Origin of the sequence: Sphingomonas sp. CARO-RG-8B-R24-01, from assembly GCF_022662295.1 — a bacterium.
In the GTDB taxonomy this organism is placed as follows: Bacteria; Pseudomonadota; Alphaproteobacteria; order Sphingomonadales; family Sphingomonadaceae; genus Sphingomonas.
In genome coordinates, this window is sequence record NZ_JAKNQI010000006.1 from 172051 (window position 1) to 227711 (window position 55661).

At 67.8% G+C, this 55661-nt stretch carries 58 protein-coding genes (2 of these 58 only partly in view); 36 read left to right on the forward strand and 22 right to left on the reverse strand.

The features are described 5' to 3' along the window. The 3 genes in view from bchO to L8G49_RS13200 are tightly spaced (each overlapping or abutting the next) and all read right to left on the reverse strand, a layout consistent with a single transcriptional unit that may run on beyond the window. On the reverse strand, positions 1-613 hold the 5' portion of the coding sequence (gene bchO / locus L8G49_RS13190) for an alpha/beta fold hydrolase BchO (RefSeq protein WP_242186285.1). 275 nt of this gene lie to the left of the window's left edge; 613 of the gene's 888 nt are visible here — the first part of the coding sequence; the start codon lies at positions 611-613; the stop codon falls past the left edge of the window. Next, on the reverse strand, positions 610-2289 hold the full coding sequence (locus L8G49_RS13195) for a magnesium chelatase subunit D (protein WP_242186286.1): 1680 nt from the start codon (positions 2287-2289) through the stop codon (positions 610-612). The genes bchO and L8G49_RS13195 overlap by 4 nt, the downstream gene beginning before the upstream one ends. Beyond that, on the reverse strand, positions 2286-3266 hold the full coding sequence (locus L8G49_RS13200) for an ATP-binding protein (RefSeq protein ID WP_242138589.1): 981 nt from the start codon (positions 3264-3266) through the stop codon (positions 2286-2288). Before L8G49_RS13200 ends, L8G49_RS13195 begins: the two co-directional genes overlap by 4 nt. Positions 3267-3343: 77 nt before the next feature. Here L8G49_RS13200 and L8G49_RS13205 point away from each other — a divergent pair, with 77 nt between their 5' ends. The 8 genes from L8G49_RS13205 to L8G49_RS13240 all read left to right on the forward strand — a co-directional run bounded on the left by L8G49_RS13205 (position 3344) and on the right by L8G49_RS13240 (position 9411). Then, on the forward strand, positions 3344-3811 hold the full coding sequence (locus L8G49_RS13205) for a TspO/MBR family protein (protein ID WP_242138588.1): 468 nt from the start codon (positions 3344-3346) through the stop codon (positions 3809-3811). 93 nt (positions 3812-3904) lie between these two features. Beyond that, complete coding sequence (locus L8G49_RS13210) at positions 3905-4708, forward strand: DUF2189 domain-containing protein (RefSeq protein ID WP_242186287.1); 804 nt, start codon at positions 3905-3907, stop codon at positions 4706-4708. Between the two features lie 79 nt (positions 4709-4787). Continuing rightward, on the forward strand, positions 4788-5258 hold the full coding sequence (locus tag L8G49_RS13215; protein ID WP_242186288.1) for a dihydrofolate reductase: 471 nt from the start codon (positions 4788-4790) through the stop codon (positions 5256-5258). A 102-nt stretch (positions 5259-5360) separates the two neighbouring features. Next, the gene (locus tag L8G49_RS13220; RefSeq protein ID WP_242186289.1) at positions 5361-6536 is read left to right on the forward strand and encodes a dipeptidase; all 1176 of its coding nucleotides are present in this window, start codon (positions 5361-5363) and stop codon (positions 6534-6536) included. A gap of 34 nt (positions 6537-6570) precedes the next feature. Next, complete coding sequence (locus L8G49_RS13225) at positions 6571-7497, forward strand: bifunctional riboflavin kinase/FAD synthetase (RefSeq protein WP_242186290.1); 927 nt, start codon at positions 6571-6573, stop codon at positions 7495-7497. A 417-nt stretch (positions 7498-7914) separates the two neighbouring features. Next, a complete protein-coding gene (locus L8G49_RS13230) occupies positions 7915-8238 on the forward strand; it encodes a glycine zipper 2TM domain-containing protein (protein ID WP_242138583.1) in 324 nt (107 codons plus the stop codon). Between the two features lie 79 nt (positions 8239-8317). Beyond that, a complete protein-coding gene (locus tag L8G49_RS13235) occupies positions 8318-8746 on the forward strand; it encodes an OsmC family protein (protein WP_277923280.1) in 429 nt (142 codons plus the stop codon). Positions 8747-8862: 116 nt separating this feature from the next. After that, positions 8863-9411, forward strand: a complete 549-nt coding sequence (locus tag L8G49_RS13240) for a glycine zipper 2TM domain-containing protein (RefSeq protein ID WP_242138581.1) — start codon at positions 8863-8865, stop codon at positions 9409-9411. A gap of 64 nt (positions 9412-9475) precedes the next feature. Here L8G49_RS13240 and L8G49_RS13245 read toward each other — a convergent pair whose 3' ends face one another. Then, positions 9476-9706, reverse strand: a complete 231-nt coding sequence (locus L8G49_RS13245) for a hypothetical protein (protein ID WP_242138580.1) — start codon at positions 9704-9706, stop codon at positions 9476-9478. 138 nt (positions 9707-9844) lie between these two features. Between L8G49_RS13245 and crcB the strand changes: the two genes are divergently transcribed. The 6 genes from crcB (at position 9845) to L8G49_RS13275 (ending at position 13785) form a co-directional block, all read left to right on the forward strand. Further along, entirely contained in the window at positions 9845-10219 is a 375-nt protein-coding gene (crcB, locus tag L8G49_RS13250) for a fluoride efflux transporter CrcB (protein ID WP_242138579.1), read from the forward strand. Continuing rightward, the gene (locus tag L8G49_RS13255; RefSeq protein ID WP_242186291.1) at positions 10216-11337 is read left to right on the forward strand and encodes an RluA family pseudouridine synthase; all 1122 of its coding nucleotides are present in this window, start codon (positions 10216-10218) and stop codon (positions 11335-11337) included. Before crcB ends, L8G49_RS13255 begins: the two co-directional genes overlap by 4 nt. 121 nt (positions 11338-11458) lie before the next feature. Continuing rightward, complete coding sequence (locus L8G49_RS13260) at positions 11459-12058, forward strand: FMN-binding negative transcriptional regulator (protein ID WP_242186292.1); 600 nt, start codon at positions 11459-11461, stop codon at positions 12056-12058. Between the two features lie 142 nt (positions 12059-12200). Beyond that, positions 12201-12878 carry an HAD-IA family hydrolase gene (locus L8G49_RS13265; RefSeq protein WP_242138576.1) on the forward strand — a complete coding sequence of 226 codons (678 nt, stop codon included), beginning with the start codon at positions 12201-12203 and terminating at the stop codon, positions 12876-12878. Continuing rightward, complete coding sequence (locus tag L8G49_RS13270; RefSeq protein ID WP_242186293.1) at positions 12875-13096, forward strand: hypothetical protein; 222 nt, start codon at positions 12875-12877, stop codon at positions 13094-13096. The genes L8G49_RS13265 and L8G49_RS13270 overlap by 4 nt, the downstream gene beginning before the upstream one ends. Further along, the gene (locus L8G49_RS13275) at positions 13093-13785 is read left to right on the forward strand and encodes an ATP12 family protein (RefSeq protein WP_242186295.1); all 693 of its coding nucleotides are present in this window, start codon (positions 13093-13095) and stop codon (positions 13783-13785) included. The genes L8G49_RS13270 and L8G49_RS13275 overlap by 4 nt, the downstream gene beginning before the upstream one ends. Before the next feature lie 250 nt (positions 13786-14035). Here the strand turns inward: L8G49_RS13275 and gmk are convergent, their stop codons facing one another. The 4 genes from gmk to L8G49_RS13295 all read right to left on the reverse strand — a co-directional run bounded on the left by gmk (position 14036) and on the right by L8G49_RS13295 (position 17099). Then, on the reverse strand, positions 14036-14692 hold the full coding sequence (gene gmk / locus L8G49_RS13280; RefSeq protein ID WP_242138573.1) for a guanylate kinase: 657 nt from the start codon (positions 14690-14692) through the stop codon (positions 14036-14038). Positions 14693-14740: 48 nt separating this feature from the next. Next, complete coding sequence (locus tag L8G49_RS13285) at positions 14741-14962, reverse strand: hypothetical protein (RefSeq protein ID WP_242138572.1); 222 nt, start codon at positions 14960-14962, stop codon at positions 14741-14743. A gap of 222 nt (positions 14963-15184) precedes the next feature. Beyond that, entirely contained in the window at positions 15185-16570 is a 1386-nt protein-coding gene (gene fumC / locus L8G49_RS13290; protein WP_242186296.1) for a class II fumarate hydratase, read from the reverse strand. A 46-nt stretch (positions 16571-16616) separates the two neighbouring features. Next, the gene (locus L8G49_RS13295; RefSeq protein ID WP_242138570.1) at positions 16617-17099 is read right to left on the reverse strand and encodes a ClpXP protease specificity-enhancing factor SspB; all 483 of its coding nucleotides are present in this window, start codon (positions 17097-17099) and stop codon (positions 16617-16619) included. A gap of 71 nt (positions 17100-17170) precedes the next feature. Between L8G49_RS13295 and hisB the strand changes: the two genes are divergently transcribed. From hisB to L8G49_RS13345, 10 genes are all read left to right on the forward strand, one after another. Next, complete coding sequence (gene hisB, locus L8G49_RS13300; protein WP_242138569.1) at positions 17171-17758, forward strand: imidazoleglycerol-phosphate dehydratase HisB; 588 nt, start codon at positions 17171-17173, stop codon at positions 17756-17758. Between the two features lies 1 nt (position 17759). Then, positions 17760-18074, forward strand: a complete 315-nt coding sequence (locus L8G49_RS13305; protein ID WP_242138568.1) for a YciI family protein — start codon at positions 17760-17762, stop codon at positions 18072-18074. Beyond that, entirely contained in the window at positions 18071-18676 is a 606-nt protein-coding gene (gene hisH / locus L8G49_RS13310; RefSeq protein ID WP_242138567.1) for an imidazole glycerol phosphate synthase subunit HisH, read from the forward strand. The genes L8G49_RS13305 and hisH overlap by 4 nt, the downstream gene beginning before the upstream one ends. A gap of 118 nt (positions 18677-18794) precedes the next feature. Further along, positions 18795-19529 carry a 1-(5-phosphoribosyl)-5-[(5-phosphoribosylamino)methylideneamino]imidazole-4-carboxamide isomerase gene (gene hisA / locus L8G49_RS13315; protein ID WP_242138566.1) on the forward strand — a complete coding sequence of 245 codons (735 nt, stop codon included), beginning with the start codon at positions 18795-18797 and terminating at the stop codon, positions 19527-19529. A 127-nt stretch (positions 19530-19656) separates the two neighbouring features. Then, positions 19657-20424, forward strand: coding sequence for an imidazole glycerol phosphate synthase subunit HisF (gene hisF, locus L8G49_RS13320; RefSeq protein WP_242138565.1), 768 nt, complete (start codon positions 19657-19659; stop codon positions 20422-20424). A 158-nt stretch (positions 20425-20582) separates the two neighbouring features. Further along, positions 20583-20750 (forward strand): hypothetical protein, encoded by a 168-nt coding sequence (locus L8G49_RS13325; RefSeq protein WP_242186299.1) that lies wholly within the window; start codon positions 20583-20585, stop codon positions 20748-20750. A gap of 32 nt (positions 20751-20782) precedes the next feature. Further along, on the forward strand, positions 20783-21106 hold the full coding sequence (locus tag L8G49_RS13330; RefSeq protein WP_242138563.1) for a phosphoribosyl-ATP diphosphatase: 324 nt from the start codon (positions 20783-20785) through the stop codon (positions 21104-21106). Between the two features lie 10 nt (positions 21107-21116). Continuing rightward, the gene (locus L8G49_RS13335) at positions 21117-21494 is read left to right on the forward strand and encodes an HIT domain-containing protein (protein ID WP_242138562.1); all 378 of its coding nucleotides are present in this window, start codon (positions 21117-21119) and stop codon (positions 21492-21494) included. Between the two features lie 89 nt (positions 21495-21583). Beyond that, positions 21584-23137: an amino acid permease gene (locus L8G49_RS13340; protein ID WP_242138561.1), complete on the forward strand. Its 1554-nt coding sequence runs from the start codon at positions 21584-21586 to the stop codon at positions 23135-23137. Positions 23138-23415: 278 nt separating this feature from the next. Further along, entirely contained in the window at positions 23416-24456 is a 1041-nt protein-coding gene (locus tag L8G49_RS13345) for a glycosyltransferase (RefSeq protein WP_242186301.1), read from the forward strand. Positions 24457-24576: 120 nt separating this feature from the next. Here the strand turns inward: L8G49_RS13345 and L8G49_RS13350 are convergent, their stop codons facing one another. Further along, positions 24577-25575 carry an adenosine kinase gene (locus L8G49_RS13350; RefSeq protein WP_242186302.1) on the reverse strand — a complete coding sequence of 333 codons (999 nt, stop codon included), beginning with the start codon at positions 25573-25575 and terminating at the stop codon, positions 24577-24579. 191 nt (positions 25576-25766) lie between these two features. Here L8G49_RS13350 and L8G49_RS13355 point away from each other — a divergent pair, with 191 nt between their 5' ends. Beyond that, on the forward strand, positions 25767-26447 hold the full coding sequence (locus L8G49_RS13355; RefSeq protein WP_242138558.1) for an EI24 domain-containing protein: 681 nt from the start codon (positions 25767-25769) through the stop codon (positions 26445-26447). Further along, the gene (locus L8G49_RS13360; protein WP_242186304.1) at positions 26444-26809 is read left to right on the forward strand and encodes a hypothetical protein; all 366 of its coding nucleotides are present in this window, start codon (positions 26444-26446) and stop codon (positions 26807-26809) included. The genes L8G49_RS13355 and L8G49_RS13360 overlap by 4 nt, the downstream gene beginning before the upstream one ends. 176 nt (positions 26810-26985) lie before the next feature. Here the strand turns inward: L8G49_RS13360 and queG are convergent, their stop codons facing one another. After that, positions 26986-28251 (reverse strand): tRNA epoxyqueuosine(34) reductase QueG, encoded by a 1266-nt coding sequence (gene queG / locus L8G49_RS13365; RefSeq protein ID WP_242186305.1) that lies wholly within the window; start codon positions 28249-28251, stop codon positions 26986-26988. 36 nt (positions 28252-28287) lie between these two features. On the opposite strand from queG, the gene L8G49_RS13370 reads away from it, so the two are divergent. The 4 genes from L8G49_RS13370 to msrB all read left to right on the forward strand — a co-directional run bounded on the left by L8G49_RS13370 (position 28288) and on the right by msrB (position 32351). After that, entirely contained in the window at positions 28288-29226 is a 939-nt protein-coding gene (locus L8G49_RS13370; protein ID WP_242186392.1) for an ATP-binding cassette domain-containing protein, read from the forward strand. Then, positions 29223-30482 carry an ABC transporter permease gene (locus L8G49_RS13375; protein WP_242186307.1) on the forward strand — a complete coding sequence of 420 codons (1260 nt, stop codon included), beginning with the start codon at positions 29223-29225 and terminating at the stop codon, positions 30480-30482. Before L8G49_RS13370 ends, L8G49_RS13375 begins: the two co-directional genes overlap by 4 nt. Positions 30483-30511: 29 nt before the next feature. Next, a complete protein-coding gene (locus L8G49_RS13380; RefSeq protein ID WP_242186309.1) occupies positions 30512-31759 on the forward strand; it encodes a cytochrome P450 in 1248 nt (415 codons plus the stop codon). Between the two features lie 100 nt (positions 31760-31859). Further along, positions 31860-32351, forward strand: coding sequence for a peptide-methionine (R)-S-oxide reductase MsrB (gene msrB / locus L8G49_RS13385; RefSeq protein ID WP_242186312.1), 492 nt, complete (start codon positions 31860-31862; stop codon positions 32349-32351). 135 nt (positions 32352-32486) lie between these two features. Here the strand turns inward: msrB and L8G49_RS13390 are convergent, their stop codons facing one another. Next, the gene (locus L8G49_RS13390; RefSeq protein WP_242186313.1) at positions 32487-33038 is read right to left on the reverse strand and encodes a CHAP domain-containing protein; all 552 of its coding nucleotides are present in this window, start codon (positions 33036-33038) and stop codon (positions 32487-32489) included. A gap of 213 nt (positions 33039-33251) precedes the next feature. Between L8G49_RS13390 and L8G49_RS13395 the strand changes: the two genes are divergently transcribed. After that, entirely contained in the window at positions 33252-33704 is a 453-nt protein-coding gene (locus L8G49_RS13395) for a hypothetical protein (protein WP_242186315.1), read from the forward strand. A 163-nt stretch (positions 33705-33867) separates the two neighbouring features. Here the strand turns inward: L8G49_RS13395 and L8G49_RS13400 are convergent, their stop codons facing one another. Further along, positions 33868-35298: an MFS transporter gene (locus L8G49_RS13400; protein ID WP_242186317.1), complete on the reverse strand. Its 1431-nt coding sequence runs from the start codon at positions 35296-35298 to the stop codon at positions 33868-33870. Next, positions 35295-36128, reverse strand: coding sequence for an SDR family NAD(P)-dependent oxidoreductase (locus tag L8G49_RS13405; protein WP_242186318.1), 834 nt, complete (start codon positions 36126-36128; stop codon positions 35295-35297). The genes L8G49_RS13400 and L8G49_RS13405 overlap by 4 nt, the downstream gene beginning before the upstream one ends. 156 nt (positions 36129-36284) lie before the next feature. On the opposite strand from L8G49_RS13405, the gene L8G49_RS13410 reads away from it, so the two are divergent. Together L8G49_RS13410 and L8G49_RS13415 are read left to right on the forward strand one after the other, a co-directional pair. Then, positions 36285-37430 carry an acyl-CoA dehydrogenase family protein gene (locus tag L8G49_RS13410; RefSeq protein ID WP_242186320.1) on the forward strand — a complete coding sequence of 382 codons (1146 nt, stop codon included), beginning with the start codon at positions 36285-36287 and terminating at the stop codon, positions 37428-37430. A gap of 143 nt (positions 37431-37573) precedes the next feature. After that, positions 37574-38362, forward strand: a complete 789-nt coding sequence (locus L8G49_RS13415; RefSeq protein WP_242138547.1) for an SDR family oxidoreductase — start codon at positions 37574-37576, stop codon at positions 38360-38362. A gap of 104 nt (positions 38363-38466) precedes the next feature. Here the strand turns inward: L8G49_RS13415 and L8G49_RS13420 are convergent, their stop codons facing one another. The 5 genes from L8G49_RS13420 to L8G49_RS13440 form a co-directional block, all read right to left on the reverse strand. Further along, positions 38467-39093 carry a TIGR02281 family clan AA aspartic protease gene (locus L8G49_RS13420; RefSeq protein WP_242186322.1) on the reverse strand — a complete coding sequence of 209 codons (627 nt, stop codon included), beginning with the start codon at positions 39091-39093 and terminating at the stop codon, positions 38467-38469. Positions 39094-39159: 66 nt separating this feature from the next. Then, the gene (locus tag L8G49_RS13425) at positions 39160-40446 is read right to left on the reverse strand and encodes a glycoside hydrolase family 130 protein (protein ID WP_242138545.1); all 1287 of its coding nucleotides are present in this window, start codon (positions 40444-40446) and stop codon (positions 39160-39162) included. 218 nt (positions 40447-40664) lie between these two features. Then, positions 40665-41855, reverse strand: a complete 1191-nt coding sequence (locus L8G49_RS13430; RefSeq protein WP_242186323.1) for an NF038122 family metalloprotease — start codon at positions 41853-41855, stop codon at positions 40665-40667. 242 nt (positions 41856-42097) lie between these two features. Continuing rightward, positions 42098-44356: an NADP-dependent malic enzyme gene (locus tag L8G49_RS13435; protein WP_242138543.1), complete on the reverse strand. Its 2259-nt coding sequence runs from the start codon at positions 44354-44356 to the stop codon at positions 42098-42100. Positions 44357-44415: 59 nt separating this feature from the next. Continuing rightward, complete coding sequence (locus tag L8G49_RS13440) at positions 44416-44802, reverse strand: helix-turn-helix domain-containing protein (protein WP_242186324.1); 387 nt, start codon at positions 44800-44802, stop codon at positions 44416-44418. A gap of 101 nt (positions 44803-44903) precedes the next feature. Here L8G49_RS13440 and L8G49_RS13445 point away from each other — a divergent pair, with 101 nt between their 5' ends. Continuing rightward, positions 44904-45656, forward strand: a complete 753-nt coding sequence (locus tag L8G49_RS13445; protein WP_242186325.1) for an SDR family oxidoreductase — start codon at positions 44904-44906, stop codon at positions 45654-45656. 138 nt (positions 45657-45794) lie between these two features. Further along, the gene (gene mutS, locus L8G49_RS13450; RefSeq protein ID WP_242186393.1) at positions 45795-48368 is read left to right on the forward strand and encodes a DNA mismatch repair protein MutS; all 2574 of its coding nucleotides are present in this window, start codon (positions 45795-45797) and stop codon (positions 48366-48368) included. Positions 48369-48529: 161 nt separating this feature from the next. Here mutS and L8G49_RS13455 read toward each other — a convergent pair whose 3' ends face one another. Continuing rightward, complete coding sequence (locus tag L8G49_RS13455; protein ID WP_242186326.1) at positions 48530-49219, reverse strand: GNAT family N-acetyltransferase; 690 nt, start codon at positions 49217-49219, stop codon at positions 48530-48532. A 67-nt stretch (positions 49220-49286) separates the two neighbouring features. After that, positions 49287-50174, reverse strand: coding sequence for an ion channel (locus tag L8G49_RS13460; protein ID WP_242138538.1), 888 nt, complete (start codon positions 50172-50174; stop codon positions 49287-49289). Between the two features lie 76 nt (positions 50175-50250). On the opposite strand from L8G49_RS13460, the gene L8G49_RS13465 reads away from it, so the two are divergent. Then, positions 50251-52995 (forward strand): [protein-PII] uridylyltransferase, encoded by a 2745-nt coding sequence (locus tag L8G49_RS13465; protein ID WP_242186394.1) that lies wholly within the window; start codon positions 50251-50253, stop codon positions 52993-52995. 126 nt (positions 52996-53121) lie between these two features. On the opposite strand, the gene infC is transcribed toward L8G49_RS13465, so the two are convergent. Next, positions 53122-53625 (reverse strand): translation initiation factor IF-3, encoded by a 504-nt coding sequence (infC, locus tag L8G49_RS13470; RefSeq protein WP_232283442.1) that lies wholly within the window; start codon positions 53623-53625, stop codon positions 53122-53124. Positions 53626-53889: 264 nt separating this feature from the next. Further along, positions 53890-55661, reverse strand: the 3' portion of a protein-coding gene (gene thrS, locus L8G49_RS13475) for a threonine--tRNA ligase (RefSeq protein WP_242186327.1). Its footprint extends 220 nt past the window's final position; only the last 1772 of its 1992 coding nucleotides appear in the window; the start codon falls outside the window, past its right edge; the stop codon is at positions 53890-53892.

A 55661-nucleotide genomic window follows, 5' to 3' on the forward strand; every position in this document is an offset into this window, starting at 1 on the left:
CCGAGGTCGCAAACAGCGCCCGGTACAGCGCGACCCCGTCGGTTGCGATCCGCGATCCCGTCGCCTGGCGGAGGAACCGTTCGGCATCGCCCGGTCCCCGCGCCATCGCCGCCACCAGATGCGGCGCGAACGGATTGACGAAGAGCATCCGGGCCAAAGTCGGAAAGACTTTCGCGGCAAGGCCCGGGAACGGCATCAGCGCCGAGCTCAGGCCCACCACCCCGGCCGGACGGATCCGCCGGTCGAGCACCATCCGCAGCGCGATCGCCGCGCCCGCGGAATGGCCGACGACCAGATCCGGCGCGACGTCGAGCGCGTCGAGCAGATCACCCAGCGCGCGCGCCAGCGCGGGCATCGCCAGCCCCCCCGCCGGCCGACCCGTGGTAAAGCCATGGCCCGGCAGATCGGGCGCGACGACCGTGAAACGCTGTGCCAGCAAGGGTGCGAGATCCCGCCAGCTATGCGTCGCCGCGCCGGTGCCGTGGACCAGCAGCACGACCGGCCCCGCCCCCATGACCTGCACGTGCCAGCGGACCCGCCCGGCGTCGACGAAGCGGCTGGACGCGCGATTGGGCCAGTCCCGGCCTTCCTCGCTCCAGCGCGCACGGCTCATGCGGCCTGTGCGGCGGCGACCGCGCGGTGCATCGCCGCGGCATCCGCGCGCGGCAGCGGCAGATAGCGCGCGCCCATCGCCAAGGCGAGCCGCGCCCCCTCGGGGCGCGGGCGCGGGGCGGTGTCGACCAGCACGGCGGCGATGCCCGCCTGGCCGATCGCCCGCGCCGCCTGTTCGGCATCGCGCGCCGCCCGCTCGCGGACGGCGGTGCCGTCGACGGCGATATTGCCGCGACCGTCGGTCAGGACGACGAGGAAGGGCGTCCGACCCCGCGCCCGCGCCGCCTCGGCGAGGTCGCGCGCGGCGGCGAGCCCGGCGGCGAGCGGCGTTCCCCCGCCCCCCGGCAGGTCAGCCAACGCACGCCGCGCGCGCGTCAGCGATCGCGTGGGCGGCAGCAGGACTGTTGCCCCCGTCCCGCGAAACGCGACGAGCGCGACCTGCGCGCGCTTTACATAGGCCTGCGCCAGCAAGAGCTCGACCGCGCCCTTCGCCTCCGCCAGCCGTGCCGCAGCGGCGGAGCCGGAGGCGTCGACCGCGAAGATCGTCAGCGTCTCCGCGCGCGTTTCGAACCGCCGGATGCGCAGATCGGCACGCCGGATCCGGATCGGCCCGTCCCCGCGCGCGCGCAGGGCCTGCCACGGCGCGGCGGCGCGGATCGTATCGATCAAGCTCAGGCGCAGGCCACCGCGCGGCACCCCGGCGCGCGACCCGAGCGGGCGCCCGCGCTGCGCCGACATCCGCCGCTCGCCTGCGCCACGGGTGCGACTCGGGCTCCGCCGCCCCCCGTGGGTCGCGAGCCCGTCGAGCACGTCGCGCGGAAGCGTGGCGAGCGCCGCGGCCAGCACCACGTCTTCGGGCGGATCCGCCCTGCCCTTGTCTTCGTCGCCCGTTTCGCCCGCGTCGGGGGGCGGTGCGTCTCCTGCCGTTTCGGGTGCAGGCGGTGCCGGAAGGCGTGTCGCGCGCGGGAGCAGGACCAGGCGCACCGCCAGGACCAGGTCGCTCTCGTGGATAGCCGCGCGCCCGGCCAGCGCCGCCGAGGCTCGCGCCGCACGCAACGCAAACAAGGTCGCGCGCGCGGAATCGACACCCAGCGCCATGGCGATCTCGACAAGGATCGTCAGCGGGTCGGCGGGTTCCTCCTCCCCTTGAGCCCTTCCCTCCGCGTCCCCCGCCGCGGAAACCGCAGGGGTCGCGTCGTTCGCCGAAAGATCGGTCCAGAAGGCCAGTCGCTCCGCCAGTGCGCGGGGTGTCGCCTCCTCGTCGACGCCGTCGTCCAACGCGACCACCGCCAGGCGCACCGGCGTACCGTCCACCGCGCGGGCATCCAGCACCGACGCGATCCGCGCCGCGGTCGCCTCCGCCATTCGCTCGGCCATCGGCACGACGACCAATCCCCCGCTCGCCCCGACCAGCACGCCGTGCTGTCGCACCGGCCGCCCGAGGGCGAGCGTCGCGGCGAGATCGAGCCCGCCGAGCAACGCCGCGTCGTCCCCGTGCACCGGCAGCCGTCGCAGCGGCGCCCCTTCCGCCAGCGCAGCGTGCAGGGTCGCAACGACGGCGTCGCGCACCTCGCCTCCGCCGCCGTGCAGCACCATGCCGCCCAGTCCGACCGGATCCCAGGCGCATAAGCGTGCCGCCAGCAGCGCGTCCTCCGGCGGCGTCGGGATGCCGATCACGCCGCCGCCAAGGCGTCCAGCGCGCGTTCGATCCGCACGGTCGAGCCGGTTTCGTCGAGCACCCCCCGGCGCAACCGGTGCCGCAGCGCGAGCGGGGCAATCCGCGCGATATGGTCCGCCGTCACCATCGCAACGCCGTCCAGCGCCGCGAGCGCGCGCGCCGCGCGCATCAGCGTCAGTTCGCCCCGCAATCCGTCCGCGCCGACCGCCATGCACAGCGTCGCCGCGCGCGCCAGCATCGGCTCGGGCACCGCCACCGCGGCCACGCCCGCCCGGCCCCGCGCGATGCGCTTGAGCGTCTTTTTCTCGGCCGCCTGCCACGCCTCGGCAAAGGCCTCGGGGTTCCGCTCGAACGCATCGCAGCGCTTGAGGATCTCGACCCGGCTGGCGAGGTCCTGCGGCGTGCGAACGTCGACGGACAGGCCGAAGCGATCGAGCAATTGCGGGCGAAGCTCGCCTTCCTCGGGGTTTCCGCTGCCGACCAGCACGAACCGCGCCGGATGCCGCACCGACAGGCCTTCGCGTTCGACGACATTCTCGCCTGATGCCGCGACGTCGAGCAACAGATCGACGATATGATCCTCGAGCAGATTGACTTCGTCGATATACAGGAAGCCGCCATTCGCCCGCGCGAGCAGCCCCGGCTCGAACGCCTTAACGCCGGCCCCCAGCGCCCGCTCCAGGTCGAGCGCGCCGACCACGCGGTCTTCGGTGGCGCCGAGCGGCAGGTCGATGAAGGGCACCGGCACGCGCGCCCTGGGTTCCGGTGCCGGTGCGCCTTCGGCATGGAAGCCCGCCAGCGCGGCCGGCATCGGCGGCAGCAACGCCGCCAGCGCCCGCACCGCGGTCGATTTGCCCGTGCCGCGATCGCCGAACACCATCACCCCGCCGATTCGCGGATCAACCGCCGCGAGCAGCAGCGCCAGCTTCATATCGTCCTGGCCGACGATCGCCGAAAAAGGGAACGGCCTTCGCATGGCGTCAGTGTACCACGCGCTTGACACCGAACAAGTGGACACTGGCAATTCTCGCGCGATGGCACCAGATGTACCGCATGAACCCGCTTTACGTCTCTGGCGCCGGCGCCGTCGTCCTGTTGATTGGTGGCGGTCTGGCAACGCCGATCGGCTCCTGGTATCGCGCGCTCCGCAAGCCGTCGTGGCAGCCACCGAACTGGCTGTTCGGGCCGGCCTGGACGATCCTGCTGGGCCTGGCGGCCTGGTCCGCCGCGATTGCCTGGACCGCGGCGCCGGACGCCACCGCGCGGACGCACGTCGTCATCCTGTTTGCGGTCAACGCGCTGTTCCATTTCCTGTGGAGCCCGTTGTTCTTCGCGCTCAGGCGTCCCGACTGGGCGCTGGTCGAGGTGGTTTTCCTGTGGGGTTCGCTCCTTGCCCTGCTGGTCGGCCTGGCGCCGATTTCCCCTTTCGCCGCCCTGCTGATCGTCCCCTACTTCCTGTGGGTCAGCTTCGCCGCCCTGCTCAACCGGGCGATCGTGCGACTGAACGGCCCCTTCGCCTGACCACCCATTCTCCGATTTGTTTGCGCGCCTGAACAGGCGTACAATGCTCCAACAGAAAAGAAGGAAAGCCGCTACACACGAGAGGATCCTGCCATGCCCACGACGTGGAATGCCACCCCCGCACATCCGTCCGCCGCAGCCCCTGACCTGCCGGAGATCCGGCGGATCAGCACGCACGACCTCAACTGGGCCCTGGCCGAAGGCTGGCGCGATTTCACCGAAAAGCGCGGCGATCTGATCTTTCTCGGCCTGTTGTATCCGATCGTGTGTTTCCTGGCCGTGCTGCTGGCGTCCAATGCGCCGCTGCTGCCGCTGCTGTTCCCGCTCGTTGCCGGACTGTCGATCGCCGGGCCGGCCGTGGCGTCGGGCTTCTACGAGCTCGCCCGCCGCCGCGAGGAAGGGCGCGACTCGAGCTGGTGGCATTTCCTCGATCCGCTCAACGGACGCAGCCGGACCCCGCTGGCGATGCTGACGTCCGGGATCGCGATCCTGTTCATCGGTTGGCTGGTGGTCGCTTATGCGCTGTATCAGGCGACCCTCGGCGCGACGCAGCCGATGCAGGTCGGCGACGTCTTCGGACGGCTCTTCACCACGACCGAGGGATGGGAACTGATCGTGCTCGGCAACCTCGCCGGGGCGGGGTTCGCGGTGGCCACGCTGGTGCTCGCGGCGGTGTCTTTCCCGATGGTGGTCGACCAGCCGGTCGACGCCGCGACCGCGCTGCGCACGTCGATTCGGGCGGCGCGCGAGAATCCGCGGGAGATGCTTGGCTGGGGCATGCGAGTCGCGGGCCTGATGCTGCTGGGGATGATCCCGGCGGCGATCGGGCTGGCGGTGGTGCTGCCCTGGCTGGGCTATGCCACCTGGCACCTGTACACGCGACTGGTGGTGCGCTGAGCGTTCGTTACCGGACGGCAGGACGCACCGCCGCGAGAAGGGATCGACCGCACGCCGCGTCAGCGGCTATGGCGGAGCCATGATCACGCTCATCCTCGCGCGGGCCGACAACGGCGTCATCGGCAACGCGGGCGCGCTGCCCTGGCATCTTCCCGCCGACCTCAAGCGATTCAAGGCGCTGACCATGGGCAAGCCGATGATCATGGGCCGCAAGACCTTCGACAGTTTCCCGGCTCCCTTGCCCGGTCGTCGCCACATCGTGCTGACCCGCGACCCGGCGTGGAGCGCCACCGGCGCGGAAGTGGTCCACGGGATGGATGCCGCACTGGCCCGTGCGGGTGACGGCGAAATCATGGTGATCGGCGGGGCGGAGGTGTTCGCGCTGTTCGCGCCGCATGCCCGCCGGATCGAACTGACCGAGGTACATGCGGTACCGGCGGGCGATGCAGTCGTCCCGCCCTTTACCGGCTGGCGCGAGATCGCCCGGGAGGACCATGCCGCAGCCGGGACTCGCCCCGCCCACAGCTTCGTCACGCTGACCAGGGACTGATCGCCCCCGGGCTTGCCGCGCCGCGCCCTGCCCCGCATACCGGCGGCCTGACCGGACCGGCACGTCGATGCCAGAGCACGTCCGGCAGGGCGGAGAGTGGCGATGATGCGCAAGATCCTGTGGGCGGTGCTGGCCGTCGCCATGCTTGGCGCGTTGCTGTTCTTCGTCCTGGCACCCGGCATGGTCGAGCGCGGCATGAACGTGGTCGAGCCGGTCGCGCTGCGGATCACGCCCCGCGCCCAGGCCTTGCATGCGCGCCTGCAGGTCGCTGACATGCATGCCGACACGCTGCTGTGGCAGCGCAGCCTGCTCGCGCCGGCGTCTCGGGGACAGGTGGACCTACCGCGGTTGCTCAAGGGAAATTACGCGCTGCAGGTGTTTTCGTCGGTGACCAAGACTCCGGCGAACCAGAATTACGATTCCAATCGATCCGACACCGACAACATCACCGCGCTGGCCATCGCCGATCTGCAACCGCCCCGCACCTGGGGGTCGCTGCTGCAACGCTCGCTATGGCATGCGCAGAAGCTCGACCGCTACGCGGCCGCTTCCGACGGCCGGTTGCGGGTGATCCAGTCGGCGGCGCAACTCGACCGCCTGCTCGCGGACCGCGCGGAAGGCGCGAAGGTCGTGGGCGCGATGCTCTCGATCGAAGGGCTGCAGGATCTCGAGGGCAAGCTGGCGAATCTCGACCTGTTGTACCGCGCGGGGTTCCGCATGGCGGGGCTCGCCCATTTCTTCGACAATGACGTCGCGGGCTCGATGCATGGGGAAGCGAAGGGCGGGCTGACGCCGCTCGGCCGGCAGGCGGTGCGGCGGATGGAGCACCTCGGCATGGTCGTCGACATCGCGCATGCGAGCCATGCCACGATCGCCGACGTGCTGGCCATGGCACGCCGCCCGGTGGTGGCGAGCCACGGCGGCGTGCAGGCGACGTGCAAGGTCAACCGCAACCTGACCGACGCCGAAATCAGGGGGGTCGCCCGGACCGGCGGCCTGGTGGGGATCGGCTATTGGGATGCCGCGATCTGCTCGACCCGCCCGGACGCGGCCGCAGCGGCGATTGCCCATGTCCGCGACCTGGTCGGGGTCGACCATGTCGGGCTCGGCTCCGATTTCGATGGCGCGGTGACGACCGGGTTCGATTCCGGCCAGGTCGTCGCGATCACCCAGGCGTTGATCGATCGCGGCTTCAGCGACGCCGACATCGCCAAGGTGATGGGCGGGAATGTCCTGCGCGTCCTGCGTGCCGGGATCATCCCCGACAAAGCCGCCTAGCGCAGCCGCGTCCGCGCCCGTATAGGCCGGTCGCATGGAGCGGCTCGACGGCAGCTCGGCGGTTCCGGAGCGCTTGCGCGGCGGGATCATCGCGCTCGGCAATTTCGATGGATTTCACCTGGGGCATCAGGCCGTGGTCGGCCGTGCCGTGGCGCGCGCGCGCGCGGAGGGCCGCCCGGCGCTCGTGGGCACGTTCGATCCGCACCCGATCCGCCATTTCGTCCCCGACAGCGCGCCGTTCCGCCTGACCACGCTCGACCAGCGCCAGCGGCTGTTTGCCGAGGCGGGTGCGGATGCGATGGTCGTGTTCCGCTTCGATACCGCGCTCGCCGCGCTCGGGGCGGAGGCGTTCGTCGAACAGCGGCTGATCGCGGCGCTCAGCATCGCCGGTGTGGTGACCGGCGAGGACTTCACCTTCGGCAAGGCGCGCAGCGGGTCGGTCGCGATGCTCGCGGCGTTCGGCGCGGCGCGCGGTTTCTCGGTCGATACCGTAGCCCCGGTGGCGCTCGACGGCGCGACCGTATCGTCGAGCCGGGTGCGCGAACTGCTGCAGGAGGGCGACCCGCGCGGCGCGGCGCGGCTGCTGACGCGCCCGTTCGCGATCGCGGGGCTGGTCCAGCATGGCGACAAGCTGGGGCGCACGATCGGCTATCCGACCGCCAATCTCGACATGGGCGGGTATGTGCGCCCGGCCTACGGGATCTACGCGGTGCGCGGGACGCTGACCGACGGGCGCGTGCTCGACGGCGCGGCGAACCTCGGGATCCGCCCGAGCTTCGATCCGCCGAAGGAACTGCTCGAACCGTTCTTCTTCGATTTTTCGGGCGACCTGTACGGGCAGCCGCTGGAGGTGGCGTTGATCGACTATCTGCGACCCGAGGCGCGTTTCGACTCGCTCGAGGCGCTGACCACGCAAATGGACGCGGACTGCGCGCGCGCTCGGGACTTGCTCGCGCGCTAGGGTACCCCAAGCCGTCAGCCCCGGGTCGCCAAGTTGGCGCGATGTGCGCGGTTACCGTGCCGGCCCCGGCTCGCGCGAAACCTCTGCGAACGGCGGTTTACGACCCTTCGTTTGCTGTTTTCCCGCGAAAGCGGGAATCCAGGGCCACGCATGACAACGGCTTACAATTCTCGCGACTCCTGGACTCCCGCTTTCGCGGGAGAACAGCTGTGGGTTCGCGGAGGCCATGCCTGCGCCGGGGTGACGGGGGGTTTCGGGACCAGCGTCGCAAGGCCAGCGCAAGGTCTCGCCTAGCCCTGCGCAACCCTGCACCAAGCTGAACGCGATGTTGTTTCACGTTCATGCAACTGCGCGTAATTACGGACTGTTACTGCTTCGGAAGTAATCCAAGGCAAGACTGTAACTGGGAGTAATTCAATGCGCACTTTCCTGATGGCGCTCAGCGCCGCTTCGCTCGTCATTCCCGCCACCATGGCCTTCCCGACCGCCGAAGCCGGCGCGCGCGAGCATTACCGTCACTATTCGCCGCGCGTCTATCAGGGCCGCGATGGCCGCCGGTATTGCCGCCACTCGGACGGGACGACCGGTCTGCTGGTCGGTGGCGTCGGGGGCGCGCTGCTGGGCAACTCGATCGCCGGCCATGGTGACAAGACGCTCGGCACGGTACTCGGTGGTGTCGCCGGCGCGTTCGGTGGCCGCGCGATCGATCGCGCCAGCACGGCGGATCGTCGCTGCAACTAACAGCTGTCCGTTCAGCACCCTATATCCAGCGCGGGCCTTGACGGGCCCGCGCTTTTTTGTGCCCTCGAGGAGAATGACGATGACCACACGCAGCGGATCGGCCACCTATGACGGCCTCGGCAAAGCCGGCAAGGGCCATGTCTCGACCCAGTCGGGCGTTCTTTCGGATACGCAATATGGCTTCAACAGCCGCTTCGAGGATGGTGCCGGCACCAACCCCGAGGAACTGATCGCCGCCGCGCATGCGAGCTGCTTCACGATGGCGCTCAGCTTCGCGCTCGCAGGCGCCGGTTTTACCGAGGGCAAGCTCGAGACGACCGCCAAGGTCACGCTCGACAAGGATGGCGACGGCTTCACCATCACCAAGTCGGCCCTCGACCTCAAGGCGACGATCGACGGGATCGATCCGGCAAAGTTCGAAGAGATCGCGGCAGGCGCCAAGGCGAACTGCCCGATCTCGAAGGTGCTTAATGCTGAAATTACATTAACCCATTCGCTTAACGCCTGATTTTGCTGACCCTTGCGTGAACGGTAGGTAGTTTTCCGTTCACGCAACTTTCGGTGCCGGGGATGAGTTCTCTATCCTGATCCACAATATGGATTTGGTTTAAGGAGCTCATCCCAATGCGTACGTTCATTCTGGCGGCGGCCATCGCAGCGTCCGCGCTGACCGCGATTCCGGCAGTCGCCCAGGACAACCCCAATCGCGAATATCGCCAGGACGTCCGCGATGCACGCCAGGACTATCGCCATGACATCCGCAACGCCGACTCGCGCGACGATGTCCGCGATGCGCGCCAGGATTATCGCCGCGACGTGCGCGATGCCCAGCGCGACCGCAACCGCGACTGGCGCCAGTATCGCAACTATGACTACAACCGGTACGAGAACGGCCAGCGCGCCTATTACGCCGAGAATTACTATCGCGACGGCCAATATTACCAGCCGCGCCGCCTGACGCGCAACGACCGGATCTATCGCGGTCGCGACAACCGCTATTACTGCCGTCGTGGCGACGGCACGACCGGGCTGATCGTCGGCGGTCTCGCCGGTGGCGCGCTCGGCAATACGATCGCGGGCGGCGGTTCGCGTCTGCTCGGGACGCTGATCGGCGGCGGCGCGGGTGCGCTGCTCGGCCAGTCGGTCGATCGCGGCAACGTCGTCTGCCGCTAACGCCGGTCGACGGTTAGACGGAAGGACCCGGCGTGCGAACGCCGGGCCCTTCTGCCGTCTGGCGTCAAAGCAAACCGCCGCCCAGCATCAGCCGGATCACCGCGACGATCAGCACGAAGATGTTGAAATTCCGCCCGGTCTTGTGCCCGGAAAGCATGCCAAGCGCCGCGCCCACCACGGCGATCGGGATCGCGAGATAATTGGCGAGTCCGAAGAACGGCACCAGCCCGACGAGCGCCACCGGCAAGGCGGCGAGACCGACCAGAACCGAAATGATGTTGACGATCATACCCATGCCGTGACCATGACGGCGAGGTTGGGGTTATGCAAGGTTTGCTGGCAAGCCGCTGAGCGACGGCCGACATACATCGCCGAACGACGTTTCCACGGGGCCGGGGTGACGAATGCGTCATTCCGCGCTAACGCAGCCGCAATGGTTCAGCTTTTTCTCGTCATGGCGGGTGGTGCCCTGGGCACCGCGGCGCGCTATCTCGTCGGGCGTGGCGCGGTTGCCGCGTTCGGCCCGATCTTTCCCTACGGTACGCTTGCGGTCAACCTGATCGGCGGGTTCGCGATGGGCGTGCTGATGGGCATGCTCGCGCGTGTCGGCGGCAATGAGAATACGCGGCTGTTGCTCGGCGTCGGGGTTCTCGGCGGCTTTACAACCTTTTCTTCCTTCTCGCTCGAGGTCGTGACGATGGTCGAGCGCGATGCGTGGATGACCGCGCTCGGCTATGTCCTTGCGTCGGTCCTCGGCGCGGTGCTGGCGCTGTTCGCCGGCCTCTGGCTTACCCGGATCGCAGCATGACCACCAAGACTCCCGACAAGCCCAGCAAGGCGACCAGCGACGTACGCCAGTTCAGCGTGGGGCCCGACGATGACGGGATCCGGCTCGACCGCTGGTTCAAGCGGCATTTGCCCGACACGAGCTACACCACGGTCGCCAAATGGGCGCGCACCGGGCAGCTCCGCGTCGATGGCGCGCGCGCCAAGCCGGGCGACCATGTCGTCGCCGGCCAGGCGATCCGCGTTCCCCCGGCCGAGCCGGTCCGCATCGACGCGCCGCAAAAGCGCGAGCGTCCGCCGCTCAGCGAAGACGAGATCACCTTCGCGCAGGAAATGGTGATCCACCGCGATGCGCAGGCGATCGTCCTCAACAAGCCGCCCGGTCTCGCGACGCAGGGCGGGACCAAGACGATCGAGCATGTCGACGGCCTGCTCGATGCGTTGCAGGACGACATGGAGGGCCGCCCCAAGCTGGTCCACCGGCTCGACAAGGATACGAGCGGCGCGCTGCTGATCGCGCGGACCGCGCGCGCGGCGGCGTATTTCTCCAAGTCCTTCTCCTCGCGCACCGCGCGGAAGACCTATTGGGCGCTGGTCGTCGGCGTGCCGTCGATCGAGGACGGGATGATCGAACTGCCGATCGCCAAGCAACCCGGCACCGGCGGCGAGAAGATGCATGTCGACGAGAAGGAAGGCAGCCCCGCGCGCACGCGCTACCGCGTGATCGAGATGGCGGGGACGACGACCGCGTGGCTCGAGCTGATCCCGCATACCGGGCGCACGCATCAGTTGCGTGTCCACCTCGCGGCGATCGGGCATCCGATCGTCGGTGACGGAAAATATGGCGGGCAGGCCGCGTTCTTGACCGGCAACATCTCGCGCAAGATGCATCTCCATTCGCGCCGGATCCGGATCGACCACCCCGATGGCGGCGCGATCGACGTCCAGGCCGAATTGCCGACGCATTTCTCCGAGAGCCTCAAGCAGCTCGGGTTCGACGAGATGCTCGGCAACATGATGCCGCTCGAATCGCCCCCGCCGCCGAGCCGCGAAGTGAAGAAGCAGCAAGCGCGCCAGCACGCCAAGACCTTCCGCAAGGATCGCAAGGGCGAACGGCGGCGGCGCGGTTCGGCGACGTGATTCGGGGGGGAAGCGCTTGTGCTCCTGCGCAGGCAGGAGCCCAGAGTTGCAGGCGCCGCGTCCGTGACGCTGGGCTCCTGCCTGCGCGGGAGCACGAAGGTATGGAAGCGCTGCGGACCTGATGCATCCCGATCCGGCCTTTCGCTGGGAAGACCGCGATGCGATGCGCGCGCTGGTGCGCGAACTCGGCTTCGGCGCTTTGTTCGTCGCGACGCCCGATGGCCCGCGCGTGGCGCATGTCCCGGTGGTATGGAACGACGACGCGACGCTCGCTTTCCATGTCTCGCGCGGCAACGGGATCGCGCGGCATCTGGACGGTGCTACGGGTGTGTTCGTGGTGCAGGGGCCGGACGGTTATGTCAGCCCGGACTGGTACGGGCTTGGCCCCGATCAGGTGCCGACGTGGAATTATGTCGCGGTCGAGCTGGAAGGCCGGATCGCGCGGCTCGATCACGACGGGCTGGTCGAGCAAGTCGATCGCGTCTCGGCGCTGCAGGAGGAGCGGCTCGCGCCCAAGACGCCGTGGACTCGCGACAAGATGGACGCGGCGCTGTTCGAGCGGATGACGCGCGGCATCCTCGGGTTCACGCTGACCGTGCAGGCGTGGCGCGGCACGCTGAAGCTCGGGCAGAACAAGCCGGACGCCGCGCGGCTTGCGGCGGCGGATGGCGTCGAAGCGGCGGGTCGGCGTGGGATCGCGCACTGGATGCGGAACGTATGATGGGCAGCCGGTCCTACCCCCTCGCGCCCTTCCCCGGCGAAGGCCGGGGCCCAGTCGCGCCGTCCATCGGCATCGAACGCAGCATGCGCCCCATCCGCCAGCACGACCGGGCCCCGGCCTTCGCCGGGGAAGGAAATATCTCATGACAGCCCTCCCCTCCCCCGCCCGCCTCGCGCTGTTCGATTGCGATGGCACACTGGTCGACAGCCAGGACAATATCTGCCGCTCGGTCGAAGCCGCGTTTACGCAGGCGAACCTCGTGGCACCCGACCGCAGCGCCATCCGCCGGATCGTTGGCCTGAGCCTGGTCGAAGCAATGCAGATGCTGCTGCCCGACGGCGACCCCGCACTGCACCGCAGCCTGGCGGACGATTACAAGGCGGCGTTCTTCAAGATGCGCACCTCGGGCGCGATGAGCGCCGAGCCGCTGTACGACGGCATTCTCGACGTGCTCGACCAGCTCGCGGGCGAAGGCTGGAAGCTAGGCGTCGCGACCGGCAAGTCCGACCGCGGCCTTGCGCATATCCTCGCGCATCACGGGATCGCCGCGCATTTCATCACGCTGCAGACTGCCGACCGCCACCCCTCCAAGCCGCATCCCTCGATGATCGAGACCGCGATGGCGGATGCGGGCGCGGTGCCGGAGACGACGGTGATGATCGGCGACACCAGCTACGACATGCTGATGGCACGCGCGGCGGGGACACGTGCTTTGGGGGTGGCGTGGGGCTATCACCCCGCCGAGGAACTGACCGAAGCGGGCGCGCATGCGGTCGCGGAGACGGTCGCCGCGCTCCCCGGATTGATGGAACAGCGATGACCGACCCCGATACGCTTGCGCGCAACCGCTATTTCGCGATGCTCGGCACGCGCCTGCTGGGCGTGGCCGGCGCGTTGCTCGGGCTGGTTCTGATCGCCCGCGCGCAATCGCCTGTACCCAAGGTGATCGGCACGGCGCTGGTGATCTCCGCGCTGTTGCTGATCGCGATCGTCCCGCGCGCGCTCGCGCGACGCTGGCGGAGTCCGGAGCAACCATGAAGCGGTTCTGGAAAGAGGTCGCGGTCGATGCCGAGCGCGGGATCCGGCTCGACGACCGCCCGCTGCGGACGCCCGGGCGCGTGCCGCTCGTGCTGCCGACCGAGGCGCTGGCGGAGGCGGTTGCCGAAGAATGGCGTTCGGTCGAAGAGGGGGCTGAGATCGACCCGCGCGCGATGCCGCTGACCGGGCTGGGCAATGCCTCAATCGATCGGGTCGGGCCTGACCCGATCCTGTTCGCACAAGGCCTCGCCCATTATGGCGAGAGCGACCTGCTCTGTTATCGGGCGGATTCACCCGAGGATCTGGTCGCGCGGCAGGCGGCGGCGTGGGACCCGCTGCTCGACTGGGCGCGCGCGCGGTACGACGTGCATATCGAGGTAGCGACCGGGATATTGCACCGCGCGCAGCCTCCGCTGACGCTGACGCGGCTGGCGGACGCGATCGCGGCGCGCGATGCGTTCACGCTGGCGGCGCTGTCGCCGGTCGTGACGATCGGCGGCTCGCTGATCGCGGCGCTCGCCTTGTCCGAGCGCGCGGCGAGCGCGGAACAGGTGTGGGACGCAGTGACGCTCGACGAGGAGTATCAGGCGGAACGCTGGGGCCGCGACCCGCTCGCCGCGGCGGGCATCGCAGCGCGGCGGCGCGACTTCGGTGGCGGCGTTCGGATGCTGGAGTTGCTGGCGGGCTGATTACCGGGAATCCCGCCCCCTATCCGTCATCCCCGCGGAAGCATGACCTCTGCGAAACCTTCGGTGTTCTCCCGCGAAGGCGGGAGTCCAGGAGTCGCGAGAACTGCAAGCCGTTGTTCTGCTTGGCTCTGGGTTCCCGCCGTCGCGGGAAAACAGAAAATAACGGTCCGTGACCCAACTTTAGCAGAGGTCTCGCCTTCGCAGGGAATGACGGCGGGGGGAAAGGACACGCCAAACCCCCAAACAATCCTTACTTCTCCGGCAAGCGCCGAATAAACCCGATCATCCCGCGCTGGCGCGACCGCTTGAGCCGTTCCGCGGTCAAGATCGTCTGGACGCACTCGTAACAGTCATCGAGATCGTCGTTGACCAGAACGTAATCGTACCCGTCCCAATGGCTCACCTCGGCGAGCGCACGGTCCATGCGGCGGTCGATGACCTCCTGCGAATCGGTCGCGCGCTTCTCGAGCCGGTCGCGCAGCGTCTTCAGCCCCGGTGGCAGGATGAACACGCGCACCACATCGCCGCCCGCAAGCTGGAACAATTGCTGCGCGCCCTGCCAGTCGATGTCGAACAGGATATCCTGCCCGTGCTCGAGATCCTTGAACACGGTGTCGCGCGGGGTGCCGTAGCGTTCGTCGAACACGCGCGCCCATTCGAGGAACTGGTCGTCTTCCGCCATGTGACGGAAGGTTTCCTTGTCGACGAAATGATAATCGCGCCCTTCGACCTCGCCCTTTCGCATCGGACGGGTCGTGTAGGACACCGACATCTTGAGCTTGTTATGCTCTTCCCTGAGCAGGCGATTGGCGATCGTCGACTTGCCCGCGCCCGAAGGCGAGGACAGGACGAACATCAGTCCGCGGCGTTTGAAGCTCTTGGGCTGCGAAGAACGATGGTCGGGCATGGCCGCTAGTGGCGCGGCCATAGGGTGTGCGTCAACCCGTCCGGCGTTTTAGCGCTGCGCGGGTTCCGCGCCGAACACCTCGGCCTTGAGCTTGCCGATGCCGCGCAGGACGAGCCAGCCGGTCGCAAACGTCAGCGCGAGCGGAATGACGGCGGTGATGACCTTGGCCGCGATCGCGCCCTCGATCGCGCCGTCGACGCTGCTGTCGTCACCGCTGGAACCGTCGATGGCGGCGCCGATGGCTGCGCCGATAAGGGTCGTTACGCTCATGATTGTCTCCTGTGGTGCGGCAGGTAGCGTTCGGGCGCGACGTTGGTTCCACGCGGGCTCCTGCGCCGGCGGCAGCCGGCCCCACGCCCGTCACCCCGGCGAAGGCCGGGGCCGCCATGTTCGGGGGCAAAACCGGCGATGTCGCGCGCCCGGACGTCCCGCTGCGCCCGGACAACCAGACGGCCCCGGCCTTCGCCGGGGTGACGGGAGGGAAACCGGAGATCAGACCATCGTTTCGGGCCGCACCAGCCGGTCGAACGTCGCCTCGTCCACCAGTCCGAGCGCGATCCCCGCCGCGCGCAGCGTCAGCCCCTCGTGATGCGCATGCTTGGCGATCTTCGCGGCATTGTCATAGCCGATCTCGGGCGCGAGCGCGGTGACGAGCATCAGCGAGCGATCGACCAGCTCGGCGATTCGCGTCTCGTCGGGTTCGATCCCCTCGACGCAGCGCTCCGCAAAACTCTCCATCGCGACCGCGAGCAGATCGATCGAGCGGAGCAATGCCGCGCCGAGCATCGGCTTGAACACGTTGAGCTCGAGATGCCCCTGCAAGCCGCCGATCGTGATCGCCTGATGATTGCCGATCACTTGGGCTGCGACCATCGTCAGCATCTCGCACTGGGTCGGGTTGACCTTGCCCGGCATGATCGAGCTGCCCGGCTCGTTTTCGGGCAGATGCAGCTCGCCCAGCCCCGAGCGCGGGCCGGAACCGAGCAGGCGGATGTCGTTGGCGATCTTAGTCAGCGCGACCGCAAGCGTGTTGAGCGTCCCCGACAACTGGACGATCGGATCGTTCGACGCGAGCGCCTCGAACGGGTTCTGCGCCGGGTGGAACGGCAGACCGGTGATCTCGGAGATGACCAGACAGATGTCGCGCGCAAAGCCCTTGGGCGCGTTGAGCCCGGTGCCGACCGCGGTCCCGCCCTGCGCGAGCCGGTTGGTGCCATGCGTGACCGCCGGGTCGATCCGCCGCCGGCAGCGGTACAATTGGTTGGCGTAGCCCGAGAATTCCTGCCCGAGCGTGACCGGCGTGGCATCCTGCAGATGCGTCCGCCCGATCTTGACGATCCCGCTCCACGCGCGCGCCTTGGCGTCGAGTGCTGCATGCAGCCGGTCGAGCGCGGGGAACAGCCGCTGCGTGACGCCGATCGATGCGGCGATGTGGAGCGCGGTCGGGAAACTGTCGTTCGACGACTGGCTCTTGTTGACGTGGTCGTTCGGGTGGACCGGCGTCTTGCCGCCGCGCGTGCCCATGAGTTGCTCGTTGGCGCGGCCCGCGATCACTTCGTTGACGTTCATGTTGGTCTGCGTGCCCGACCCGGTCTGCCAGATGACCAGCGGGAACTGGTCGTCGAGCGCACCCGCCGCGACTTCGGCGGCGGCCGACTCGATCTGTCCGGCGATGTCCTCGGGAAGCCCGTGCGCGCGGTTCACCCGCGCGGCGGCCTGTTTGACGATCGCGAGCGCATGGACGATCGCGATCGGCATCCGCTCGGTCGCGGGGAAGGGGAAATTCTCGATCGAGCGCTGCGTCTGCGCGCCCCAATAGGCGCTCGCCGGAACCTCGACGGGGCCGAGCGAATCGGTTTCGGTACGGGTGTCGGTCATCGCCAGTCTCCAATGCCCCCGCTCCCATCAGCGGGGACCGGAGGGCTTATTTCTTGCGCTTGAAATCCACCGCGACGACGTTCGATCCGTCCTCGATCGGGGTTGCGGTCGGGCCGTCATTCTCGGCTTCGTCATGCGGGTCGGGGCCCTCGGGGCCTTCCGCCGCCTGGAAGCGCAGCTCGAAATTGACCGCGGGGTCGCTGAACCCGGTGATCGCCGAATAGGGGATCACCAGCTTCGACGGCACCTGGTTGAAGCTCAGGCCGACCGAGAACTTGGTCTCGTCGACCAGCAGATCCCAATAGCGGTTCTGCATGACGATCGTCATCTCGTCGGGGAAGCGCTCCATCAGCCGGGTCGGAATGTCGACGCCGGGGGCCTGGGTCTTGAAGGTGATGTAGAAATGGTGCTCGCCCGGCAGACCGCCGCTTTCGGCGACCGAACCGAGCACGCGGCCCACCACGGCACGCAGCGCCTCCTGGACGATATCGTCATAGGGAATCAGGCTATCGGGAAGACCATCGCTCATGCGCCCTTGGGTAGCGCCCTTTGCTTTCGGGTCAAGATTGCACGGGTGCAAAGAAGCGTTATGGGAAGGGCATGCGCACCGCCACCATCTCCCGCCGGACCAGCGAAACCTCGATTGACGTCACCGTCAACCTCGACGGCACCGGCCGTTACACCGTTTCCACCGGAGTCGGTTTTTTCGATCACATGCTCGAACAACTCGCGCGCCATTCGCTGATCGACATGGACGTCAAGACGGTCGGCGATCTCCATATCGACCAGCATCATACGGTCGAGGATACCGGGCTCGCGATCGGCGAGGCGGTGCTTAAGGCCTTGGGCGAGAAGCGCGGGATCCGCCGCTACGCCGACGCGCTGTCGCCGATGGACGAGACGCTGACCCGCGTCGCGATCGACATTTCCGGGCGGCCGTATCTCGTGTGGAAGACCGAATTCTCGCAGAAGCGCCTCGGCGAGATGGACACCGAGATGTTCGAACATTTCTTCCATTCGTTCGCGCAGACCGCGGGCGTCACGCTGCACATCGAGACGCTGTACGGCAGCAACAACCACCATATCGCCGAGGCCGCGTTCAAGGGCGTCGCGCGCGCGCTGCGCGAGGCGGTCGAGATCGACCCGCGCAAGGCGGATGCGATCCCGAGCACTAAGGGAACGCTCTGACATGGCGGGCGGGTTTCGCGCCGACGGTCCGTTGTGCCTGATCCTGCTTGAGTATGGCGAGTCGCTGGAGGCGGTGGATGCGCAGTTGAAGGCGCATGTCGCGTGGCTTGAGAAAGGCTTTGCGGAGGGCGTGTTCCTCGTTGCCGGGCGGCAGGACCCGCGCACCGGCGGGGTGATCGTCGCGCGCGGGCGCAAGGCCGAGGCGGAAGCGCTCGCCGCGACCGATCCGTTCGTCACCAGCGGAGTCGCGACCGCGCGCGTGATCCAGTTCAACGCGAGCTTCGCCGCGCCCGAGATCGCGGCGTTGCTGGCATGACGCTCGCGCTGATCGATTATGGCGCGGGCAACCTCCATTCGGTCGCCAATGCGCTCAAGGCGGCGGGGTGCGCCGACATTCTGATCACCGCCGATGCCGACGCGGTGACGCGTGCCGACCGGATCGTGCTTCCCGGCGTCGGCGCGTTCGGCGCCTGCGCCGCGGCGCTGCGGGCGGTGCCGGGAATGGTCGAGGCGCTGGAACAGCGCGTGCGGCGCGATGGCGTCCCGTTCCTCGGGATCTGCGTCGGCATGCAGCTGATGGCGGAGACCGGCGAAGAGCACGGCACCCACGCCGGGCTTGGCTGGATTCAGGGTACGGTGCGCCATCTCGCGCCTGCCGATTCGACCGCGAAGGTGCCGCACATGGGATGGAACGACGTCGTGCCGAGCGTCGCGCATCCGCTGATCGTGCCGGGGGAAGCGTATTTCCTGCATTCCTACGCGTTCGAGGGCGCGAACGTGATCGCAGGCACCGACCATGCCGGGCCAGTGACCGCGGCGATCGGCCGGGACAATATGCTGGGCGTCCAGTTCCATCCCGAAAAGAGCCAACGCTACGGGCTGGCGCTGCTCGAACGGTTTCTCGCGTGGCAACCGTGACGCCACCCGTCACCCCGGCGAAGGCCGGGGCCGTTGCGTTCGGCGCAGCCGGGGTGACCGATAGCCTGGCGGCCCCGGCCTTCGCCGGGGTGACGAAGCAGATTGTTACGAGGATTGCATGAGCCTGATCGTATTCCCCGCCATTGATCTCAAGCGTGGCCAGGTCGTCCGCCTCGCCGAGGGCGATATGGATCGCGCGACCGTTTACGGCGACGACCCCGCCGCGCAGGCGATGCTGTTCGCGGATGCCGGCGCGGAGCATCTCCACGTCGTCGACCTCGACGGCGCGTTCGCGGGCGAATCGGTCAATGGCGATGCGGTCCGCGCGATCGTCGAGCGCTTCCCCGGGCACGTTCAGCTTGGCGGCGGGATTCGCGATCGTGCGGGGATCGAACGGTGGTTCGACCTGGGCGTGTCGCGCGTCGTGATCGGTACGGCGGCGCTGGATAATCCTGAGCTCGTGCGCGCGGCCGCGCGCGATTTCCCGGGCGGGATCGTCGTCGCGGTCGATGCGCGCGACGGGTTCGTCGCAACCAAGGGCTGGGCGGATGTCTCGAGCGTCGAGGTGATCGACATGGCGCGGCGGTTCGAGGATGCGGGCGTCGCGGCGCTGCTGTTCACCGACGTCGGGCGGGACGGGATGCTCAAGGGCTGCAACGTCGAGGCGACGGTCGATCTGGCGCGGAACGTGCGGATCCCGGTGATCGCGAGTGGCGGGGTCAAGGGGATTGCCGAGATCCATGTGCTGGCGCTCCACAACCGGGATGGGGTCGAGGGCGTGATCACGGGGCGGGCGTTGTATGACGGCCGGCTCGACCTGGCGGCGGCGCTGGCCGTGGCGAAGGCGGCGTGAGGGGGGTACTACGCTTTCCCCTCCCCTTCAGGGGAGGGGCTAGGGGTGGGGCTGTGTCTCACCGAGGAGTAGCTTTGCTGGACTCCCCCACCCCAACCCCTCCCCTAAAGGGGAGGGGCTTTTTCGCATGACCGTCCGCGCACGCGTCATCCCCTGCCTCGACGTGGCGAACGGCCGCGTCGTCAAGGGCGTCAATTTCGTCGAACTGCGCGATGCGGGCGACCCGGTCGAGCAAGCGCGCGCCTATGATGCGGCGGGCGCGGACGAGCTCTGCTTCCTCGACATCACCGCAAGCCACGAGGCGCGCGGGACGATCCTCGACGTCGTGCGGCGGACCGCGGAGGTATGCTTCATGCCGCTCACCGTCGGCGGCGGGGTGCGTTCGGTCGAGGATGCGCGCGCGTTGCTGCTCGCGGGCGCGGACAAGGTCGCGGTCAACAGCGCGGCGGTCGCGCGGCCCGAGCTGGTCGGCGAGATGGCGGACCGCTTCGGCAGCCAGTGCGTCGTCGCCTCGGTCGATGCGCGGCGCGTGGGCGACGGGTGGGAGGTGTTCACCCACGGCGGTCGCCGCGCCACCGGGATCGACGCGGTCGCGCACGCGCTGCGGCTGGCGGAACTGGGCGCGGGCGAGTTGCTCGTCACGTCGATGGACCGGGACGGGACGCGGGGTGGCTATGATCTCGCGCTGATCCGCACCATCGCCGACAAGGTTCGCGTGCCGGTGGTGGCAAGCGGCGGCGTCGGCGGGCTCGCCGATCTCGTCGCCGGGATTACCGAGGGGCATGCGAGCGCCGTGCTCGCGGCGTCGATTTTCCACTTCGGCGAGGCGAGCATCGCGGACGCGCATGCCGCGCTCGCGGCGGCGGGGATTGCGGTGCGGCGGCCGGTGGCGTGAGGCCATCGTCGCGGAACCACCCCGGCGCAGGCCGGGGCTCAACGGCAAAGCGCCTGATAAGGAGGTGGCGATCCGCCCTTCGGAACCCTGCGCTATTCCGCCCCGGCCTCCGCCGCGGTGGTGCGGCACTTGCAACGTTTTCAGCTGCGGTCGTGACCATGCCATCGCGCCTGCACGCCACCGCCCTCCCGCACAGCGGTGTCGCCACCCCGCGCACTGGCCCAGCGCTGTCCGACATCGCGCTGTTCGTGCTCGCGGCGTTCGGCGTGTTCATCGTGCGTCGCGCGTTGCGCAAGCGCTTCCTCAAGCGCCCGCCCAAGGATTGACGCGCAGGCGCAACTACGCCAGCCCGGACCGCATGGCCGAAGACCCCATCGATACGCTCGCCGCGACGATCCTTGCCCGCAAGGGTGCCGACCCCGCGACTTCCTATACCGCCAGCCTGTTCGGCAAAGGCCGCAGGAAGATCGCGCAGAAGGTCGGCGAGGAAGCGGTCGAGACCGTCATCGCCGCGCTGACCGAGGACAAGGCTGCGCTGGTCGGAGAGGCGAGCGACCTGCTGTTTCACCTGCTCGTGCTGCTGGCGGACTGCGACGTGACGCTCGACGACGTCCGCGCCGAGATCGCGCAGCGCGAGGGTGTCTCGGGAATCGCCGAAAAGGCCGCGCGCGCCAATCCCTGAGGAGAGCATCATGCCCGTCGACGCCACCCTGCCCTATGACGACCAGAACGTGTTCGCCAAGATCCTGCGCGGCGAGATTCCGGCGCAGCGCCTGTACGAAGACGCGTTCGCGATCGCCTTCCCCGACATCAACCCGCAGGCCCCGACGCACATCCTGGTCATCCCCAAGGGCGCCTATGTCTCGTGGGACGATTTCAGCGCGCGCGGCACCGACGCAGAGATCGCGGGCTTCGTCCGCGCCGTCGGCACAGTGGCGCGCGAGGCGGGGCTGGTGACGAGCGGCTACCGCCTGCTGGCGAACGCCGGACCCGATTCGCTGCAGGAAGTCCCGCATCTGCACGTCCACATCTTCGCCGGGCACGCGCTCGGGCCGATGCTCGCGCGCTAAGGCTCTTGCGCGGGGGCCATTTGCAGCTAGGCTCGCGCACAATCATTGCGCGGCAACAAGCCCGCTGAACTCCCGGGAGAATTCACCGCATGTTATTTGGGCGTATCAAGTCTCTCGACGCCATTCTTGCGACTGCTGAGAAGAAATCGCTCCACCGTTCGCTCGGCTGGTTTCAGCTGACCTTGTTCGGGATCGGGTGCGTTATCGGCACGGGGATCTTCGTGCTGACCGCGGCCGGGGCCCAGAAGGCCGGTCCTGGCCTGATGCTGGCCTTCGCGATCGCAGGCGCGATCTGCATCGTGGCCGCGCTCTGCTACGCCGAGATTGCCGCGATGATCCCGGTGGCCGGGTCCGCCTACACCTATACCTATGCCTCCATGGGCGAATTCCTCGCCTGGACGGTCGGTTGGGCGCTGATCCTCGAATATGCGGTCGCCGCCAGCGCGGTCGCGGTCGGGTGGTCGGGCTATTTTTCCGGCACGATCCTGCAACATACGTTCGGCATCCATTTGCCGGCGTATCTTTCGGCGGGGCCGCTCGCGCTCGGCGGCGCGCCCGGCGGGCTGATCAATCTGCCCGCGGTGGTGATTTCCTTCCTGGTCACCTGGCTGCTGGTGATCGGCACGAGCGAGAGCGCCAAGGTCAACGCGGTGCTGGTGATGATCAAGATCGCCGCGCTGCTTGTCTTCATGTTCCTGACGGTGCCGCGGATCGACCCCGCGCAGTTCAATCCGTTCCTTCCCGCCGGCCTGTTTGGCGGCTTCGGCACCGGAGTCGGCGCGGTCGGCGCGGCGGCGACGATCTTCTTCGCCTATGTCGGTTTCGACTCGGTCTCGACCGCGGCCGAGGAAACCAAGAACCCGCAGCGCAACGTGCCGATCGGGCTGATCGGCAGCCTGGTGTTCTGCACGATCTTCTACATCGTCGTCGCGGCGGGCGCGATCGGGACGATCGGCGGCCAGCCGATCATGGGCCCGAACGGCATCCCCTTCCCCACCGGGTCGGAAGAACTCGCGCGGCAATGCGCGATGGCGGAGCATGCCGGCAAGCTGGTCTGCTCGAACGAGGCGCTCGCCCACGTTCTGCGCCAGATCGGCTTCGGCCCGATCGGCAACATGCTCGGCTATGCCGCGTTCATCGCCCTGCCCTCGGTGATCCTCGTGCTGCTGTTCGGCCAGACGCGCATCTTCTTCGTGATGAGCCGTGACGGGCTGCTGCCGGCCGCCTGGAGCAAGGTCCATCCGAAGTGGAAGACCCCGCATATCGTGACGATGATCACGGGGTGCGCGGTCGCGCTGGCGGCGGCGTTCCTACCGGTCGGCCAGCTTGCGGATTATGCCAATGCCGGGACGCTCTATGCGTTCATGATGGTGGCGATCGCGCTGCTCGTGCTGCGCAAGGTCCAGCCAAACCGCAAGCGCGCGTTCCGCACGCCGTTCGCCTGGGTGGTCGCGCCGCTGACGATCGTCGGCTGCCTGTTCCTGTTCTTCAACCTGCCGCTGGTGGCGATGCTGGTGTTGCCGGGCTGGGGCGTGATCGGGTTGCTGATCTACTTCCTCTACAGCCGCCAGCGCAGCCATGTGGGGCGTGGGATCGACGATCCGGAAGAAGCGGAGCTGGCGGGGATGCCGCCGCCGCGGTGATCAAGCTCGATTGAAACGACCGAAGAGGCCGGGGCCCAGTCCCCGGCCTTTTTTTGTGCCCGTGCGGGCCTCCTGTCATCGGGCAGGCGCGGGCATATTGTCCCGGCGTTCCGTCACCGGTAGAAGACGAACGGCGCCGCGTGCGAGCGATGCCGTGTATCCTCCAGCAATAGACGGCCCTGACCGGCCCCGTTTGCGTGAGAAGTCGCAGGTTTGACTGTAATTTCAAAGGTTGATCCGCCCAGGTCATTTACCCGCATCACGGTCGAGGAAAAGCGATGCCCCTGTCTTCTGCACCGACACCCGCTGCTTCGCTGACGATATCGGTGGTCCTCGCCACCCATAACGGCGCACGCTTCTTGCCGGAGCAACTGGACAGCCTGCTCGCGCAGACCCGTCTCCCCGACGAGATCATCATCACCGACGACAATTCCAGCGACGAGACGATGGCCATCGTCGCGGCATTTGCGCAGCAGTCCCGGGTTGCGGTCACCATCATCCGCAACGTGCCGGGTCTGGGGTTTGCCGATAACTTCCTTGCCGCCGCGCATACCGCGACGGGCGACGTCATCGCCTTTTGCGACCAGGACGACGTCTGGCGGTCCGACAAGCTCTACATGTGCGCGGCGGCGTTCGCCGATCCCGCGGTCAGCCTGGTCACCCACCGCGCCAACCTGATCGATCCCGCCGGAGTCCCCATCGGCGTGTTCGACCAGGGGATCACGCAAAATGCCACCAGGCCGCCGCTGAGCTACGATGTGTGGGGCACCTTCGCTGGGTTCACGATGGTGTACCGCCGTGACATCCTGACCGTGTCGCGCGATACCGCGCGGTTTTGCAACTATCTCGATCCAGCGCAGCCAACCGCCCACGACCGCTGGGTCACCTTCCTGGCGCAGATCCTCGGCCAGACCGTCGAACTCGACGCGCCGCTGGTCGATTATCGGCAACACCAGAACAATCTCTACGGTATCGGAAAGCCGCGGGAGAAAGCCGAGGATCGCGCGACGTACGTCGCGAAGGGAAGGACGTATCTGGAAGCGACACGGCGCATGGTCGAGGTGATCGACGAACTGGATCCGGCCTGCGAGGCGCGTTTCCCGGCGTTCGATCGCGCCGCGGCGCGGCGTTTCGTTTGCCGCGCGCTGCGCCAGCAGGAAGCGCGCAGCCGCTCCTACGGTATGCACCCGGTCGTGGCGATGGCCCAGATCGCCTTTGCAACCTGTTGCGGCGCTTATCTCGGCGCAAACGACAACCGGATGCGCTTCGGTTCGATCGCGCGAGACCTGCTGATCGCGATGATGCCCCGGACCGCGTGATCGCCCGGCGAGCACTCCCCGGTCGACGGCGGCGAGGGTGCGATTGGCCGCCGGCTGGCCGCCGGACCACGGCTGTCTCTCGACCCGTCCGGCGGCCATACCCGCGCCACTGTGCGGAAATTACGCCAGCTTCGACGCCACCAGCGCCTTGAGATCGACCTGCGCGCGGGCGCCGTAATGCGAGATGATCTCCGCCGCGCAGATCGCGCCCATCTTGAGCGACGCCGCGACGTCCTTGCCCTGCGCCTGGCCACGCAGGAAGCCCGCTGCGAACAGGTCGCCCGCGCCGGTCGTGTCGACGACGCGGTCGATCGGCTCGGCGGGGACGCTGACGGTCTTACCGCCGGAAACCGCGATCGCGCCGTGCTCGCTGCGCGTGACGACCAGCATCGGCACGTCCGCCGCCGCGGCCGCCACCGCCGCGTCGAAGTCCACCGTGTCCATCAGCGCGGTGATCTCGGCCTCGTTGGCGAACATGATGTCGATCAGGCCGTCCGCCATCAGCTTGCGGAAATCGCCGCCGTGGCGCGAGATGCAGAACACGTCGCTCAGCGTGAACGCGACCTTGCGCCCCGCCGCGCGCGCGACGTCGATCGCGGCGCGCATCGCCTGGCGCGGTTCTTCCGGATCCCACAGATAGCCCTCGAGATACAGGATCGCCGCGCTCGCGATCAGGTCACGGTCGAGCGCCGCCTCGGGGAGGAACTGCGATGCGCCGAGGAAGGTGTTCATCGTGCGCTGGCCGTCCGGCGTCACGAAGATCAGGCAGCGTGCGGTGGTCGGGTCGCCCTCGCGCGCGGCGGTGGTGAAATCGATCCCGACCGCACGGATGTCGTGCGCGAAGATGTCGCCGAGTTCGTCGTTCGCGACCTGGCCGATGAAGCCGCACTTGCCGCCCATCGCCGCGATCCCGGCGACGGTGTTCGCCGCCGAGCCGCCGCTCGCCTCGATCCCCGGGCCCATCTTGGCGTAGAGTGCGTCGGCTTCCTCCGGCGAGAACATCAGCTGCATCGAGCCCTTGGTCATCGCGGCTTCGGCGAGGAAGGCGTCGTCGGACTGCGACAGCACGTCGACGATGGCATTGCCGATCGCGACGACGTCGTACGTGGGCTCGGTCACAAGGGATCTCCGGTTTCAAATAGCGTTGCCGCGCCGTACCGGGGGGGTGCGGCGGGCGCAACCATCCGTCCGCCGGTCGGGTGATGCGGGCTTGCGCCGGCGCGCAGGACGGAAGGTTCCGCGCGGCACCCCGGCGGCACTGGCCCTCGCCGGGGTGACGGGGAAGCAGCCAGCCTGTAGGCACGCCGCATATGGTGCGTGCCTTCCTTCTCTCGCTTCGCCAGCTGGGCGATCCCAAGATCGTCGCGGTGTTCCTCAAATCGCTGGCGGTGACGGTCCTGCTGGTCGCCGGCCTCGGGGCAGCGCTATGGTATGGCGCGACCCGGCTGGCCGCCACCTGGGGATGGGATTCGACCGCCGGCGGGCTGCTCGGCGCGATCGCGTTGCTCGCCGCGTTCGGGGTCAGCTGGCTGCTGTTCCGCGTGATCGCGATCGGGGTGATGGGCGTCTTCGCCGACGACGTCGTGATCGCGGTCGAGGCGCGGCATTACCCGCAGGCGCTCGCCACCGCGCGCAACGTGTCGCTGGGGCGCGGCATCGGGCTCGGGCTGCGGTCGGCGGGGCGCGCGATCCTCGTCAACCTCGTGCTGGCGCCGGTCTATGTCGCCTTGCTCGTGACCGGCGTCGGGACGTGGCTGTTGTTCTTTCTCGTCAACGGCTGGCTGCTCGGGCTCGACTTGGGCACGATGGTGGCGGCGCGCCACGTGCCGTCTGCGATGATGCGAGACTGGCGCAAGACCGGGGCGGTCGATCGCTTCGCGCTGGGGGTTGCGGGGACCGCGTTGTTCATGGTTCCGGTGCTCAACCTCTTCGCACCGATCCTCGGCGCGGCGATGGCGACGCATCTGTTCCATGAAGGGCGTTCTGTATGAAAAAGCTGGCCGGATCCGCGCTGCTGCTCGCGCTGCTCGGGGGGTGCGTCTCGACCGCCGCGACCACGCCGATGGCCCGTGCGCCGATGATCTCGATCCCGGCGGGCACGGGGCTCGGCCAGGTCGTGGGTGCGAGCGCGGCGAGCCTGACGCACATGTTCGGCGCGCCGATCGCCGACGTGCGCGAAGGCACCGCACGCAAACTCCAGTTCAGCAACGCGACCTGCGTGCTCGATACGTATCTGTACCCCAAGGGAAATGGCGAGCCGGTCGTGACCTATCTCGACACGCGCCAGACCGATGGCTCGCCGATCGACCGGGCCAGTTGCGTGGGGGCGTTGCAGATCGGACGGCGGAAGTAGGTCTTCTAAAAGCCCCTCCCCTTCAGGAGCGTCGGGTGAACAGCGCCCCGCGCTGTTCAGGTCATGCCGGGGGCATGACCGACCCGACGCTGGGTTGGGGTGGGGCTGTGCCTCGCAGAGAAGTTTGTTTTGCTGAACTGCCCCACCCCCAACCCCTCCCCTGAAGGGGAGGGGCTTTAAGTTAGTCTGGTCAGCGCCCAGTCGGCGGCTTCCGCTACGACCGGGTCGGGATCCTCGCGCAACGCCTGCACCCGGTCGATCAACCCCGCATCGCCGCTGTTCCCCGCCGCGATCAGGCAGTTGCGCATCATCTTGTTGCGCCCGATCCGCTTGATCGGCGAGCCGGCGAACACTTGCCGGAACGCCGCATCGTCCAGCGCCAGCAAGTCCACCAGCGCCGGGGCGACCAGTTCCGCCCGCGGCAGGAAGGCACGGTTGGCGGCGGCGGTTTCGGCGAACTTGTTCCACGGGCAGACCGCGAGGCAGTCGTCGCAGCCGTAGATGCGGTTGCCGATGCGCGCGCGGAATTCATGCGGGATCGGCCCGGCGTGTTCGATCGTCAGATAAGAGATGCAGCGCCGCGCATCGAGCCGATAGGGCGACGGGAAGGCATCGGTCGGGCAGGCGCGCTGGCAGGCGTCGCACGAGCCGCAGCGGTCGACGACGCGGGCTTCCTTGCTTGATTCTAGCTGGCTTTCTTCTTCCTCGTCTTCCCCCCTTTTTAGCTTCCCCGGCGAAGGCCGGGGCCCAGTCGCGCCGTCGGTGGAAATCGGGCGCTGTGCTTTGCCATCAGCGGCCCTCGACTGGGCCCCGGCCTTCGCCGGGGAAGACTCAAAGGGAGAAGAATTAGAAGAAGAAGCATCAGAGGCGGACGCGTCAGCCGCGACATCCCCGAACACCGCCGCCTCCAGCGTCGTGTAGATCGCCCCCAGGAACAGCCACGAGCCATGCTCCCGGCTGACCAGATTGGTATGTTTCCCCTGCCACCCGAGCCCCGCCGCCGCCGAGAGCGGCTTCTCCATCACCGGCGCGGTATCGACGAACACCTTCAGGTCGGTTCCCGGCACTTCGGCGACCAGCCAGCGCGCCAGCGCCTTCAGCGCGCGCTTGACCACATCGTGATAATCGCCGCCCTGCGCATAGACCGAGATCCGCCCGACCCCGCTTTCCCCCGCGAGCGCAAGCGGGTCGGTCGCCGGCGCGTAGCTCATGCCCAGCGCGATCACGCTGCGCACCTCCGGCCACAGCGCAGAAGGCGTCTGGCGCTGGTGCGCGCGCTCCTCCATCCAGATCATGCCGCCGTGCATCCCGGCATCGAGCCATTCGCGCAGCCGCGCAGCGGTCCGCGGCGCGGCATCGGCGCGCGCGACGCCACAGGCGACGAAGCCGAGCTCCGCCGCCTTTGCGCGCAGCCGGTGCAACAGTGTCTTGTCTTCCTGCATCGCACCCCGCTACCACGGGCACGGCTATCGGGGGAATTGGCGTTGCGGCAGGAACTCGCGGTCGACGCATCGGGGCTGGTCAAACTGTTCGGCGGGCGACGCGTCGTCGACGGAGTCGACATCGGCGTGCCCAAGGGCGCGATCTACGGCGTGCTCGGGCCCAACGGCGCGGGCAAGACGACGACGCTGCGCATGCTGCTCGGGATCATCGAACCCGACGCCGGCCATCGCACCCTGCTCGGGCATGACCGCCCCCGCGACGTCAGCGACCGGGTCGGTTACCTCCCCGAGGAGCGCGGGCTGTATCCCGCGATGCGGGCCAAGGATGCGATCGCGTTCATGGGCGCGTTGCGCGGGCTCGACCTCAAGACCGGGCGCAAGCGCGCGGTGACGCTGCTCGAGGCGGCCGGGCTTGGCCACGCCACCGACACGCGGATCCGCAAATTGTCGAAAGGCATGGCGCAACTCGTCCAGCTGCTCGGCTCGGTCGTACACCAGCCCGACCTGCTCGTGCTCGACGAACCCTTCTCGGGGCTCGACCCGGTCAACCAGGAACGGCTCGAGGCGCTGATCCTCGCCGAGCGCGACCGCGGCGCGACGGTGTTGTTCTCGACCCATGTCATGGCGCACGCCGAACGCCTGTGCGACCGGCTCGCGATCATCGCGGGCGGCAAGCGGCGGTTCGAGGGGACGGTCGCCGATGCGCGCGCGATGCTGCCGATGCGCGCGCTCTACACGCCGACGCGCGATGCCTTGGCGGTGGCGGCGCATCTGCCCGCCGATGCCGAGCATGTCGGGGACGGCTGGCGCTTCACCGTTCCCGACGGAGGCGTCGAACAGGTGCTGGGCACGCTGATCGCGGCGGGACACGGTATTTCCGGCCTGTCGATCGAACGCCCGTCGCTGCACGACGTGTTCGTCAAGGTCGTCGGCAAGGCCGCGTTGGACGACGCCGCGCAGGAGAAACAGGCATGACCCGCTTTCGTATCCTGCTCCGCCAGATCTGGACGATCGCGCGGCGCGATTTCGTCGCCACGGTGTTTACGCCGACCTTCCTGATCTTTCTGCTCGCCCCGGTGGTGATGGGGTCGTTCGGCGCAATCGGCGGGCTGGGCGCGAACGCCGCGTCCAAGGGCGCGGACGCCAAGACGCGAATCGTCGCGATCGTCGACCCGGCGCGCAGGACCGACATGGCCGCGCTCGATCTGCGGCTGCGGCGGCTGTATCGCGTTTCGGACGAAGCCCCGCCGGTGCTCCAGACCGAGACACCCGCCGCCGACCCCGCGAAGCAGGCGCGCGCGCGGTTCGACGACCCCCGCATGGACGTCGTCGCGGTACTCTACGGCCCGCTCGCCACGCCGCAGATCCTCCACACCGACCGGAGCGCGCGCGCCGGCGACTATCTCGCCGCGCTTGCGGAACAGGCGCTCCGGGCGGACCGCAGCGGGGTCGCCCCGCTCAGCGTCGCGACCCAGACGGTGGTCTCGCGCCATGCGCCCTCACTGCGCGGCGCGAGTGCGTCCGGCTTCTTCGCGGTGTTCGCCCTGTTCTTCCTGACGCTGCTGCTCGCCGGACAGGTCGTCAGCGGTGTCGCGGAGGAACGCGGCAACAAGGTGATCGAAGTGCTCGCCGCCGCGGTCCCGCTCGAATCGGTTTTTTTCGGCAAGCTGCTCGGCACGTTCGGGGTCGCGGTGCTGTTCCTCGTCTTCTGGGGGACGCTGATCAGCCAGGCGAGCATGATGATGCCCGCCAATTTCGCGGCGGGCATCGCCACCCTGACCCCGGCGATCGGCCTGCCGCTCTTCACCCTGTTGTTCTTCGCCTATTTCACCATGGCGTACATGCTGCTCGGCGCGGTGTTCCTCGGGGTCGGCGCGCAGGCGGCGAGTGTCCGCGAGATCCAGTTGCTGTCGCTGCCGATCACGCTGATCCAGGTCGCGATGTTCGGGCTGGGCGCGGTCGCGGTATCCAAACCCGACAGCTGGATCAGCACCTTCGCCGCGATCTTCCCGCTGAGCTCGCCCTATTACATGGCGGGCCGCGCGGCGCAGTCGGGCGGGCTCGGGCTGCATGCGCTGGCGTTGCTGTGGCAGGCCGTGTGGGTCGCGATCTTCATCGCGGTCGGCGTGCGCGCGTTCCGGCGGGGGGTCCTGCAATCGGGGAGCGGCAGTTTCCGCTGGAAACGCCGCGCGCGCCCGCTCGACAACGCTGTTGACATGGGTGTCAGTTAAAGGTTCTCTCCCCCCGAAGGAGAGAGCCAATGGCGACCGCAGCGATCGAGTCGGACCCCGTCCTCGTGGAGCCGGTGGACCCGCTCGATGTCAGCAGGGCGGAACTCTACCGCGACGACCTGTGGCACGAACCGTTCCGCACCCTCCGCGCGACCAGCCCGGTCCACCGGGTCGAGCAGTCGGACTTCGGGCCCTATTGGTCGATCTCGACGTACAAGCCGATCGTTGCGGTCGAATCGCTGCCCGACCTGTATTCCAGCCAGGCCGGCGGCATCACCATCGCCGACTTCATCGAGGATCGCGGTGACGTGAAAATGCCGATGTTCATCGCGATGGACCGGCCCAAGCACACCGGCCAGCGCCGTACCGTGGCACCGGCCTTCACCCCCTCCGAAATGGCGCGGATGACCGACAATATCCGGATGCGCACCGCCGAGATCCTCGACGGGCTCGACTGGAACCGGCCGTTCGACTGGGTCGACCGGGTGTCCGTTGAACTGACCACGCAGATGCTCGCGATCCTGTTCGACTTTCCATGGGAAGACCGCCGCAAGCTGACCTTCTGGTCGGACTGGGCAGGCGATATCGAGCTGGTGAAAACCGCCGAACTCCGCGCGCAGCGGCTGCAGCACATGTACGAATGCGGCGGCTATTTCCAGAACCTGTGGAACCAGAAGGTCGGCAAGGCACCAACTCCCGACCTCATCTCGATGATGATCCATTCCGACGCGATGGCGGAAATGGACCAGATGGAATTCCTCGGCAACCTGATCCTGCTGATCGTCGGTGGCAACGACACGACGCGCAACACGATGAGCGCGGTGGCGTACGGCCTCGACCGCTTCCCGGACTCGCGCGCCAAGCTGGAGGCCGACCCCGGGCTGATCCACAATACGGTGCAGGAAGTGATCCGGTGGCAGACCCCGCTCGCACACATGCGCCGGACGGCGACCGTCGACAGCGAGCTCGAGGGACAGCACATCGCTGCCGGCGACAAGCTGATCCTGTGGTACATCTCTGCCAACCGCGACGAGAGCGTGTTCGAGGATGCCGACCGGATCCTGGTCGACCGCCCCGATGCGCGGCGGCATCTCGCCTTCGGGCACGGCATCCATCGCTGTGTCGGCGCGCGGCTCGCCGAGTTGCAGGTGGCGATCCTGCTCGAGGAAATGGCCAAGCGCCGGATGCGCGTCAACGTACTGGGCGAGCCGGAGCGCGTCGCTGCATGCTTCGTCCACGGCTATCGCAAGCTGCCGGTCGAAATCAGCCGTTATTGATGCGCCCCCTGGGGGAAAGCGGCCTGCATCCGCTTGGCGAAGCACCGCGTAGCTACCACATGGAGGCTGCGTAAGCCTTTGCCCGTTGAGGATACCCCCCATGCATGATCGCCGCCACTTCCTGACGCTCGCCGGATCGGGCGTTGCCGCCTTCGCGCTGTTCGGCTGCAAGGGGGCGACCGCCAGCCCGCCCGAAACGTTCGAGATCAACCTCAGCGACGCGGCGTGGAAGAAGAAGCTGTCGCCCGCGGCCTATCAGATCCTGCGACGCGAAGGCACGGAGACGCCGTTCACCAGCCCGCTCAACAACGAGCATCGGGCGGGCACGTTTGCCTGTGGTGGCTGTGCGCTGCCCGCTTTTTCATCGAAGACCAAGTTCGACAGCGGCACCGGCTGGCCGAGCTTCTGGGCAGCCTTGCCCAATGCGGTACGGACCCGTTCGGACGGATCGCTCGGCATGGCGCGGACCGAGGTCCATTGCCGACGCTGCGGTGGGCATCTCGGCCATGTGTTCGACGATGGCCCCAAGCCGACCGGCAAGCGCTACTGCATGAACGGCGCGGGGATGACGTTCGCGCCGGGCAAGGCGTAAAGCCTGCGGTGCAAGGCTAACCCCGCGTCACCCCGGCGAAGGCCGGGGCCGTACAGTTGCCGAGCATGACTTCGGTTACGGATCCCCGCATGGCGGCCCCGGCCTTCGCCGGGGTGACGCTCAGACGACCGCGCTTCAGAAGCTGACCGTCGTGCCCGTATCGAGCGATGCCAGGATCATCGGAGCCTTGCTGCCCTGATCGACGGCATCGTCAGCGGCGTCATTCGCCGGGGCATGGTCGGAATAGATGAAGCCCTTGGTGGGATAGGCCGAGGTGCCGAGGTCGCCCTGCGGGCCGTACCAGACCTTGACCATGCTCCAGTCGCCATTCGGCGAGACGTCGATCGCGCGGACGTCGCGCTCGACACCGCCACGACGCGACCAGTTGGCGTGCGTCAGCAGGACTTCGCGGTCGCTGACGACTTCGCTGACCATCGCGACATGGCCCATGCGCATCCGGCTCGTCGCCGAGAAAGCGAGGACCGCGCCGACCTTGGGGGCATGACCGCGCGCATAATGACCGGCCGCCTGCGACCACCAGGTGTTGGCATTGCCGCGAATGTCGATCCCCGAAATCTGGCGCGCATAGGGGGCGCACTGCCAGAACTGCGCCATCGCAGGGGTCGCCGTCATCAGGCCGCACGCGACCATCAGCGCGAAGCGCGCTGTCAAAGCCTTGAAATTCATGGGACCCCCCAAGGTCGGAAACAGGTCTGGATCGTCGTTGATCCTGTCAAAGCAGGTCCGATCCCGCCTGAAAACCCTTGCGCCCCGATGAACGGAACCTTTTCCGATGAAGTGAGTTGGGCTTGCGATGACTGCCCGTTTCGGGCGTATCCCGTGCGCCCAGACGCACCTTCGCGCTCGCCAAGCGCTGACATCCGGTCTAAGAATCACCGCATGAAGCGAACCGCTACGGCGTTATGCCTGCTCCTTGCCGCCTGTTCGGGCGGCGGCGGTTTTGGCAACGATGCGGGGCTGTACGACACCAACACCACCGCGCCCGCCCCGGGTATCCAAGCCGTGCAGATCGGCGAAGGCGGTTCGGCGTTCCAGGCGTGCGCGGGTATCGGCGAAGTCGTCAACCTGTCCCCCGCCGGCGAAGCCTATCTCCCGCTCCGCGCCGCGCCCTTCGCCGAAGCGGACGAAGTCGCCAGGCTTGGCCCGGGAACGCGGGTGTTCCGCTGTACGCGCTCGCTCGACCAGCGGTGGCAGGGGGTCGTCGTGCAGCCAGCCGACGCGCCGGCAACCGACTGCGGCGTGGGGTCGCCGATCGCCGCGCCGCGCCCCTATACCGGCCCGTGCAAATCCGGCTGGGCACTCACCGGGTTCATCCGGCCGATCGCGGGCTGATCCCGCGCGTGCGGCTGCCCTGCACGGGTCGACCGTCCCGTTTTCCTGCGACGGTCGCTCACCCTGCGTCACCCCGGCGAAGGCCGGGGCCGCGTCATTACCCTGGCGCGGCCGGCGACGAAGTGCCGTATCGCCGGGGCGACGGAAGTGCGCAGCAACCGCCCTAGGCCACCCCGCTCGACCGCAACCGCGCGTCATGCTCGGCCCGCCCGAACGGAAACCGCGAGTAGCAGAAGGCGGCGAGGGCATAGAACAGCAGTTCCAGCACCAGGAACACCACCGTCAACCGGTCGATCGTCCCCACCGGTACCAGCCCGGGCTTCGCCCCGGCGGGGAATTCCGCAAACGCCAGGATCCGGCCTGCGACGAAGATCCCCAGACCGCCGACCAGCTTCTGCACGAAGAAGCCGCCTGCAAAGAACACGCCTTCGGAGCGCTTGCCGGTCCGTACCTCTGAATCCTCGACCACGTCCGACAGCATCGCCGCGCCCAGGATGAACGCCGAGACCCCGCAGGCGGTATTGGCCGCGAAGATCACCAGCAGCACCGGCAACAGCAGCGGCGAGCCCGGCACCGGAAAAAGCCCGAGAATGCGCAACAGATAGGGCGCACTCACCAGCAGCCCTGCCCCGAGCGACAACGCCATTGCGCTGCGTGCCTTGTCGCCGCCGCGCGTCAGCCCGGGCGCCAGGAAGAACGCGCCCAATGCACCCGCCATCAGCGCAACCGACAACCAGTTGTAGTCACCCTGCGCGAACAGCCAGACGAACTGGTACATGTAGAGCGAGAGCGCGAACGAAATGCCCTGGGCGGTATAGGCGAACACCCCCGCCGCCATCAGCCACAGGAACCCGCGGTTCCACACGGTCCGCCCGAAATCGCGGAAATGCTCGCCGGGCGTCTCGTCGCCCGGGGGCACCTGCGGCAGGCGCGGGATCTCCGGATGCAACCCGACTGCCGACACGAGGATCGACGTCGCCATCACCAGCGCCCCGAGGATCGCCATATGCGCGTACCCGTCGCGGTTGAGCGTCCCGACCGGATGCGTCGCATCGGGCACGAGGAAGACCGCATAGGCCAGCGCGAGCATCGCCAGCCCGCCGCCCCAGCCGAACAGGTAACGGTAGGAGAAGAGCCGCGTCCGCTCGTCATAGTCCGAGCTCAGCTCCGGCCCCAGTGCCGCGCCCGGGATTTCGAACATCGACAGCGCGATCCGCACCAGCAGCGCGCTGCCGAACACGTACAGCAGGATTGCACCCTGCGACCACGCGGGCGGATTCCACAACAGCCACCAGCCGATCGCGACCGGCAGCGCGGAGGCATACATCCACGGATGCCGCCGGCCCCAGCGCCCGCGCGTATGGTCCGACAGATAGCCGACCAGCGGATCGACGAACGCCTCGACCACCAGCGCGCCCATGATCGCGAGCCCGACCAGACCCGCCGGCAACCCGATCACCTGATTGTAAAACAGCAGCAGGAAGGTGGCGAAGCCATTGTCCTTCACGCCGTACGCGATCGACCCGATGCCGAACGACAGGCGGCTGCGCAGCGAAAGCCGTCGTGCCGCGGGCACGACGAGCGGCGCGGTCACGAGGCGAATGCCTCCAGCGCGGCGAACATCGACGGCGCCTTCGGGTCCCAGCTGTGCCGCGGGCCGATCGTCAGTCCGCCGTCCACGACGATCCGCGTGCCGGTGACGAACGACGCATCCTCGCTCGCGAGATAGGCGACCGCCGCGGCGATATCGTCGGACGTGCCGGCGCGCTGCAACGGCTGCGCCTGCGCCGCCGCCTGGCCGATCATGCCGTTCGCCATATCGCGCTTCTCCCCTGAAATGCCGAGCGCCGAGGTGAAGATGTTGGTCGTGATGAAGCCCGGGCACACTGCGTTCACGCGGATCCTGTACTGCGCGAGGTCCGCCGCGGCCAGCGTCGTGAGATGCAGCACCCCGGCCTTGGCGACCGAGTAAGCGGTCGGCGCCGCCCCGGTCTGGAGTGCTGCGACCGACGACGTGTTGACGATCGCCCCGCCCTGCCCGCGCGCGATCATCAGCGGCGCGGCGTAGCGGATGCCGAGCGCGACCGAGCGCAGCAGCAGCGCCTGCGTCCGGTCCCAATCCTCGGGCGAGATCGCATCGATCGAGTCGCGCGACCCGCCCGCGCCCGCATTGTTGAACACGACGTCGAGCCCGCCGGCCGCATCGGCGGCATGCATCAGCGCCTCGATCTCGGCTGGCTGGAGCACGTCGGTCCGCTGGAAATGGATCCGGCCGTTCGACGTTTGCGCGACCTCGGCGCCGCCGGCCTCGTCGATATCGCCGATCCAGACTTCGGCCCCCTCACGCACCAGCCGGAGCGCGGTGGCGCGCCCGATGCCGGAGGCTCCGCCGGTGACGACAGCTCGCTTGCCTGCAAAACGCATCTTACTCTCCACACTTTTGGGCATAGTAGTACGGGCGTTAAGCCGGTCAATGCGCCTGTCGACGAATGGTTTTGGAATTTCGGGTTTGCAGCGCGCGACGGTTTGGGGCATCGCGGCGGGGACACGGCTTCGCCCTCAGACGATGCAAGAGGATCCATGGCACTCGACCCCGAAACCTTCGATGCGCTGATCGACACCGTCCGCCGGTTCGTCGCCGAACGCCTTCGCCCGCTCGAGGCGCAAGTCGAGGCGGATGACGCGATCCCTGCCGACGTCGTGCAGGAAATGCGCGCGCTGGGGCTGTTCGGCCTTTCGATCGCCGAGGAATATGGCGGCCTCGCGCTGACGATGGCCGAGGAAGCGCGCGTCGCGATCGAACTCGGGCGCACCACGCCCGCATTCCGCTCGACCTTCGGCACCAACGTCGGGATCGGCAGCCAGGGCCTCGTGATGGCGGGAACGTCCGAGCAGAAAGCGGCATGGCTCCCGCGGATCGCGAGCGGCGAGATCATCACCAGCTTCGCGCTGACCGAGCCCGAGGTCGGGAGCGATTCGGGCGCGGTCAAGACGCGCGCGACCTTCGACGGGCAGGCGTATCGCCTGTCGGGGACCAAGCGCTACATCACCAATGCCGACAAGGCCGACCTGTTCACCGTGATGGCGCGGACCGGCGAGGATCCGGGCGCGCGCGGGGTGTCCGCCTTCCTCGTGCCGCGCGATCTGGCCGGGGTCAGCATCGGCGAGCCCGAGAAGAAGATGGGGCAGAAGGGCGCCAAGGTCGCCGACGTCCATTTCGACGACGTCGTCGTCCCCGCCGAGAACCGGCTCGGCGCGGAGGGCGAAGGGTTCAAGATCGCGATGCGCGTGCTCGATCGCGGGCGGTTGCACATTGCGGCGGTCTGCGTCGGCGTGGCCGAGCGGCTGATCGCGGATTGCGTCGCCTATTCAACCGACCGCAAGCAGTTCGGCAAGGCGATCGCGGACCACCAGCTGATCCAGGGGATGCTCGCGGATTCGAAGACCGAGGCGCTCGCCGCGCGCGCGCTGGTGCTGGAAACCGCCGCCGCCAAGGATGCGGGCAAGGACGTCGTCATGGAATCCGCCGCCGCCAAATATTATGCGAGCGAGATGGTCGGCCGCGTCGCCGACCGCGCGGTGCAGATCTTCGGGGGTGCTGGCTATATCGCGGATTACGGGATCGAGCGGCTGTACCGCGACGTCCGGCTGTTCCGCATCTACGAGGGCACCAGCCAGATCCAGCAGATCATCATCGCACGCGAGACGATCAAGCGCGGGGGATGAGCGTGATCTCCCTCTCCCCGCTGGCGGGGAGAGGGCAAGCGAGCGAAGCGACGCGCGGGAGAGGGGCAGTGCGGCGTGTTCACAGGACGGCCCCTCTCCCCGCCCCTCTCCCGCAAGCGGGAGAGGGAGAAGAAGGAAGAAGAATGGACACGACCAACCTGTTCCGGCTCGACGGCCGCATCGCGCTCGTCACCGGCGGCTCGCGCGGGATCGGCAAGATGATCGCGGCGGGCTTCATCGCGCAGGGCGCAACCGTCTATATCTCGGCGCGCAAGGCCGAGGTCTGTTTCGAAACCGCCGCCGAACTGGGCGAGAACTGCATCGCGCTGCCACAGGACGTGTCGACCGTGGCGGGCTGCAAGGCGCTCGCCGCGCAACTGGCCGAGCATACCGACCGGCTCGACATCCTCGTCAACAATGCCGGGGCCGCCTGGGGCGAGCCGTTCGAGGCGTTCCCGGAGAAGGGCTGGGACAAGGTGATGGACCTCAACGTCAAGTCGCCCTTCTTCCTCACGCAGGCGCTCCACGAACCGCTCAAGGCCGCCGCGAGCGCAGGCCGCCCGGCCAAGGTCATCAACATCACCTCGATCGACGGGCAGCGGCTCAACCCGTGGGAAACCTACAGCTATCAGGCGTCGAAGGCGGCGCTGATCTATCTTACCAAGCGGATGGCGGCGCGGCTGGTGACCGACCACATCAACGTAACGTCGATCGCGCCGGGCGCGTTTGCGAGCGAGATGAACAAGGCCGCGCGCGACCACGGCGAGGCGATCGCCAGGAGCATCCCCGCCAAGCGCATCGGCGTCGACGAGGACATGGCGGGCGCGGCGATCTATCTCGCGAGCCGCGCAGGGGATTATGTGATCGGCGACACGATCACGGTTGACGGCGGGCTGGTCCACGCCGCGCTGGGGACGAGCATCGACGCGTAGGTCGGGCCGTCGATCCCGGGCGGAAGCCGGGGCCCAGGGTTACAGGCGGATCCCCGCGGAACCCTGGCGCCGCGCTTTCACGAGGGCACCGGCACGGTCGTGCGTCAGCTCACCCCCTGCGGATGATGCGGCTGGAGGATCAGCACGCCATCCTCGACCCGCCAGGATTTCAGGCGCGACAGGAAGTTCATCCCCACCACGTTCATGTCGCCGAACGCGGGTGACACGACCACCGGCACGTCGCGCGCGACGACGTTGCCGATCCGCATCTCCGCCACCGTGGCCGTCTTCGCCTCGACCGTGCCGTTGGCAGTCTGCATCATTACGGGCATCACCGCGTCGCCTGGCTCAATCCCCGCGGCGGCGGCCGTGTCCGCGCTGAGCGCGGTGACGGTCGCCCCGCTGTCGACCAGCATCCGCTTCTCCATGTCGCCGATCTTGACGCGCACCCAGAAGTGGCCGTCGGGCGACATCCGGACATGCGTTTCCCGCCCGACCGCCTGTTGCTGCCCCAGTTGGAAGCGCTGTGCCATGCGCGCGAACATCGGGTCGAACTGCGCGCGCTCGGACAGGATCACCAGTACCAGCACGATCGATCCGGCGGTCATCGCGAACGACAGCAATCGCCCGATGAACGGTACGCGCCGCGCCAGCAGCATGACCGCGACCACGCCGGCGATCAGGAGGTACAGTGGCAGATGGCCGCCAGGATTGGGGATTGCGTTCACCATCCCGAGATAATGCGCCGCCCCGCCTTTAGAAAGGCTGACGGGCGGCGCGCGCCATGCCGACGAGCGCTATTCCATCACCGCGAGCAGGCGGTCGACCGTGGTCGTCGCAAAGGCGGTGAAATTGTCGGCGACTCCGTAGGGGATCATCACGTCGCGACCGGAGGCGATCGCGCCGCAACTGTAGACGACATTGGGAACATAGCCGTCCCGCTCGGTCGGGCTCGGCTTGAGGATCGGCTCGGGCGTGCGGGCGAGCAGCTTCGACGGGTCGTCCTTGTCGAGCAGGCACGCGCCCATGCAATAGTTGCGCACCGTCCCGACACCGTGGGTGAAGACCAGCCACCCCTCGTCCACCTCGATCGGTGATCCGCAGTTGCCCATCTGCACGAATTCCCACGGATAGCGCGGCGAGACGATCTTGCCGCCCCCCTCCCAATGCAGGATGTCGTCGGACGTGTGGAGCCATATGCTCTCGCTGTCCTGTCGCCCGAGCATCGCGAACTTGCCGCCGATCCGCCGCGGGAACAGCGCCATCCCCTTCGCCCCCGCCGCATCACCGGTCAGCACGCGCATCTCGAAATTGCGGAAGTCGATCCCGGTCAGCAGTTCGGGCCGTGCCGTCGCGCCGCTGAAGGCGGTATAGGTGCCATGGTACATCACCGTCCCGTCATCCTCGACGAAGCGCACCAGCCGAAGGTCCTCGATCCCCTGCTTCTGGCTCGGCAGGATCGGAAACAGGACCGTCTCCGACACCTCACGGCTGCCGTCGCACTGCAGGTGCACCACGCCGGACTTCTCGCTCTCGATGATCGGCGGAACGGCGATCGGGCTGGGCGTCTCGATCGTCGGCGCGCTGCCGGGGACCCAGTGCCCGGCGCGGAACGCCACCGACGACACGTGCCCCTCGCCGATCCCGCGCAGCGACATGACGAAGCGCAGGCCTTGTTCGGGTGCCGGCGACGCCGCCTCGACCAGCACTGCGCTGGGGTTGAACAGCGCGGCGGCCTCGTAGGAATATTCCTCGCTGAAATAGGCCCCGATCAGGCGACGCTGCGAATCGTTGGTTTCGGGCATCGACGGCAGGCTCGCCGCGATCGCGTCGAAGCGACGCAGCAGCATGGTGTCGACATCGCGGTGCCGCTCGTCGAGCGAGTCGGTGATGCGCGGCAACTCCTCCGCCAGCGCGGCGGCGTCGAGCGTCATCACCCGATCGACGATGACCTGCACGCGCGAATGGCCCGGGGCGCGAAACGCCTCGGGATATTCCAGTTCGAATGGCCGCACCACGGTCCGCGCGGGGTCGGGACGGAGGATCAGATCGTGATGGTCAAGAACGGGTGTTTGCGCTGGCATCGACTAACCCTCTGATAGCACGGAGCAAGAAGTGCCGCGCGCTCGCGCCGCTCAACGCGCCGCCGCGGTGCGCGATCCGACCTTGCCTGTGTCAAACCGTTTCCGGCGGATCGAACGGACCCGCCGCCCGATCCCCCGGTAGCGCGTGCTACAGGCTTGGCCGAAGAAACACCACGCACCAGCGGCAGCACGGGTCGCAACCCGTTTCGCCTTGCACGTCAGACGGTCGCGACGCGTTGGCCGCTTCTGCGGCGCGCGGCACCGCCGAGCATGCCAAAGCCCACCACCATCATGGTCCACGTCGCCGGCTCGGGCACCGCCAATGTGTCGAGATAGCTCTGATAGATTTGCCCCGTCGTCTCGGTCGAATAGGTCAGCGCATCGACGCTGAGGTTCCAGCCAATGGCGTCGAACGCGGCCAGGTCGAGGCCGGTCACCGCACCGGTCTGCGAATAGCAGAAGGTCGGATCCATGATGCCGTTGCCGACCGCACATTCCGCGGTGTCCTTCCAGTGCGACGCCTGGTCGCCGTCTCCATTGTAGAGGCCGGTCGCAAAGCTGTTGCCGAACAACGCGGTTGCCCCGCCGTCGACCGAGAAATAGGGCGTGCCCCCGACGGTCAGGTCGAGCACGGGATCGTTGCCGGGCACCAACCCGTTCGGGTCGCGGCTGTATCGGAACATGTCGAGCGCGCTGAACAACGCCGTGTCATTGATATCGAACGGTACCACCCCGGCTCCAGGACCGTTGGGGGAGCCATAAACGTCAGGATAGTCCACACCCGAGACAAAGCCGAGCGCATGGCCGATCTCGTGGATCGCAACGCCGATGAAGTCGATGGTGTTGGCGGAGATGCCATCGCGTGGATCGAAATCGAACCCGAAGCTGCTGCTGAAGGTCACGCTGCCGTCGGCTTCGCCCGGCGTGTCCACGGTGCCGCCGATCGCCTTGACCACCGACGAGTTCAGGGACAAATCCGTGCTCGAGACCTGGCCGGCGGTGACGTATTGATAGGCATCCCCGACATTCTGCGTGCCGGTGGCATCGACCCCGTTGGTAATAAAGGTCGCAGCGCCCCCCTTCAACATCGGCAGGACGATATTGCCGTCGATCGCGGAATTGCTCTTGGTCGCGAGCACCCCGTTTTCCCAGTTCTGCACCGTATAGTCCACCGCCCGACTGCTGGTCGATCCGATGATCCCCGGCCCCAGCGGGCCGAACTTTACGTCGAGATTGATCACCGCAGTATTGGTGAACATCTTCGACCAATAGTCCGCGGCAACGGCAAATCCCAGCGCCGCCGGAGACCCGGTCACCCCGCCCTGATCGACGAGGTTGATCGTGGATGCATTCCCGTTCGCCGTCGCAAAGAACGCAACTCCGCAGAACAGCGCGATTTTCTTCTTCATACACTTCGCCCCCCGGCCATGTTTGCAGAAAATTCTTACCGTATTGGGGAGAGTGGCATGTCTTAACAATTCGTCAAGCAAAGGATGTATGTTCTATACATCAAACAGGGTGTGCGACGGACCAGGCTGTCACGCTGGATGGCCGAGTCCTGCCCGGCCCGGCGCAACCGCTGCCGGGACGCGCCCGGCAGCCTGTCGTCGCGGCGCGTTTCGAGCCACGCCGGGAAACCCGGCCTGCTGGCTCAGCGCGCGATCCCGCCTGCCGCCAGCACCGCGAGCGTCACGAGCTCGCTCGCGGTCGAGGTCATCGGCGCGATCTGGACCGATTTCTCCATGCCCACCAGCATCGGACCGATCACCGCATCACCGCCGAGCTCGCGCAACAGCTTGGCCGAGATATTGGCCGACTGCAGCCCCGGCATGATCAGCACGTTGGCCGGCCCCGACAGCCGCGCGAACGGGTAGTTCGCGAGCTGCTTGGGGTTGAGCGCCACGTCGGGGGCCATTTCGCCCTCATATTCGAACCCGACCTGACGCGAGTCGAGCACGCCGACCGCGGCGCGGATATTCTCGAGCCAATTGCCCTCCGGATTGCCGAAGGTCGAATAGCTGAGGAACGCGACGCGCGGCTCATGGCCCATGCGGCGTGCGACCAGCGCAGTCTGCTCGGCAATGTCGGCGAGTTCCTCGGCCGACGGACGCTCGTTGATCGTCGTGTCCGCCATGAAGACGGTGTGGCTCTGCCCGACCATCAGATGGATGCCGAACGGAATCTGCCCCTCGGCCGGATCGATCACGCGGCGGACTTCGCGCATCGTGTGCGCATAGGTGCGGGTGATGCCGGTGATCATCGCATCCGCCTCGCCGAGCTGGAGCAGCACCGCGCCGAAGATGTTGCGATCCTGGTTGATCATCCGCTCGCAATCGCGCCGCAGATAGCCGCGCCGCTGGAGCCGGTTGTACAGGAAATCGACCATCCGCGGCACGAGCGGCGAATTGCGGCTGTTGTGAAGCTCGTAGCTGTCGGGATCGGCGACGCCGAGCGAGCGCAGCCGGTCCGGCACGTCGTCGCGCCCGACCAGCACCGGCGTGCCATAGCCGCCATCCTTGAACGCGATCGCCGCGCGGAGCACGACTTCCTCTTCGCCTTCGGCGAACAGCACGCGCTTGGGATGCGCCTTGGCGCCCTCATAGGCGAGCGTCAGAACCGACGTCGTCGGGTTGAGCCGCGCCCGCAGTTTGTCGCGATACGCTTCGAGGTCGAGGATCGGCTTGGTCGCCACGCCCGAATCCATCGCCGCCTTGGCGACCGCGACGGGGATGATCTCCATCAGCCGCGGATCGAACGGCGTCGGGATGATATATTCGGGGCCGAAGGTGTGGTGCACGCCGTACGCGACCGCGACTTCCTCGGGCACCTGCTGGCGCGCGAGTGCGGCGAGCGCGCGCGCGGCAGCGAGCTTCATCTCGTCGTTGATCGTCGTCGCGCGCACGTCGAGCGCGCCGCGGAAGATGAACGGGAAGCACAGGACATTGTTGACCTGATTGGGGAAGTCCGAACGCCCGGTCGCGATGATGGCATCGGGTCGCGCCGCCTTGGCTTCGGGCGGGGTGATCTCGGGATCGGGATTGGCCATCGCGAAGATGATCGGTTTGGGCGCCATCTTCATCAGTTCGTGCGCGGGCAGCGCGCCCGCCGCCGACACGCCGATGAACACGTCGGCGCCGTCGAGCGCCTCGGCGCGGGTCCGCTTGGTCGTGTTGACGGCGTGCGCCGACTGCCACTGGTTGATGTCCGCGCGGCCCTGGTAGATCACCCCGCCCAGGTCGATCATCGTCAGATGGTCGCTCGGCAGGCCCATCGTCTTGATCAGCTCGGCGCAGGCGATCGCCGCCGCGCCCGCGCCGTTCATCACGACCTTGGTGGTCTTGATGTCGCGGCCGGTAAGGAACAGCGCGTTGATCAGGCCCGCCGCGCAGATGATCGCGGTGCCGTGCTGGTCGTCATGGAACACCGGGATGTTCATCCTGGCGCGCAGCGTCTGCTCGATGATGAAGCATTCGGGCGACTTGATGTCCTCGAGGTTGATGCCGCCGAAGCTCGGCTCCATCAGCTCGATCGCGTCGATCAGCCGGTCGGGGTCCTCGGTCTTGAGTTCGATGTCGATCGCGTCGACGTCGGCGAAGCGTTTGAACAGGACCGCCTTGCCCTCCATCACCGGCTTGGACGCGAGCGCGCCGAGATTGCCCAGCCCGAGGATCGCGGTGCCATTGGAGATGACCGCGACGAGGTTGCCCTTGGCGGTATAGTCGTACGCAAGGCTCGGATCGGCGGCGATCGCCAGAACGGGAACCGCGACGCCGGGCGAATAGGCGAGCGCGAGGTCGCGCTGCGTCGCCATCGGCTTGGAGGCGATGATCTCGATCTTGCCGGGGCGTCCCTCCGAGTGGAACAACAGCGCTTCGCGCTCGGAAAACTGGACGTTCGATTCTTCGGACATGGGGGACGCACTCCTGATTGGGGCAGCCTTAAGCAGACTTTGGCTGGATGGGAACGCCTCTAGTCGACGCTACGGCTGTCGAAGGCGGCGCGCGCCGCGGTGATCCGGTCGACATTCTGCGCCGCCCACGCCCACACCCCGCAGAAGGCCTCGGCCAGCGTGAGTCCGAGATCGGTCAGGCGGTATTCGACCTTGGGCGGGATCACCGGATGAATCGTACGGATCACCAGCCCGTCCCGCTCCATCTGGCGGAGCGTATGGGTGAGCATCTTCTGGCTGATCCCTTCGACCAGCTGCGCGATCCGCGAGAAACGCAGTTCGCCGTGCTCGGTCAGCACTTCCAGCGTGATCATCGTCCATTTGTCCGCGACGCGCCCGATCACCTCGGTGACGAGCGCCTCGATCCGGGGGTCGAGGTCTTGCGGATAGTCATGCGAGACGGCCACTCGGTTTCCTCTCGGTAAGTACCATACATTGCGGTGCCTACTTTCCGTTGGAGAGTACACGTCATATTTGCGGCTGGCCAATCGGGGGCAGGAGAAGCAGCATGAAGATGACCGACAACACCATTCTCATCACCGGCGGCGGGTCGGGCATCGGCCGGGCGCTCGCCGAACAGTTTCACGCACGCGGCAACCACGTCATCGTCGCCGGGCGCAGGGCGGAACCGCTGGAGGCGCTGGCGCGCGACCTGCCGGGGATCGCGACCGCCTTGCTCGACGTCGCGGACGCAGCCGACATCACCCGCTTTGCGGCGCGGATCGTCGCCGATCATCCGGCGCTCAACGTCGTGGTCCACAATGCCGGGATCATGCGGCCCGAGAACATGGCGGCCGAGCGCTATGACCTCGCCGACGCCGAGGCGATGATCGCGACCAACCTGCTCGGCCCGATCCGGCTGACCGCCGCGCTGCTCCCACAGCTGCGCAAACAGGCGGATGCGGCGATCCTGACGGTGTCGTCGGGGCTGGCGTTCGTGCCGCTGGTCGTCACGCCGACCTATTCCGCGACCAAGGCGGCAATCCACAGCTGGTCGCAGTCGCTGCGGTCGCAGGTGGCAGGACTCGGGATCGACGTGATCGAGATCGCGCCGCCTGCGGTCGCGACCGACCTGATGCCGGGACAGGCGACCAACCCCAATTCGATGCCGCTCGATGCCTATATCGCGGAAACGATGGCGCTGCTCGAGGCGAACCCGACGGGGCCGGAGAATACCGTCGAGCGCGTCAAGTTCCTGCGCGATGCGGAGCGCGCGGGGCGGTACGATGCGGTGTTCGGGATGCTCAACGGCGCGCATTGAGGATGCGGCCGGGGTGACGGGACAAGCCCCCCGGAAACGGATAACGCCGCGGCGGTTTCCTTTCCCCGATCGGGGCGGTATCGCACCGGGATGGCGCCTCCGCAGACCCCCACGTCCCCTTCCGCCGCCCCCACGCCGATGATGGCGCAATATCTCGCGCTCAAGGCGGAGGCGGCGGATTGCCTGTTGTTCTACCGGATGGGCGACTTCTTCGAACTGTTCTTCGACGACGCCAAGATCGCCGCCGCCTGCCTCGACATCGCGCTGACCGCGCGCGGCGAGCATCACGGCGTACCGATCCCGATGTGCGGCGTGCCGGTCCATGCCGCCGACGGCTATCTCGCGCGGCTGATCAAGGCCGGGCACCGCGTCGCGATCGCCGAGCAGACCGAAAGCCCCGCCGAGGCCAAGAAGCGTAGCGGTAAGACATTGGTTTCACGTGCAATTGTCCGGCTGGTGACAGCGGGCACGCTGACCGAGGAAGCTTTGCTCGACGCGCGCACCGCCAATTGGTGCGTCGCGATCGGCGAGGCGGGCGGCGGAGTCGCGATCGCCGCCGCCGATATCTCGACCGGCCGGTTCGAGCTGATCGCCTGCGACGCCGCCGGGCTGGGCGCCGAGATCGCCCGCCTCGCCCCCGCCGAGACGATCGTGTGCGACGATAGCCACTTTGCCGATCTCGCCACGATGCTCCGCCCGCGCGCCGAGTTCGACAGCGCGCGTGGCGAGGCGCGGCTCAAGGCGCTCTACGCGGTCGCGACGCTCGACGGGTTCGGGCAGTTCGACCGCGCCGCGCTATCGGCGGCGGGGGGCCTCGTCGCCTATCTCGACCATACCGCCAAGGGCGCGATGCCGTTCCTCCGCCCGCCCCGGCTCGGTGCGAGCGCACAGCACATGGCGATCGACGCCGCGACGCGCGAGAGCCTCGAACTGACCCAGACCACCACCGGCGTCCGCAAGGGCAGTCTGCTCGATTCGATCGACCGGACCGTCACTGCGGCGGGCGCGCGGCTGCTCGGCGCGGACATCGGCGCACCGCTGATGGCGCGCGGCCCGATCGAAGCGCGGCTCGATCTGGTCGCGTTGCTGACCCATGACGGGGGATTGCGCGAGTCGCTTCGGGGGACGCTCCGCAGCATGGCGGATATCGGCCGCGCGCTCGGGCGGCTCGCTGCGGGGCGCGGTTCGCCGCGCGATCTCGGACAGTTGCGCGACGGGCTCGACGGCGCATGGCGGCTCGGCGAGCGGCTAGGCACGATTGCCGCGCCCCCGGCATTGCTCACCGACCTTGCCCCGCGCCTGCGCGGACACGGCGCGCTGATCGACTTGCTGACGCGCGCGCTGGTCCCCGCGCCACCGATCGATTCGTCGGACGGCGGCTATATCGCGGCAGGCTATGACGCCGCGCTCGACGATCTGCGCGATGCGGGCGCGGGCGGGCGACGTGCAATTGCCGCGCTCGAGGCGGACTTCCGCGCCCGTACCGGGGTGGCGCAGCTCAAGATCCGCCACAACGGCGTGCTCGGCTATCATATCGAAGTGCCGGCGCGGTCGGCGGACGGACTGATGAAGCCCGACAGCGGCTTCATCCACCGCCAGACGATGGCGGGCGCGGTGCGCTTCAACGCGCCCGAGCTCCACGAGGTCGCGGCCAAGGTGACGCAGGCGGGCGCCCATGCGCTTGCGGCGGAAGCGGCGCATCTCGAGGATCTCGTCGCCGCCGCGCTCGACCGGCGCGAGGCGATCGCCGCAACCGCCGATGCGCTCGCGCGGCTCGACGTCGCGGCGGCGCTCGCCGAGCGCGGTTGCGAAGGCGGCTGGGCGCGCCCCGAGCTGGTCGACCACGCCTGTTTCGACATTACCGGCGGGCGTCACCCGGTGGTCGAGGATGCGCTCGCGAAACGCGGCGAGCGGTTCGTCGCCAATGACTGCCGCCTGTCGGAGGATTCGCGGCTGTGGCTTGTCACCGGGCCGAACATGGGTGGCAAGTCGACCTTCCTGCGCCAGAACGCTGCGATCGCGGTGCTCGCGCAGGCGGGGAGCTTCGTCCCCGCGACCGCCGCGACCTTGGGGCTGGTCGACCGGCTGTTCAGCCGGGTCGGCGCATCGGACAATCTGGCGCGCGGCCGCTCGACCTTCATGGTCGAGATGGTCGAGACCGCCGCGATCCTCGCGCAGGCGACGCCGCGCAGCTTCGTCATCCTCGACGAGGTCGGGCGGGGGACATCGACCTACGACGGGCTCGCGATTGCCTGGGCGGTGGTCGAGGCGATCCATGACGACAATCGCTGCCGCTGCCTGTTCGCGACGCATTATCACGAGCTGACCCGGCTGGCGGAGCGGTGCGAGGCGCTGACGCTCCACCACGTCCGCGCGCGCGAATGGAAGGGCGAGCTGGTGCTGTTGCACGAAGTGTCCGAGGGGCCGGCGGACCGCTCCTACGGGCTGGCGGTGGCGCGGCTCGCGGGGTTGCCGCCGGTGACGATCGCGCGCGCCAAGGCGGTGCTCGCGAAGCTGGAAGCGGGGCGCGCGAAGACCGGCGGGCTGGCGGCGGGGCTCGACGACCTGCCGCTGTTCGCCGCCGCGATCGAGGCGGAGGAAGAGGAATGCGACGCGATCCGCGCCGAGGTCGAGGCGCTCGATGTGGATGCGCTAACGCCGCGCGAGGCGCTGGAGACGCTGTACCGGTTGAAGGGGTTGGCGCGGGGGTAGCGTTCTCCCCCAGTCGCTTCCCCGGCGAAGGCCGGGGCCCAGTTACGGGCGTTTTGCCAAAGGGGCGCAGCGCGCGACCACTCGGCGTTCCGCTCCTGGGCCCCGGCCTTCGCCGGGGAAGCGCCCTTATGGAAGCCGCCCGCCTTACCCACCGGGGCAATTCACCCCCGCGCCACCACGGTATAGGTCATCTCGCGCCGCACCTCGAACCCGAGCACACGATACAACCCCACCGCAGGATTGTCCCCGTAGCTATGCAGGAACACCCCCTCCCCGCGCTCCAGCAGCGGTACGAGCACAGCTTCCATCAACGCCCGCGCGAAGCCCTGCCCGCGATGATCCGGATGCGTGCACACCGCGCTGATCTCGCTGAACCCCGGCACCTTCATCCGCTCGCCCGCCATCGCGACCAGCCGCCCGCCGCGCCGCACGCCGATATAGCCCCCCTGCAGATGCGTCTTCGCGAAGAACGGCCCCGGCGCGGTGAGCGTCGCAAGGTCGAGCATTTCGCCAGCATCGGCATCCCCCAGCGGCACGATCTCCACCGCGCGGGCGGCGCGGTTCAGCCGGGTCGCAACCATCTGGTTCAGCCGCCGCTCCGACACCACGACTGTCCCGGGAAGCGGCGCCGCCGCGCCGACGCCAAGCAGTCCGAGCGTCCCGCCCTCCGCTATCAACCCGGCAAGCGCGTCCAACGCCTCGGGCGACTCATCCGCCGCGGCGCCGAACAGGTTGACGTCGGGCCTGAACCGCACCGCGCGCGAATCCCCAAGCGCGAGCGCGGCATGGCGTCCGGTCAGACTATGCCAGATTGGTCGGTCGAGCGGGGTGTCGGAGCGCGTATCGGTCATGCCACTCCCTGACCACCCAGGGTCCGCGGCCGCATCCCACGCCTTGCTCCCAAACATGCGCGCCCGGTCACGCCGACCCGATCGTCAGCACCGCATCCCCGATCGGCACGGTATCGTGCAGCAACCGCAGATCGAGATGCGTCGTGCCATTGTCGTCGCTGATGACGTCGACGAACTCATGGTCGACCAGGATCGTCTCGCGCCCATAGCGTTTGCCCCCCAGCGACTGGCTTGCCAGCAGCGTGTCGATCCCGCTCACCGACAGCGTCAGGATGAATCGCTCGGTACCGTTGGCGAGCGCGTCCAGCACCGGGCTGTCGTCGTCCAGGATATGCACCAGCGTCCACGCCAGCCCGAGCATCGGGTTCTGGTTCCGTACCAGGGGCAGTTCCGTCATCCGCCGGAAGGTACGGCCATCCCCGACATGAACCAGCTCGAGCCAGCTCATCTGCGCGGTCGCATCCGCCAGCGGGCGCGAGCGTTTCGACGCGATCCGCGCCATCAATGCACGCTTGCCCTGATAGCGCCCGATCACCGCGACGTCGCTGAAGATCAGGCTCTCGCGCGGACGGGCGAAGCGCGCAAAGATCAGCCCGGTGATCGTCGCGGAAAAGAACAGCCCGATCAGGATCTCGACCGCGGCGATCGCATGGCCCAGCCGGGTCACCGGTGCCATCACGCCATAGCCGACCGTCCCCAGCGTATCGACCGAGAAGAAGAAGCCGTCGACCACCGACCCCGGCGCCATCGTCCCGATCGCACCGGGAAGCAGCGCGTAGATCGTCCCGAACACCAGGTTGATCGCGACGAAGCTCGCCGAGACGAGCGCGATGAACCACGGCCAGCTCATCTCCATCACCCAGTAATAGAGATCGTCATAGGGCGACGGCGCGCCGGTCTTCACCGCGGGAAACCCGCCCAACTGGACGATCTGGCGACGCGGATGTCTGGTCATGTCGATCAGCCTTGGCGAAGCGCGCAAGTCCGTCAAGCCGCGTGACGTTCCCCGGCGCACACCCTATCTAGCGGGAATGCCCCCCCGTTTTGAATCTCTGCCGCAACGGCGTTCGATCATCGACCGCCGCACCGTCGCCGATGCCCTCGCCGCGCTGGAGGGCGACCGTACCGCGCTCCGCGCCGCCGCGACGCTGCTGCTCAAACAGGCGCTCGACGCTGGTCGCGCGGAGATCGGGCGGCGACTGGTCGAGCATCCCTCGCGTGGGCTCGAGGCCGCGGCTGGCCAGGCGTTCCTGACCGATCAATTGCTCCGGTTGCTCTATGATTTCACGGTCCAGCGAGTTTACCCGGTCAGCAACCCCACCGCTGCTGAGCGGATCACGATCATCGCGGTCGGCGGCTACGGCCGCGGCGAGATGGCGCCCTATTCGGACATCGACGTCGGGTTTCTCACCCCGGGCAAGCAGCCGCCCTGGGCCGAGCAGGTGATCGAGACGATGCTCTATGCACTGTGGGACCTGGGGCTGAAAATCGGGCACAGCAGCCGGTCGCTCGACGAAATGGTGCGGCAGGCGAAGAGCGACGTGACGATCCGCACCGCCTTGCTGGAGGCGCGCTACGTGTGGGGCGACCAGCCGCTGTACGACGAGGCCGCGCATCGCTTCAAGGCGGAGGTCCAGGCCGATACCGCGCGCCAGTTCATCGCGGACAAGCTCGCCGAGCGGGACGTGCGGCACCACAAGATGGGCGACACACGCTATGTCGTCGAGCCCAACGTCAAGGAGGCCAAGGGTGGGCTGCGGGACCTGCACACGCTCTTCTGGATCGGCAAATACGCGTATAACGTCACCGAGCCGGGCGAGCTGGTCGAGGCGGGTCTGCTCAGTCGCGACGAATATCGCCAGTTCCACCGCGCCGAGAATTTCCTGTGGGCGGTGCGTTGCCACCTCCACGCGATTTCGGGGCGCGCCGAGGACCGCCTGACTTTCGACCTCCAGCGCGAGATTGCCGAGCGCATGCGCTTCGCCGACCGCCCGGGCAAATCCAAGGTCGAGCGGTTCATGCATTATTACTTCCTCCAGGCGCGCACCGCGGGCGACCTGACGGGGGTGTTCCTCGCGCATCTTGACGAAAAGTTCGCGGCGCGCGGGCGGCGTTTCGGTTTCCCGGTGCTGCGGCGCTCGCCGCGTAAGCTCAACGGCTTTACGCTGGTGCGCGGGCGGCTCGCGCTGCCCTCGGACGATTTCCTGGCGGAGAAGCCGGTCCGGCTGATCGAGCTGTTCGCGCTTGCGGACAAGCATGGGCTCGAGATCCATCCGCTGGCGATGCGCGCGGCGTCGCGCGACGCGAAGCTTGCCGACGAGATCCGGCAGGACCCGACCGCGAACGCGTTGTTCCTCGACGTGCTGACCAGCCGCCGCGACCCTGAGACGGTGCTGCGCTGGATGAACGAGACAGGCGTGTTCGGGCGCTTCGTTCCCGATTTCGGCCGCGTCGTCGCGCAGATGCAGTTCGACATGTATCATCACTACACCGTCGACGAGCATACGATCCGCGCGATCGGGCTGCTCGCGCGGATCGAGCGCGGTGAGCTCGATGCCGATCACCCGCTGTGTGCCGCGCTGCTCAAGCAGATCGTCTCGCGCCGCGCGCTGTATGTCGCGGTATTGTGCCACGATATCGCCAAGGGGCGCGGCGGCGACCATTCGGTGCTGGGCGCCGAAGTGGCCGAACGGCTCGCGCCGCGGCTCGGCCTCAGCCCGGCGGAGACCGAGACGGTCGCCTGGCTGGTGCGCTGGCATTTGCTGATGTCCGCGACCGCCTTCAAGCGCGACCTTTCCGACTTCAAGACGATCCTCGATTTCACCGCCGTCGTTCAAAGTCCCGAGCGGTTGCGGCTATTGCTGGTGCTGACCGTGGTCGACATCCGGGCGGTCGGTCCGGGGGTATGGAACGGCTGGAAACGCCAGTTGCTCGCCGATTTGTACGAATCGGGCGAGGAAGTGCTGCGGCTTGGCCACAAGCAGAAGGGCCGGACCGAACGGATCGCCGCGAAGCAGAGCGCGCTGCGCGAGACGTTGGGGTGGGACGATGCGAGGTTCGGATCGCTCGTCGCGAAACTGCCCGAACCCTATTGGGTCGCCGAGCCCGAGGACGTGATCGCCGACAATGCCGCGCTGATCGCGCAGGCCGGTGAGACCGCCCTTTCGATTGCGGCGCGGGTCTATCCCGAGCGCGGCGCGACGCTGGTGACGGTCTATGCCGCGGATCATCCCGGGTTGTTCTATCGGATCGCAGGTGCGATCAGCATTGCCGGGGGGAACATCATCGACGCGCGGATCCATACGACGCGCGACGGCATGGCGCTCGACAATTTCCTGGTGCAGGATCCGATGGGCCGTCCGTTCGACGAGGCGGGGCAGCTGGTGCGGCTCAAGAAGGCGATCGAGGACGCGCTCGCCAACCGGGTCAAGCTGGTCGAGCGCCTGCTGGCGAAACCGCTGGTGCGGACGCGTGCGGAAGCCTTTCCGATCGCGCCCAACGTATTGATCGATAACAAGGCGTCGAACCGGTTTACCGTCATCGAGGTCAACGCGCGCGACCGGCCGGCGCTGTTGCACCAACTGGCGCACGCGCTGTTCCAGTCGAAGGTGACGATCCATTCGGCGCATGTCGCAACGTACGGCGAGCGCGCGGTCGATACGTTCTATCTTACCGACCTCACGGGCGAGAAGATCGGTGCCGGAAGTCGGTTGCGCACGATCGAGCGCCGTCTGCTAGGTGCTGCGGCGGGGGAGCGGCTGGTGGAGGCAGCGTAGCTTACGATGCGGCCTCCCCAGCGACGGCCGGGGCCCAGTTGCGCAGGTCGTGGTAACAGGCGTTGCGCTTTCAACACCCACCGGTCCTGCTGGGCCCCGGCCTTCGCCGGGGAAGCACATCGGGCGTTACTTCGGCGCGAGGACCATCAGCATCTGACGGCCTTCCATGCGCGGATAGGCCTCGACCTTGGCGGTCTCGGTCACGTCGGCCTGGACGCGCTGGAGCAGCGCCATGCCGAGCTGGCCGTGGCTGAGCTCGCGGCCGCGGAAGCGGAGCGTGATCTTGACCTTGTCGCCTTCGTCGATGAACTCGAGCACCTTCTTCATCTTGGTGTCGTAATCGTGGTCATCGATGTTCGGACGCATCTTGATCTCCTTGATCTCCTGCGTCTTCTGCGACTTGCGCGCTAGGTTCGCCTTTTTCTGCGCCTCGTACTTGAACTTGCCGACATCGAGGAACTTGGCGACGGGCGGATCGGCGTTGGGCGACACCTCGACCAGGTCGAGACCGACCTCGCGCGCCTGCTCCATCGCCTCGCGCGTGTACATCACGCCAAGGTTCTCGCCGTCCTGGTCGATCACGCGGACCTTGGCGGACTGGATGAATTCATTGAAGCGAGGGCCATTCATCGGCGGCGCCTGGCGGTTCATCGGGGGTCGGATAGGTGTAGCTCCTCTGGTCGTTGACGGGTGTATATAGGGGTTTTCGGGGGGAAACGAAAGATGCGGTCGTGCACGACGTGACGATCCGGGCGGGGGGTGGTTTCGCGCTGCGAGACTCCCCTCCCCTTCAGGGGAGGGGCCGGGGGTGGGGCCGTGTCTCACCGAGCGTGGCGCTTGGGACTGCCCCACCCCAACCCCTCCCCTGAAGGGGAGGGGCTAAGAAGGAGCCGGTTACAGGTCCGGGGCCTTGGCGGCTTCGGTCAGCATCGCGATCGCGTCGTCGAGCGTCAGGAATTGCTGCCGCTCGCTGCCCAGCTGGCGCAGCGCGACCTTGCCTTCCTCGGCCTCGCGCTTGCCGACGACGAGCAGGTTCGGAACCTTCGCCAGCGAATGCTCGCGCACCTTGTAGTTGATCTTCTCGTTGCGCAGATCGGTCTCGACCCGGATCCCCGCCGCCTTGAGCTTCTCGGCAACTTCGCGCGCATAATCGTCTGCATCCGACACGATCGTCGCGACCACCGCCTGCACCGGCGACAGCCACAGCGGAAAGCGCCCGGCGTGATGCTCGATCAGGATGCCGATGAAGCGTTCGAACGTCCCCAGGATCGCGCGATGCAGCATGATCGGGCGATGGCGTTCGCCGTCGGCACCAACGTACGATGCGTCGAGTCGCTCGGGCAGCACGCGGTCCGACTGGATCGTGCCGACCTGCCACGTCCGCCCGATCGCGTCGGTCAGGTGGAATTCGAGCTTTGGTGCATAGAACGCGCCCTCGCCCGGCAATTCCTCGAACTTCGCCTTGATCGAGTCGCTGAGGTTGGATCCGAGCACCGCCTTGCGCAGCTCGTCCTCGGACTGGTCCCACATTTCCTCGGTGCCGAACCGCTTCTCGGGCCGCAGCGCCAACTTGACCGCATAATCCTCGAACCCGAGGTCGCGGTAGACGCTGTCGAGCAATTCGCAGAATTGCTGCACCTCGGCGACGAGCTGGTCCTCGCGGACGAAGATATGCGCGTCGTCCTGCGTGAACTGGCGGACGCGCATGATCCCGTGGAGCGCGCCGTGCGGCTCGTTGCGGTGGCAGCAGCCGAATTCGGCCATGCGGATCGGCAGGTCGCGATACGATTTGATCCCCTGGCGGAAAATCAGCACGTGCGCGGGGCAGTTCATCGGCTTCAGCGCCATCAGGTCGGCGGTGCCACTGAACACCGCGGCGTCATCCTCGGTGTTGGGAATCTCGTCGGGCACCACGAACATATTCTCGCGATACTTGCCCCAATGGCCCGACTGCTCCCACTGGCGCGCGTCCATCAGCTGCGGGGTCTTGACCTCGGCATAGCCCGCCGCGTCGAGCCGCCGGCGCATGTACGCCTCGAGCTGCCGCCACAGGATGAAGCCCTTGGGGTGCCAGAAGACCGAGCCCTGCGCCTCGGACTGGAGATGGAACAGATCCATTTCCTGCCCGATCTTGCGGTGGTCGCGCTTGCCCGCTTCCTCGAGCATCGTCAGATGCGCATCGAGCTGCTTCTTGTTGAGCCAGCCGGTGCCGTAGATGCGGCTGAGCATCGCGTTCTTCTGGTCGCCGCGCCAGTAAGCGCCCGACACGCGCGTCAGCTTGAACGCGTTCGGGTCGAGCTTGCCGGTCGAGACCATGTGCGGCCCGCGGCACATGTCGAGCCACTTGCCCTGACGGTAGATCGTCAGTTCCTCGCCGTCGGGAAGCTCGGCGGCCCATTCGGCCTTGAACGTCTCGCCTTGCTGCTGCCACGTCTCGATCAGCTGCTCGCGGCTCCACACTTCGCGGACGAACGGCTCGTTGCGCCCGATGATCGCGCGCATTTCGGCCTCGATCGCGGGCAGGTCGTCGTCGGTGAACGGGCGATCCTTCGGCGCGAAATCGTAATAGAAGCCGTCGTCGGTCGCCGGGCCGAAGGTGATCTGCGTGCCGGGGAACAAATGCTGCACCGCTTCCGCCATGACATGCGCGAGATCGTGGCGCGCGA

Coding starts and splice junctions, on each gene's coding strand:
- gmk (WP_242138573.1), bottom strand. CDS start 14,692: ATGCCCGACCATCGTTCTTCGCAGCCCAAGAGCTTCAAACGCCGCGGA.
- L8G49_RS13245 (WP_242138580.1), bottom strand. CDS start 9,706: ATGGGTATGATCGTCAACATCATTTCGGTTCTGGTCGGTCTCGCCGCC.
- L8G49_RS13285 (WP_242138572.1), bottom strand. CDS start 14,962: ATGAGCGTAACGACCCTTATCGGCGCAGCCATCGGCGCCGCCATCGAC.
- L8G49_RS13415 (WP_242138547.1), top strand. CDS start 37,574: ATGGACACGACCAACCTGTTCCGGCTCGACGGCCGCATCGCGCTCGTC.
- L8G49_RS13380 (WP_242186309.1), top strand. CDS start 30,512: ATGGCGACCGCAGCGATCGAGTCGGACCCCGTCCTCGTGGAGCCGGTG.
- hisA (WP_242138566.1), top strand. CDS start 18,795: ATGAGCCTGATCGTATTCCCCGCCATTGATCTCAAGCGTGGCCAGGTC.
- hisH (WP_242138567.1), top strand. CDS start 18,071: ATGACGCTCGCGCTGATCGATTATGGCGCGGGCAACCTCCATTCGGTC.
- fumC (WP_242186296.1), bottom strand. CDS start 16,570: ATGACCGACACCCGTACCGAAACCGATTCGCTCGGCCCCGTCGAGGTT.
- hisB (WP_242138569.1), top strand. CDS start 17,171: ATGCGCACCGCCACCATCTCCCGCCGGACCAGCGAAACCTCGATTGAC.
- L8G49_RS13345 (WP_242186301.1), top strand. CDS start 23,416: ATGCCCCTGTCTTCTGCACCGACACCCGCTGCTTCGCTGACGATATCG.
- L8G49_RS13430 (WP_242186323.1), bottom strand. CDS start 41,855: ATGAAGAAGAAAATCGCGCTGTTCTGCGGAGTTGCGTTCTTTGCGACG.
- L8G49_RS13355 (WP_242138558.1), top strand. CDS start 25,767: ATGGTGCGTGCCTTCCTTCTCTCGCTTCGCCAGCTGGGCGATCCCAAG.
- L8G49_RS13330 (WP_242138563.1), top strand. CDS start 20,783: ATGGCCGAAGACCCCATCGATACGCTCGCCGCGACGATCCTTGCCCGC.
- L8G49_RS13360 (WP_242186304.1), top strand. CDS start 26,444: ATGAAAAAGCTGGCCGGATCCGCGCTGCTGCTCGCGCTGCTCGGGGGG.
- L8G49_RS13235 (WP_277923280.1), top strand. CDS start 8,318: ATGACCACACGCAGCGGATCGGCCACCTATGACGGCCTCGGCAAAGCC.
- crcB (WP_242138579.1), top strand. CDS start 9,845: ATGGTTCAGCTTTTTCTCGTCATGGCGGGTGGTGCCCTGGGCACCGCG.
- L8G49_RS13465 (WP_242186394.1), top strand. CDS start 50,251: ATGCCCCCCCGTTTTGAATCTCTGCCGCAACGGCGTTCGATCATCGAC.
- L8G49_RS13375 (WP_242186307.1), top strand. CDS start 29,223: ATGACCCGCTTTCGTATCCTGCTCCGCCAGATCTGGACGATCGCGCGG.
- L8G49_RS13295 (WP_242138570.1), bottom strand. CDS start 17,099: ATGAGCGATGGTCTTCCCGATAGCCTGATTCCCTATGACGATATCGTC.
- L8G49_RS13230 (WP_242138583.1), top strand. CDS start 7,915: ATGCGCACTTTCCTGATGGCGCTCAGCGCCGCTTCGCTCGTCATTCCC.
- L8G49_RS13275 (WP_242186295.1), top strand. CDS start 13,093: ATGAAGCGGTTCTGGAAAGAGGTCGCGGTCGATGCCGAGCGCGGGATC.
- L8G49_RS13335 (WP_242138562.1), top strand. CDS start 21,117: ATGCCCGTCGACGCCACCCTGCCCTATGACGACCAGAACGTGTTCGCC.
- L8G49_RS13395 (WP_242186315.1), top strand. CDS start 33,252: ATGAAGCGAACCGCTACGGCGTTATGCCTGCTCCTTGCCGCCTGTTCG.
- L8G49_RS13460 (WP_242138538.1), bottom strand. CDS start 50,174: ATGACCAGACATCCGCGTCGCCAGATCGTCCAGTTGGGCGGGTTTCCC.
- L8G49_RS13220 (WP_242186289.1), top strand. CDS start 5,361: ATGATGCGCAAGATCCTGTGGGCGGTGCTGGCCGTCGCCATGCTTGGC.
- L8G49_RS13265 (WP_242138576.1), top strand. CDS start 12,201: ATGACAGCCCTCCCCTCCCCCGCCCGCCTCGCGCTGTTCGATTGCGAT.
- L8G49_RS13390 (WP_242186313.1), bottom strand. CDS start 33,038: ATGAATTTCAAGGCTTTGACAGCGCGCTTCGCGCTGATGGTCGCGTGC.
- L8G49_RS13260 (WP_242186292.1), top strand. CDS start 11,459: ATGCATCCCGATCCGGCCTTTCGCTGGGAAGACCGCGATGCGATGCGC.
- L8G49_RS13420 (WP_242186322.1), bottom strand. CDS start 39,093: ATGGTGAACGCAATCCCCAATCCTGGCGGCCATCTGCCACTGTACCTC.
- L8G49_RS13455 (WP_242186326.1), bottom strand. CDS start 49,219: ATGACCGATACGCGCTCCGACACCCCGCTCGACCGACCAATCTGGCAT.
- L8G49_RS13200 (WP_242138589.1), bottom strand. CDS start 3,266: ATGCGAAGGCCGTTCCCTTTTTCGGCGATCGTCGGCCAGGACGATATG.
- L8G49_RS13225 (WP_242186290.1), top strand. CDS start 6,571: ATGGAGCGGCTCGACGGCAGCTCGGCGGTTCCGGAGCGCTTGCGCGGC.
- infC (WP_232283442.1), bottom strand. CDS start 53,625: ATGAATGGCCCTCGCTTCAATGAATTCATCCAGTCCGCCAAGGTCCGC.
- L8G49_RS13205 (WP_242138588.1), top strand. CDS start 3,344: ATGAACCCGCTTTACGTCTCTGGCGCCGGCGCCGTCGTCCTGTTGATT.
- L8G49_RS13305 (WP_242138568.1), top strand. CDS start 17,760: ATGGCGGGCGGGTTTCGCGCCGACGGTCCGTTGTGCCTGATCCTGCTT.
- queG (WP_242186305.1), bottom strand. CDS start 28,251: ATGCAGGAAGACAAGACACTGTTGCACCGGCTGCGCGCAAAGGCGGCG.
- L8G49_RS13270 (WP_242186293.1), top strand. CDS start 12,875: ATGACCGACCCCGATACGCTTGCGCGCAACCGCTATTTCGCGATGCTC.
- L8G49_RS13240 (WP_242138581.1), top strand. CDS start 8,863: ATGCGTACGTTCATTCTGGCGGCGGCCATCGCAGCGTCCGCGCTGACC.
- L8G49_RS13215 (WP_242186288.1), top strand. CDS start 4,788: ATGATCACGCTCATCCTCGCGCGGGCCGACAACGGCGTCATCGGCAAC.
- L8G49_RS13445 (WP_242186325.1), top strand. CDS start 44,904: ATGAAGATGACCGACAACACCATTCTCATCACCGGCGGCGGGTCGGGC.
- L8G49_RS13340 (WP_242138561.1), top strand. CDS start 21,584: ATGTTATTTGGGCGTATCAAGTCTCTCGACGCCATTCTTGCGACTGCT.
- L8G49_RS13255 (WP_242186291.1), top strand. CDS start 10,216: ATGACCACCAAGACTCCCGACAAGCCCAGCAAGGCGACCAGCGACGTA.
- hisF (WP_242138565.1), top strand. CDS start 19,657: ATGACCGTCCGCGCACGCGTCATCCCCTGCCTCGACGTGGCGAACGGC.
- mutS (WP_242186393.1), top strand. CDS start 45,795: ATGATGGCGCAATATCTCGCGCTCAAGGCGGAGGCGGCGGATTGCCTG.
- L8G49_RS13425 (WP_242138545.1), bottom strand. CDS start 40,446: ATGCCAGCGCAAACACCCGTTCTTGACCATCACGATCTGATCCTCCGT.
- L8G49_RS13325 (WP_242186299.1), top strand. CDS start 20,583: ATGCCATCGCGCCTGCACGCCACCGCCCTCCCGCACAGCGGTGTCGCC.
- L8G49_RS13210 (WP_242186287.1), top strand. CDS start 3,905: ATGCCCACGACGTGGAATGCCACCCCCGCACATCCGTCCGCCGCAGCC.
- msrB (WP_242186312.1), top strand. CDS start 31,860: ATGCATGATCGCCGCCACTTCCTGACGCTCGCCGGATCGGGCGTTGCC.
- L8G49_RS13435 (WP_242138543.1), bottom strand. CDS start 44,356: ATGTCCGAAGAATCGAACGTCCAGTTTTCCGAGCGCGAAGCGCTGTTG.
- L8G49_RS13410 (WP_242186320.1), top strand. CDS start 36,285: ATGGCACTCGACCCCGAAACCTTCGATGCGCTGATCGACACCGTCCGC.
- L8G49_RS13405 (WP_242186318.1), bottom strand. CDS start 36,128: ATGCGTTTTGCAGGCAAGCGAGCTGTCGTCACCGGCGGAGCCTCCGGC.